The organism is Thalassovita litoralis (assembly GCF_900182725.1).
Lineage (GTDB): Bacteria > Pseudomonadota > Alphaproteobacteria > Rhodobacterales > Rhodobacteraceae > Thalassobius > Thalassobius litoralis.
Window position 1 is genome coordinate 1 of record NZ_FXTO01000026.1, and the last position, 46,064, is coordinate 46,064.

50 protein-coding genes, 6 pseudogenes and 2 other annotated features are annotated in these 46,064 nt (G+C 55.5%); of the genes and pseudogenes, 32 read left to right on the plus strand and 24 right to left on the minus strand.

The genetic code is table 11. From position 1 onward, the window contains the following. Nucleotides 1-102: a sequence feature (AL1L pseudoknot), on the minus strand. This feature is flagged as partial in the annotation. Further along, a pseudogene (locus tag FN828_RS15365) lies at nt 1-389 on the minus strand (transposase); the annotation flags it as partial. Its footprint overlaps the feature before it by 102 nt. Nucleotides 390-1,054: 665 nt before the next feature. Here FN828_RS15365 and FN828_RS15370 point away from each other — a divergent pair. From FN828_RS15370 to FN828_RS15380, 3 genes are all read left to right on the plus strand, one after another. Beyond that, a complete protein-coding gene (locus FN828_RS15370; RefSeq protein WP_142494325.1) occupies nt 1,055-1,357 on the plus strand; it encodes a helix-turn-helix transcriptional regulator in 303 nt (100 codons plus the stop codon). After that, a complete protein-coding gene (locus tag FN828_RS15375) occupies nt 1,344-2,231 on the plus strand; it encodes a reverse transcriptase family protein (RefSeq protein WP_142494326.1) in 888 nt (295 codons plus the stop codon). The genes FN828_RS15370 and FN828_RS15375 overlap by 14 nt, the downstream gene beginning before the upstream one ends. A gap of 1,436 nt (nt 2,232-3,667) precedes the next feature. Then, entirely contained in the window at nt 3,668-3,865 is a 198-nt protein-coding gene (locus tag FN828_RS15380; protein ID WP_142494327.1) for a hypothetical protein, read from the plus strand. Between the two features lie 122 nt (nt 3,866-3,987). Here FN828_RS15380 and FN828_RS15385 read toward each other — a convergent pair whose 3' ends face one another. The 9 genes and pseudogenes from FN828_RS15385 to FN828_RS15420 all read right to left on the minus strand — a co-directional run bounded on the left by FN828_RS15385 (nt 3,988) and on the right by FN828_RS15420 (nt 7,734). Then, a complete protein-coding gene (locus tag FN828_RS15385; protein ID WP_185959045.1) occupies nt 3,988-4,593 on the minus strand; it encodes an HNH endonuclease in 606 nt (201 codons plus the stop codon). Nucleotides 4,594-4,988: 395 nt separating this feature from the next. After that, complete coding sequence (locus FN828_RS15390) at nt 4,989-5,888, minus strand: hypothetical protein (protein ID WP_142494329.1); 900 nt, start codon at nt 5,886-5,888, stop codon at nt 4,989-4,991. 130 nt (nt 5,889-6,018) lie between these two features. After that, nucleotides 6,019-6,318: pseudogene (locus FN828_RS15395) on the minus strand (IS5/IS1182 family transposase); the annotation flags it as partial. Continuing rightward, a pseudogene (locus FN828_RS15400) lies at nt 6,310-6,477 on the minus strand (IS110 family transposase); the annotation flags it as partial. The pseudogenes FN828_RS15400 and FN828_RS15395, both read right to left, overlap by 9 nt. Before the next feature lie 71 nt (nt 6,478-6,548). Continuing rightward, a complete protein-coding gene (locus FN828_RS20600; RefSeq protein WP_185959046.1) occupies nt 6,549-6,698 on the minus strand; it encodes a hypothetical protein in 150 nt (49 codons plus the stop codon). Continuing rightward, nucleotides 6,691-6,882 (minus strand): hypothetical protein, encoded by a 192-nt coding sequence (locus FN828_RS15405; protein ID WP_142494330.1) that lies wholly within the window; start codon nt 6,880-6,882, stop codon nt 6,691-6,693. Before FN828_RS15405 ends, FN828_RS20600 begins: the two co-directional genes overlap by 8 nt. Next, nucleotides 6,879-7,256, minus strand: coding sequence for a helix-turn-helix domain-containing protein (locus tag FN828_RS15410; RefSeq protein ID WP_142494331.1), 378 nt, complete (start codon nt 7,254-7,256; stop codon nt 6,879-6,881). Before FN828_RS15410 ends, FN828_RS15405 begins: the two co-directional genes overlap by 4 nt. Before the next feature lie 44 nt (nt 7,257-7,300). Further along, nucleotides 7,301-7,483 carry a hypothetical protein gene (locus tag FN828_RS15415; RefSeq protein WP_142494332.1) on the minus strand — a complete coding sequence of 61 codons (183 nt, stop codon included), beginning with the start codon at nt 7,481-7,483 and terminating at the stop codon, nt 7,301-7,303. Then, nucleotides 7,480-7,734: a hypothetical protein gene (locus tag FN828_RS15420; protein WP_142494333.1), complete on the minus strand. Its 255-nt coding sequence runs from the start codon at nt 7,732-7,734 to the stop codon at nt 7,480-7,482. Before FN828_RS15420 ends, FN828_RS15415 begins: the two co-directional genes overlap by 4 nt. Before the next feature lie 397 nt (nt 7,735-8,131). Between FN828_RS15420 and FN828_RS15425 the strand changes: the two genes are divergently transcribed. From FN828_RS15425 to FN828_RS15470, 10 genes are all read left to right on the plus strand, one after another. After that, complete coding sequence (locus FN828_RS15425) at nt 8,132-9,034, plus strand: terminase small subunit (protein ID WP_142494334.1); 903 nt, start codon at nt 8,132-8,134, stop codon at nt 9,032-9,034. Further along, nucleotides 9,031-9,435 carry a hypothetical protein gene (locus FN828_RS15430; RefSeq protein ID WP_142494335.1) on the plus strand — a complete coding sequence of 135 codons (405 nt, stop codon included), beginning with the start codon at nt 9,031-9,033 and terminating at the stop codon, nt 9,433-9,435. Before FN828_RS15425 ends, FN828_RS15430 begins: the two co-directional genes overlap by 4 nt. Nucleotides 9,436-9,439: 4 nt before the next feature. Beyond that, complete coding sequence (locus FN828_RS15435) at nt 9,440-9,748, plus strand: hypothetical protein (protein WP_142494336.1); 309 nt, start codon at nt 9,440-9,442, stop codon at nt 9,746-9,748. A gap of 552 nt (nt 9,749-10,300) precedes the next feature. Beyond that, entirely contained in the window at nt 10,301-11,047 is a 747-nt protein-coding gene (locus FN828_RS15440) for a Crp/Fnr family transcriptional regulator (RefSeq protein WP_142494337.1), read from the plus strand. 260 nt (nt 11,048-11,307) lie between these two features. Continuing rightward, nucleotides 11,308-11,553 carry a DUF1413 domain-containing protein gene (locus FN828_RS15445; protein ID WP_142494338.1) on the plus strand — a complete coding sequence of 82 codons (246 nt, stop codon included), beginning with the start codon at nt 11,308-11,310 and terminating at the stop codon, nt 11,551-11,553. A 267-nt stretch (nt 11,554-11,820) separates the two neighbouring features. Then, nucleotides 11,821-12,453: a tyrosine-type recombinase/integrase gene (locus FN828_RS15450; protein WP_142494339.1), complete on the plus strand. Its 633-nt coding sequence runs from the start codon at nt 11,821-11,823 to the stop codon at nt 12,451-12,453. A 269-nt stretch (nt 12,454-12,722) separates the two neighbouring features. After that, a complete protein-coding gene (locus FN828_RS15455) occupies nt 12,723-12,929 on the plus strand; it encodes a cold-shock protein (protein WP_142494340.1) in 207 nt (68 codons plus the stop codon). Nucleotides 12,930-13,073: 144 nt separating this feature from the next. Then, nucleotides 13,074-13,316 carry a DUF982 domain-containing protein gene (locus FN828_RS15460; RefSeq protein ID WP_185959047.1) on the plus strand — a complete coding sequence of 81 codons (243 nt, stop codon included), beginning with the start codon at nt 13,074-13,076 and terminating at the stop codon, nt 13,314-13,316. Nucleotides 13,317-13,434: 118 nt separating this feature from the next. Further along, a complete protein-coding gene (locus tag FN828_RS15465; protein ID WP_142494341.1) occupies nt 13,435-13,644 on the plus strand; it encodes a hypothetical protein in 210 nt (69 codons plus the stop codon). Between the two features lie 358 nt (nt 13,645-14,002). Then, nucleotides 14,003-14,809 (plus strand): transglutaminase-like domain-containing protein, encoded by an 807-nt coding sequence (locus FN828_RS15470; protein WP_142494342.1) that lies wholly within the window; start codon nt 14,003-14,005, stop codon nt 14,807-14,809. Between the two features lie 480 nt (nt 14,810-15,289). Here the strand turns inward: FN828_RS15470 and FN828_RS15475 are convergent, their stop codons facing one another. Further along, on the minus strand, nt 15,290-15,700 hold the full coding sequence (locus FN828_RS15475; protein ID WP_142494343.1) for a GFA family protein: 411 nt from the start codon (nt 15,698-15,700) through the stop codon (nt 15,290-15,292). Between the two features lie 326 nt (nt 15,701-16,026). Then, nucleotides 16,027-16,746 (minus strand): putative quinol monooxygenase, encoded by a 720-nt coding sequence (locus FN828_RS15480; protein WP_142494344.1) that lies wholly within the window; start codon nt 16,744-16,746, stop codon nt 16,027-16,029. Between the two features lie 156 nt (nt 16,747-16,902). On the opposite strand from FN828_RS15480, the gene FN828_RS15485 reads away from it, so the two are divergent. From FN828_RS15485 to FN828_RS15495, 3 genes are all read left to right on the plus strand, one after another. After that, complete coding sequence (locus FN828_RS15485; protein ID WP_221930559.1) at nt 16,903-17,763, plus strand: LysR family transcriptional regulator; 861 nt, start codon at nt 16,903-16,905, stop codon at nt 17,761-17,763. A gap of 276 nt (nt 17,764-18,039) precedes the next feature. Further along, a complete protein-coding gene (locus tag FN828_RS15490; RefSeq protein WP_142494346.1) occupies nt 18,040-18,720 on the plus strand; it encodes an NYN domain-containing protein in 681 nt (226 codons plus the stop codon). Nucleotides 18,721-19,023: 303 nt separating this feature from the next. Continuing rightward, on the plus strand, nt 19,024-20,055 hold the full coding sequence (locus tag FN828_RS15495) for an alpha/beta hydrolase (RefSeq protein WP_235891500.1): 1,032 nt from the start codon (nt 19,024-19,026) through the stop codon (nt 20,053-20,055). 431 nt (nt 20,056-20,486) lie between these two features. Here the strand turns inward: FN828_RS15495 and FN828_RS15500 are convergent, their stop codons facing one another. Next, on the minus strand, nt 20,487-20,687 hold the full coding sequence (locus tag FN828_RS15500) for a hypothetical protein (protein WP_185959048.1): 201 nt from the start codon (nt 20,685-20,687) through the stop codon (nt 20,487-20,489). 378 nt (nt 20,688-21,065) lie between these two features. On the opposite strand from FN828_RS15500, the pseudogene FN828_RS15505 reads away from it, so the two are divergent. After that, a pseudogene (locus tag FN828_RS15505) lies at nt 21,066-22,337 on the plus strand (IS3 family transposase). Beyond that, nucleotides 21,390-21,506: a sequence feature (AL1L pseudoknot), on the plus strand. Its footprint overlaps the pseudogene before it by 117 nt. Here FN828_RS15505 and FN828_RS15510 read toward each other — a convergent pair. Continuing rightward, a pseudogene (locus tag FN828_RS15510) lies at nt 22,301-23,077 on the minus strand (winged helix-turn-helix domain-containing protein); the annotation flags it as partial. The pseudogenes FN828_RS15505 and FN828_RS15510 sit on opposite strands and share 37 nt — an antisense overlap. A 305-nt stretch (nt 23,078-23,382) precedes the next feature. Between FN828_RS15510 and FN828_RS15515 the strand changes: the two are divergent. From FN828_RS15515 to FN828_RS15530, 4 genes are all read left to right on the plus strand, one after another. Next, the gene (locus FN828_RS15515) at nt 23,383-24,921 is read left to right on the plus strand and encodes a type I restriction-modification system subunit M (protein ID WP_142494349.1); all 1,539 of its coding nucleotides are present in this window, start codon (nt 23,383-23,385) and stop codon (nt 24,919-24,921) included. Continuing rightward, nucleotides 24,918-25,949, plus strand: coding sequence for a restriction endonuclease subunit S (locus FN828_RS15520; RefSeq protein WP_142494350.1), 1,032 nt, complete (start codon nt 24,918-24,920; stop codon nt 25,947-25,949). The genes FN828_RS15515 and FN828_RS15520 overlap by 4 nt, the downstream gene beginning before the upstream one ends. A gap of 91 nt (nt 25,950-26,040) precedes the next feature. Next, nucleotides 26,041-29,439, plus strand: a complete 3,399-nt coding sequence (locus FN828_RS15525) for a DEAD/DEAH box helicase family protein (RefSeq protein ID WP_142494351.1) — start codon at nt 26,041-26,043, stop codon at nt 29,437-29,439. Between the two features lie 126 nt (nt 29,440-29,565). Next, nucleotides 29,566-31,719, plus strand: a complete 2,154-nt coding sequence (locus FN828_RS15530; protein WP_142494352.1) for a UPF0149 family protein — start codon at nt 29,566-29,568, stop codon at nt 31,717-31,719. Nucleotides 31,720-32,098: 379 nt separating this feature from the next. Here FN828_RS15530 and FN828_RS15535 read toward each other — a convergent pair whose 3' ends face one another. Then, nucleotides 32,099-32,407 carry a transposase gene (locus FN828_RS15535; RefSeq protein ID WP_142494353.1) on the minus strand — a complete coding sequence of 103 codons (309 nt, stop codon included), beginning with the start codon at nt 32,405-32,407 and terminating at the stop codon, nt 32,099-32,101. Between the two features lie 96 nt (nt 32,408-32,503). On the opposite strand from FN828_RS15535, the gene FN828_RS15540 reads away from it, so the two are divergent. Continuing rightward, nucleotides 32,504-32,884 carry a bacteriophage spanin2 family protein gene (locus FN828_RS15540; protein ID WP_142494354.1) on the plus strand — a complete coding sequence of 127 codons (381 nt, stop codon included), beginning with the start codon at nt 32,504-32,506 and terminating at the stop codon, nt 32,882-32,884. Here the strand turns inward: FN828_RS15540 and FN828_RS15545 are convergent. The 7 genes and pseudogenes from FN828_RS15545 to FN828_RS15570 form a co-directional block, all read right to left on the minus strand. Further along, nucleotides 32,868-34,049, minus strand: coding sequence for a tyrosine-type recombinase/integrase (locus FN828_RS15545; RefSeq protein WP_235891501.1), 1,182 nt, complete (start codon nt 34,047-34,049; stop codon nt 32,868-32,870). The two genes, FN828_RS15540 and FN828_RS15545, sit on opposite strands and share 17 nt — an antisense overlap. Before the next feature lie 272 nt (nt 34,050-34,321). Then, nucleotides 34,322-34,519, minus strand: coding sequence for a hypothetical protein (locus FN828_RS15550; RefSeq protein ID WP_142494356.1), 198 nt, complete (start codon nt 34,517-34,519; stop codon nt 34,322-34,324). Next, complete coding sequence (locus FN828_RS15555; protein ID WP_221930560.1) at nt 34,516-35,118, minus strand: hypothetical protein; 603 nt, start codon at nt 35,116-35,118, stop codon at nt 34,516-34,518. The genes FN828_RS15550 and FN828_RS15555 overlap by 4 nt, the downstream gene beginning before the upstream one ends. Before the next feature lie 156 nt (nt 35,119-35,274). After that, complete coding sequence (locus tag FN828_RS20890; protein ID WP_235891502.1) at nt 35,275-35,982, minus strand: DNA cytosine methyltransferase; 708 nt, start codon at nt 35,980-35,982, stop codon at nt 35,275-35,277. 162 nt (nt 35,983-36,144) lie between these two features. Beyond that, a pseudogene (locus FN828_RS21125) lies at nt 36,145-36,663 on the minus strand (DNA cytosine methyltransferase); the annotation flags it as partial. Next, nucleotides 36,660-36,932, minus strand: coding sequence for a hypothetical protein (locus FN828_RS15565; protein WP_142494358.1), 273 nt, complete (start codon nt 36,930-36,932; stop codon nt 36,660-36,662). The gene FN828_RS15565 and the pseudogene FN828_RS21125, both read right to left, overlap by 4 nt. Before the next feature lie 463 nt (nt 36,933-37,395). Beyond that, nucleotides 37,396-37,707 (minus strand): helix-turn-helix domain-containing protein, encoded by a 312-nt coding sequence (locus tag FN828_RS15570; protein ID WP_185959049.1) that lies wholly within the window; start codon nt 37,705-37,707, stop codon nt 37,396-37,398. A 167-nt stretch (nt 37,708-37,874) separates the two neighbouring features. Between FN828_RS15570 and FN828_RS21130 the strand changes: the two genes are divergently transcribed. The 10 genes from FN828_RS21130 (at nt 37,875) to FN828_RS15615 (ending at nt 44,147) form a co-directional block, all read left to right on the plus strand. Continuing rightward, complete coding sequence (locus tag FN828_RS21130) at nt 37,875-38,081, plus strand: helix-turn-helix domain-containing protein (RefSeq protein ID WP_408033810.1); 207 nt, start codon at nt 37,875-37,877, stop codon at nt 38,079-38,081. A 343-nt stretch (nt 38,082-38,424) separates the two neighbouring features. Then, nucleotides 38,425-38,826, plus strand: coding sequence for a DUF1064 domain-containing protein (locus FN828_RS15575; RefSeq protein WP_142494360.1), 402 nt, complete (start codon nt 38,425-38,427; stop codon nt 38,824-38,826). A 67-nt stretch (nt 38,827-38,893) separates the two neighbouring features. Then, nucleotides 38,894-39,586: a hypothetical protein gene (locus FN828_RS15580; protein ID WP_142494361.1), complete on the plus strand. Its 693-nt coding sequence runs from the start codon at nt 38,894-38,896 to the stop codon at nt 39,584-39,586. Between the two features lies 1 nt (nt 39,587). Then, on the plus strand, nt 39,588-40,160 hold the full coding sequence (locus FN828_RS15585; protein WP_142494362.1) for a hypothetical protein: 573 nt from the start codon (nt 39,588-39,590) through the stop codon (nt 40,158-40,160). Between the two features lie 353 nt (nt 40,161-40,513). Continuing rightward, on the plus strand, nt 40,514-40,876 hold the full coding sequence (locus FN828_RS15590; RefSeq protein ID WP_142494363.1) for a hypothetical protein: 363 nt from the start codon (nt 40,514-40,516) through the stop codon (nt 40,874-40,876). Between the two features lie 11 nt (nt 40,877-40,887). Beyond that, nucleotides 40,888-41,514 carry a hypothetical protein gene (locus tag FN828_RS15595; protein ID WP_142494364.1) on the plus strand — a complete coding sequence of 209 codons (627 nt, stop codon included), beginning with the start codon at nt 40,888-40,890 and terminating at the stop codon, nt 41,512-41,514. After that, nucleotides 41,511-41,903 (plus strand): hypothetical protein, encoded by a 393-nt coding sequence (locus tag FN828_RS15600; RefSeq protein WP_142494365.1) that lies wholly within the window; start codon nt 41,511-41,513, stop codon nt 41,901-41,903. Before FN828_RS15595 ends, FN828_RS15600 begins: the two co-directional genes overlap by 4 nt. Continuing rightward, a complete protein-coding gene (locus FN828_RS15605) occupies nt 41,903-42,466 on the plus strand; it encodes a hypothetical protein (protein WP_142494366.1) in 564 nt (187 codons plus the stop codon). The genes FN828_RS15600 and FN828_RS15605 overlap by 1 nt, the downstream gene beginning before the upstream one ends. Before the next feature lie 14 nt (nt 42,467-42,480). After that, nucleotides 42,481-43,821 (plus strand): hypothetical protein, encoded by a 1,341-nt coding sequence (locus FN828_RS15610; RefSeq protein WP_185959050.1) that lies wholly within the window; start codon nt 42,481-42,483, stop codon nt 43,819-43,821. Further along, nucleotides 43,818-44,147 carry a BppU family phage baseplate upper protein gene (locus tag FN828_RS15615; protein ID WP_142494368.1) on the plus strand — a complete coding sequence of 110 codons (330 nt, stop codon included), beginning with the start codon at nt 43,818-43,820 and terminating at the stop codon, nt 44,145-44,147. The genes FN828_RS15610 and FN828_RS15615 overlap by 4 nt, the downstream gene beginning before the upstream one ends. A 252-nt stretch (nt 44,148-44,399) precedes the next feature. Here FN828_RS15615 and FN828_RS15620 read toward each other — a convergent pair whose 3' ends face one another. Next, nucleotides 44,400-45,590, minus strand: a complete 1,191-nt coding sequence (locus FN828_RS15620; protein ID WP_142494369.1) for a hypothetical protein — start codon at nt 45,588-45,590, stop codon at nt 44,400-44,402. Next, on the minus strand, nt 45,556-46,064 hold a 509-nt coding region (locus tag FN828_RS15625; protein WP_142494370.1), incomplete at its 5' end, for an IS3 family transposase. The genes FN828_RS15625 and FN828_RS15620, both read right to left, overlap by 35 nt.

The following is a 46,064-nucleotide window of genomic DNA, read 5'->3' on the forward strand; positions in this document are numbered from 1 at the left end:
AACCCTGCAGATCGACTCGACGCCGTAAACAATGCGCTGATCTTCAATAAAAGCGATCATCGCTTCAGTGGGCGGTCGAGTTCCGCCTGCGCAAAATAAGCCGACGCTTTGCGGAGAATTTCATTCGCCTGCCGAAGCTCCCGGACCTCACGTTCCAGGGCCTTGATCCGGTCCCGTTCCTCAGTGGTCACGCCATCGCGCATGCCGCTGTCCTTCTCAGCCTGCTTGACCCATTCGCGCAGGGTCTGGGGAATACAGCCAATCTTGGGTGCAATGGCCGCGATCGCGCCCGCTTGCGTTTCATATGAGCCTTGATGCTCGAACACCATCCGCACCGCACGCGCGCGGACCTCGGGAGAATAGCGATTTGCCATTTTGCTTTTTGTCATAACCATCATCCTTACTTAAGTTCATGGTCTCCGACAAACTCGGGGCGATTCATAATCCTGTGTATCCAAGTAGACGATCAAGGGCATGGCACAACATATATAGAGCCGACCCTAAGAAAGAAGAGGGTTTCACCATCGTCCGGAAAAAATTCGCTGGCAGCGAATTTTCTTCTTGAAATGTGCCGGACGAGTTCCCATTTTCTCTATCAGTTGGTCACAGCGGAAGGAAAAGTCATTACATCTTGAGCTTTCGGGCTCGCGGGAGGTTCGCCTCCTACCGCTAAACCGGCCCCACGGCCCCCGGCTCCCCTGAGGACTCCCGAGGACGAGGGACGGCGAAGCAGAGACCCACGGTGACCTGTGGGTCTCTTGGTACTTTGGTTTGGTCGTCGTTATCCGCGCTTCTTGTTCGTGGTGACACCCCGCTCGCGGTGAGTTGGGGGGAGCAAGAAGGAGCCCAGAAATGGACTTAGAGACTAATGAACGACGACAGCGATTGAAAAGAACGAGCAAGTGGCCCAAGTGGCTGCGCGCACCGTTCCTGTTAAAGTGGGCACTCCGCATAGGAGTACTCGCCTACCGCATCTGGCGGTTCTGGAATGCCCTTTCGGGGGGACCCGGTGACTAAATCGCTTCCACTGTATCCTGCAATGAAAGGGAACTAAATGCTGTCGGAAGCACTCCGTCTAATCCGAGTTTTTCACGATTTGAAACAACACGAATTGGCTGACCGCTTGGGCCTGTCCAAGTCCCATATCTCGGAACTTGAAAGCGGAAAGAAAGCTCCATCAATGGATGTCATCCAGAGGTATTCTGACGAATTCCACATCCCTGCATCTTCTATTTTGTTCTTCTCAGAGAGCTTGGAAAACCCTTCAAAGGCAAAGCGGGCTAAATCCGCAATAGCGGGAAAGGTCTTGCAGTTCCTGCAACTAGTAGAGGCAAAGACTGCAAATGGCGAAGCGTAGATATTCATTGCGCGATAGCCCTTTCTTTCGGCTGCGATCAAAGGGAAAACTGGCGCGCTTATTGCAGGTGTCGCCTGCAAAGTTGAAGAAAATCGCCCAACTCGAAGGCGGCTACATACAGTTCAAAAAGCCTAAAAAGAAGGGCGGTAGTCGAGACATTTGCGCTCCAATTCCACCCCTGAAATCCATTCAATCACGAATTGCGGATCTTCTGGGGCGCGTAGCGCCACCTGACTATCTGTTTGCCCCGGTCGAAGGCCGCTCCTACGTTGACAATGCAGCCCGGCATATTGGTGCGCGAGCGGTGCGGTTGCTCGACATTGAAGATTTCTTCCCAAGCTGCACGATCAAAAAAGTGATCTGGTTTTTTCGAACTCATATGGAGTGTTCGCCCGATGTTGCGGTGATCCTCGCTCGCATCGTCACTCACAACGATGTCTTGCCGCAGGGTAGCCCTTGCAGTCCAATCCTCGCATATTTTGCGTATGTCGATATGTGGGAAGAAGTCGACTCTCTGGTATCGGAAGCCGGATGCAAGCTGAGTGTTTACGCTGACGATCTGACGATCTCGGGGGGGACGGTGCCCGAAGCGATGATTTGGGAAATCAAGAAGACTCTGTTTCGGCATGGGCACCGGTATGCAGTGCACAAAGAACGGGCGCGCCGGGATCGCGCAACCGAGATAACAGGCGTGATCCTCACCCACGACGGGGTGACAGCACCAAACAGGCAGCGCCAGAAAATCCACGCTGTACGCGAAAATCTGAAAGTTGCTAAATCGTCAAAGCAGGCGAAGCAATACGAGGCGCAGTTGCGAGGTAGGCTAGCCCAGCTTCGGCAAATCCACGCAGGTAACACTCTGCCAGATACCTGATCGCCGCAACACCGATACGAATTCACGCTTGATCCTGGGTCAAGCGATTATCTCCCGCCGAATTGCTGCGCTTTGAACGAATGACGGCTATGCGGGCTGCAACCGCAGCAACTTGTAACACGAGTGAGTGTCGGCTCAGGGCCGGCCTCGACGGAGGACAAATTGCTGCAGTTGCGAGCCACAACTCCGGCGCTGCGGTCGAAAAGGGCTCGAAGCCGACTTGCGGCAGTGCAACGTGGCACGTGCCAGGTCCGAACCATTGCGCCGTCGTTCCCGGCCCTCTGCGGTCATTCATGCCAGGCGCAGAGGATGGCCGGTGTCAGCCCTTCCACGACATCCATTCTGCAACCGCATCGGATGCCCCTGCCTGCAGGTCGGGCGGAGAAGCTGTCCTTCGCCGCAAGCCGCACAAAAGTCCGCAGTGCGAGGCGAAGCTTCCGTTCTCCGCACTTGGTCGAGTGCGGCTTCAATAGCTCATTGAACCTTTGGCAGGAAAATAGCAAGTCCCGGTAAATTCTGTTATGAATGTGGTGGTTGCGACCCAAGCTACTAAGTCAGCATCCAAGAATTCTACCATTGGAGTCCGGTGAGTATGGATATCGCATTGATTGAGTCGGCGCTAAGAAGGTACCGTGGGTCCGTTCAGGTCGTAATCGCAATCGCCTCGATAGCGACCGCATACACTATATTCTTCATTGGGTTTTTCTCCCGCACTCCCTTTTCTCATATCATCATTATGGGCGCTTGGAGCACCAGCGGGATTTTGTTGGAGGTTAGCGCCAAATTGGTATTGGCTCTGCTGTGTGGGAGGCTGGTTTTCTATTTTGCGTATGGAATTCTAAGAAACACAAAGCTCACGTCCACATTGATAAATGAATTCTTGGGGAACTCAAAAAAGTCGCGGATTTTGCAAATTTATCTGACAAGGCTCATACGCAAGAGATCAAATTTAATAAGCTTTTGCATTGGAATATTTCTATTTTCAATGTTTGCGTTGAATGGCCTGCATGTCGTGGTGACCACCCTATTGGCAATATTGATCGTGCCCAATCTATTGTACCCTCTATTCTTTCGCCCCGCTCACTTTCTGTCCATGTCTTTCTCGCTTTTTCCAAAAAGGCCAACTGGCATTTCCGAAGATCGATGGATTTCTTACTGGTTGTCATGCCTCTCTCTAATTGCCGCAGCCTTTTTCTATTACTTCGGCCAGTCTCTATTCCACGCGAGAGCGAATACATTTCAAACTCTGAACACAGAACGTGTTTCAATCGTAGGAAGCATCATAGCTGTCAACGGGAACGGGGTTCTTTTCTTGGTGCGAAATTCTGGAGTCGAAGATTGGCGCTATAGTGAAAGAGATTACACTTTTTATCCTTTTTCGGCCATAGAAAGCATATCGGACAAGGTGCAAAAGTAAGCATCCGGCGTAAGCCGCGGTGAGGTTATTGCGCGCTGTGCCGGTCCATTTCGATGAGTTCTTGCAGGTTTTCGATACCGAATGGCGTAAATGCGATGACGCTGTCGTCGCCGGGACCGTAGACCCAGATGACGCCATCTTCGGCTATCATATCAACGGCGAGGTCGAAGATCCGATCGACGGTTTCTCCGCCACGTGGTCAGCAGCGACCGGGTGAACACTGCCTACTTAAGCTTTCCGAGAGTGCTGCGCTATAGATGAAGGGCGGGTCTGTTGGGGCTGCACTGCAGCAAAGGCGTCTTTGCCGAACGGCCGGTCTTGGCCGGACAACCAGCTGGATCAGCTGTGATTGACCAACATATTCTTAACAACTTGCGGGTTCAGCGCCGGTCGTGTTGTGTGGATCATCCGGTGGCAATTTGGGCATACCGGAATGAGATCTTTCTCAGGATCCACAATGTGCCTTCCATCTCGTTGCGCTAACTCATGAAGGTGATGAACGTCTATCACGCCTTTGCCTTTTTGCCCATAGAGATCAGACATAGTTTTTTCACAGACTTGGCACTTGTAGCCATGGATTTCCAGACATCGCTGCCTTGCAGAGGCGTTGCGCTCCACATACCTGGAAATTCGGGTGGATTGTTCACCTTCTTCGAAGAGCGGTTCAATCAAAGGTTCGAAGGAGTTTGCGGGTGCGACGGGCGCTTCCACCGCGTACCAGTTGCGGCTAATTTCGACCAAAAACTTACGCTGAAGAATTGGCTCAATTCGTTCAATTCGGGCAGTCTCACCTTTTGGAAGTTTTCCTTGGCTGTTGAGTTTGGCAAATATTGGGAAGGTCAGAAGAGAGTATCCTTCTTCAACAACTAGCCTTGCGTGCTCTTCAGATTGTTTAAATCCTGGGTTCCGTCTACCTGCCGCATTTCTTTCCCAGTCTCGGCTCATGACGAGCCCCTCGTCACTTCCTGAATGGTGCGACCACAACCCAAAAATTACAAACCGCTCAGCCTCGTTCACGAAGGACCAAGACCAGTTCCAGTTGGAGCAAGTAGCTCCTAGGCTTTTGATGAATTGCTTTCGGTTCATGGTCGCGTGCCTCCTCGGATCCCAGAAGTAGGCTACAATGCCTATACTTGGCTAGAGCATTCCAAAGCGGTTGCGCAAGACCGGAAAACTTAGCAGCGGCAGCGAGTGGTCGGATTACCGCGCCCACAGCGGCTTGCGTTATGACCTCCGAACAGCAGTAGTTGGCTGGGACCGGACATGCCAGACGTTTGGCTCGATTGTCGGCTTGGGGCCAAAGATCTGTTGCGCGTGATCCACCACGAGCAAGTCGACACTTACCATGCATTCCAAAGTGGATCGAATATCTGTTCAGGATGATAGTGTCCGACGATGTTCTCTGGCGCAACATCCTCCCAGATCGACAGCGCTGATCCGGACCAAGGGGATAGAACGTCGGTATCGATTTGGTCAACGAGACCGGCGAAAAGATACTCCAACATCATACCCGAAAACTCTTCGAGCGTACCGTCCCGGATCTGGGACATCGGAATATCGCATACGAACATGGTGGGGCGCCCAATCCCGCTAAGGACTTTCTTTGCGGTCACCGTACCTGCGGTCCGCATAGCGATACAGTACAGATATTCGCTGCCATAAATGAGGTAGTGCCCGGAAGAGCCCCTGCGATTGAACAAGCTGTCTTCCTGCGCTGCGAAGTACAACCGACCTTCTCGCATTTCGTCTCCAACCTCCTTGATCGCGGCTTCAAGCTTGGATTCTGACACACCGCGGTGTTGCCCATTCAAGAAAAGCTGACGAACCTTATCGTGGAATTCTTCGGGCCGCAGAACACGAAGCCCACTTTTGTAGAAGGGGGTTAGATCATCGGTTCGCGTCGCATGACCCGCTCGAAAATACCGATACGTCTTCCGTAGCCGGGTGGCGAGCAGCGCTTTGGTGTCGCTGGGTTCGCCTGACGTTGCCTCGATTAAGTCATCAAGCCAGCTAAGATCGTCTGAGACTAGGTATTCCGGTGGTGCTTCGCGGAAGGCGGAATGCACTGCATTTGTTATTTTGTCGTTGAGAATGGTCCAGACAGTATCGCGCCATGTCTCCGGCATACTGAAGGAAAAGGTGTTGGCAGGCAGTGCGGCCCTTTCCTTCGGGTTGGGTTCGATTTCACGACCTTCGAACCCAGGGCGCATAATGCCCCAATCTGTGCTCGTTTTGTACATCTCAAATGCGTACCTGTTAACCTGTCGCTTTACTAATTTCTATCACGCCCGTTTCAAAGTGGAATGGCTGATATGCGGCTTTGTTGCCCAAATCGGTTGAAGGGCAGACTTCCCCTTTCCCCGGACGGACTTATCCTACGGGCTTAGTGACGGGTATGCCAAGAGCGGTGTAACGGTTGAGCACCGCGATCCGGATCTGGAGTTCAGCGACCTGCCGGTCGAAGTCTCGGGCCATGAGGCCTTGGCCAAGGAGTTTGACGCAGTGCATCTTCGTCTCTGCGCGGCTTCGTCGGTGATAACCGATCAGCTTTCGCCAGAGTGCCCGTCCGAGATATTTGCAGGCCCTCACTGCTTCGTTTCGTGCAATAGCACCCGCCGTGGTTGGCTTCCAGAGTTGGGCATTCTTGCGCGGCGGGATGACTCCGCACGCTTCCATCGCGACGACACAAGATGGCAATTGGCGGAAGAACTCCAGCACCTGCGCTCGCCGCAGCTTCTTGCGCAAGACCGCTCGGCCCGCGCCGTCGGCTCCATGAACCTGAAACACATTCTTCGCCAGATCGAGCCCGACCGTGGTAATCTCCGACATGACCGTCCTCCTTTGTGGATCATCGCAGACCCACCTTGGCACATTGAAGCCGTCGGGGGGCGGTCACATCATCAAAGCCATACCGGCACCTCGTTCCACTCCGGGTCGGTGTCGCGCCAACGTTCGATTTCATCGCCCCACGACACCGCATTCAGAGCATCAATTTCACCGGTGTATTCGTCGGTTTCGAGATAGGAATAGGCGCTGATAGTTTCACTCATGCCACGCGACCTCAGCAGGGGACAGCCACAGAGCAAAGGCCATCCAGAGGAATGCAATAATCACGGTTGCAGCCAGCGCGTCGATCAAATCACTGGTGATCAGCAGCACGAGGGTGAATGTCGCACCTGCAAATAGACAGGCGCCCCCAAAAATGAATGCAGCCCAGAAAACAACCCACATCATTCGACGCACTCGGAACAGCATTCGTCGTTCATGGCATGCGCCATTTTCAGCACCAGATCGCGACGCTCATCGTTTCGCATCTGGCGGCAGGCTGCAATTAAATCCACCTCAATTTTCGTTTCGGCTGAAAGGATGTTCTTTTCGTCCGGGCCAGCGTCATCCATTTCCGGAAAGAATGAATTGACAGGCTGCGATAAATATTGCGCCGCTTGAAACAGTTTGCTGGCGCTAATGCGATTTCGGCCAGTTTCGTACTTCTGAACCTGCTGAAAAGACGTATTGAGCGCAGCGGCCAGCTCCGTCTGTGTGCGACCAATGAGAACGCGGAACTTTTTCAGCTGACCGCCGACATGAATATCCACTGGGTGGGGCATTTTCTAACTCCAAAATATTGAGAAATAGGGAGGGACAACCGGCCTCACCAAGGCCGGTTGTAATAACCATCCGCCTGCCCAAGCAGGTAGGCGATGTAGAGTGCCATGCACGCTACAGCCACCCAGCCCATACCCGGCAGGAAGCTGTTCAGGAGGTAATCCCAGCGGTCGCGGCGCATCTGTGAACGATTCAGATTTTCCAAATTGTTGAATAAGAACCGGCTCATGCTGCTTCTCTCCGCATCTGGAGAATGGCGGGGTGGCTCGAAATATCATGCCGCTCGATCCACAGATAAGCGTCGCCACATTTCAGCCGCTCATAGGCGGTATTCCAGCGCTCCGGCATAGGCCCGTGCGCCTCCTCGTCCCATTGCTCACGACACCACGCCAGCGCCAACACATCCGCTTGCGCCTCCGTCACCGCCAGACGAACGGTCAGGCCGTTCCTGTCATCGGTGATCACCGTCCAGACATTCATGGGTATCACCCTCCTCTGCTGTTGTTTGATAATCACCTCTGCACCTTATGGTAATCAGTTGCTTTTTGCAACGTGTTGCACGACGAATTTGCAGCATTTTTTGGGGCCAAACTTGGGGCCAAACTCAGGGCCAAACTTGGGGCCAGAGGAAATTCCACTTTATAACTATTTTACAGATACTTATACAGCCTTCAATTTGACCACGGGGCCACAGTGGGGCCACAGTGGGGCCAAGTTTGGGGCCACTAAAATAACAAGATAAACAAATAAACAATTTGGTAGTGGTGAACGCGCGCGTGAAAATCGAAAATTCCAATATGCTACATGTTGCGATTTAACTCAGATTCGACGTATCCTGTTGCCGATCAGAAGGCGCAAGAAGCCCCCCGGCCACAGCATGAGCAGAACCACACCTGGAGATACCGCGTGGCTCGACGCGTTCGAGCTAACCCCGCGACAGCGGGATTTTGTGCTTGCCTACCTGCAAGACCCCAACGCCAAACAGGCTGCACTGGCCGCAGGATACGCGGAACGATCTGCTCAGATGCAGGGATCACGGCTGATATCAAATGATAAGGTTGGAGACGCCATCACAGAGGGGCGAAAGCTGATCGAACAGGCGGCCATGATGGACGCCGACAGGATTGCACGGCGATGGGCTGATATTGCCACAGCAGACACCACAGACCTCGTGCAGAACATTATCGGCGCATGTCGGTACTGCTATGGCACCAACCACGATCATCAGTGGAAAACACCACGGGAATACCGCGAGGCACTTGAGGACGCAGCCCGCAGCCTGTTCGAGGATGATGATCTGATTGCCGCGGCTATCTCAGGCCAGATCGAGGACGGACGGCTACCGAATGACGCTGGCGGGTACGGCTACCGCATTACCGACGATCCGAACCCCGCCTGCCCCGAGTGTGCCGGATTGGGCATCGAGTATGTCCGCATTGCCGACACACGCAAACTGACCGGCCCGGCCCTGCTTCTCTACGATGGAGTTGAGGAAACCAAGCAGGGCCGCAAGGTCAAGCTGCAAGACCGCGCTAAGGCGCTGGATAGCCTCGCCAAGCACCTTGGGATGTTTGCGGGCAAGGTGGACCCCGAAGAAATCAACCCGCTCGAACGCCTCGCACAGGCCCTCGTGGCCAACGCCACCGCTGTGCCTGTGCGTGCGGACCCGACACCGGACCGGCGCACACCAGCCGGCCATCCGCTCGACCAGTCCGCGCCAGACCCCAGCGAAGACGAAAACCAATCCACCTATCAAGACGATGAGGACGTAGACCCATGACCACGACGCCCAGCGCAGACACATGTGACCAACCCAAGCAGGATGATAATCTGGCGATTGCCATGAGCCTGCCATCCGAAGTCCTCGTCGAGGCGCTACGCCGACCCGGACGCTTCGCGGTAGTGGATGGCAACAGCGCCGTACCGATGGCAAATGTCCGCATGGGCTATCCTCTGGAGAGTCAGATCGCGGTTGCCATGTCTGCCATGACCTCCCAGATCATCGCCCGGTTTCCGATCAAAAATTGGATCGCCGCCATGTCTGACAATGGCAAACGCGGGACAAACAGCATCGGGATTGTCGTCAAAGAGCCGGACGTGAGCAAATCACCTCACGACGAGTACATGCAGAACCGTGTCGTCACCGCGCGGTTCACCGTGCTGCTGGCCGAGGACCGGTAATCCGATGCCCAGCGCCGCACAAAACCTAGCAGAAGCAATCGACGGGTTCATCAACGACCGATTGACCCGCATTGAGGCGCGGCGCAAAGAGGGCTGCTGTCACCAGCCGAAACCCGCATACGTGATCGTCAGCCCTGACGCCGCGTTTCAACTCCTGAACCATGACGCCGCGCCGCTGGTATCGCCGATTGATAATCCGACCCCTGACGGGCCGCGCTGGCGGCTCCGAGGATGCAATCTGCCCATCGTCATGGACGACACCATGACCGGCCATTCGTTCCGCATCGAAAATGCCGATGGGGTAACGATCTGATGGTCCGGCGAACTGCACTCAAATCCTCGTGCTCAACAGAGCCGGTGGCCACCGTAGGTGACGCACCGGAGGATTTTGTGCCGTCCAATGCCGAGGACAAGCTGCCGGAATTCGATTTTCCTCATAGCGGACATTGGCAGCAACGCAGCATTTTTACAATGTGGGCTCGAAGCCGTCATGCGGCGCTGCAGTGCGCCGCGTGCCCAAGCTGGCAGGGCCCATGACGCTCCCGGCCCATTGCTGCCATTCGGCCGCTGACCGACCGCTGCGGCGCGGCTACGCCAGACCGGCCATTCGTATATCGCACAGCATTTTCGGACGATGAAGGTCGGCACAGCGGACGAAGAGGTCATCCATCATAGTCAATTCTTGCATCGATGAGACGACGGTTGGAGTGAGCGTTCTCCGTTCCGCTATGACCAGAGTGTGTCTCATAAGCTCTCTGCTCATCAACAAAAAGCTTGCCGGAACATGTGGTTAGGTTAGAGTTAAACATGTATTCTATATTCGCATTCTGCTCTGCGGAAAGCCGCTTAAGTAGTTGGGTCAATAATGGCGACAGGTATTGCGGATCGTGATGTACGTTTGGGGCGGGCATGCTTGAACTGCTCGGGACAATTTGACGATCTATTTTGCGCATGTGTGATGAAGGTTTTGAACGGGGAGCATTGTATCCGACGCTTTGAACCGGGTGCGGTCATCGCCATGGAGGGCCTCAAAGCTCCATTTCTTGGTTCGATCGTCAAGGGCGTGGTCTGTCAGGAGATCAGTCTGGCAGATGGCCGGGTGCAGGGAGTTACTCTGCTTTCCCCTCCGGACGTGATTGGCAACCCTCTCCACGACAATTCACGATATACAGTCACTGCCTTGTCCGAGGTAGAAGTCTTCTGTATTTCCGCGAACGCTTTTGGCAAACTATTGTACGACCTTCCGCTCTTCAGGCTGAGGTTTTTGGAAATGAAGCTTTCAGACCTTGAGAGAGCGCGGAATTGGCTAACAGTCCTTGGTCGGCGCTCGTCGACAGAGCGATTGGCCTACTTGGTTGTCCGGGTCGCGCAAAAGATCGGATTTTCTACCCCGGGCAATGGTACTGCGGATCTCTTTGTACATTTGCCAATTACGCGCGAACGAATAGGCGCCTTTCTGGGAATGACTATGGAAACAGTGAGCCGCGAGTTCACGCATCTTGAACGGAAGGGTGTCCTGAGCGCCAGAGGATCCCGCGTGATCAAGATATTCGACTATCGCCGCCTCGAGACCATTGCGGGCATCGACGATGATGGTGGAACCATCGACTAAAAGGCATCTGTTTGCAGACGAGTCTAAAAGCAGAAAACTGGCTGCAGCTGCGAGCCGCTGAACGCTGACTGGAAACATCTATGCCCAGAGCTCGAAGCCGACCTGCGGCAGTGCAACGTGGCACTTGCCAGGTCCGAACCATTGCGCTGTCGTTCCCGGCCCATTCCAGACACTCGTGACACAATCGATCGCTGCATTGCGGCTTCCTGTTAGCCGGCATTGAGCATACACTGCCTTTGACCAGCCAACGAGGGTAGCCAATGGCCATACTCGACGATTTTAAGGACGAGATCACTCAGAGAGTCGAAGCACTTGAGCCGGGTGTACAGTTTTCGCTTCGCACGCTCTTTGGCGGGAGGGAGGAATTTGCTAAGTTTGCGACCTCCGGTCAGCGCAAGGCTCTGGGAACACAATTTCGAAAGGCCGTAGAGGAAACCGAATTCCAAAATATCGAATATTCTCATCACGCACAGTCGCCTGCTGAACATTGGTATAAACGGATTTGACGGCCCTTTGCGGACATTGGCCAGTATGGTCTCGCCACCGTGCCGCATCCCCGAACCAGTCATCCGTGACGTCGTGCGGCAAGGTCCAGCGTGCCAAGGTCCGGAGCGCGAACAAAGGAGCACCAGCGCAGCTTTGGTTTTTTTCAATAATAGCAGCTACGTGGGGCAAGCAAGAACTTCACAACAGAAACTGCAATCGATGGTATGTTGAACAAGCCAACGTCGGGTTGGCGTTGTGGTGGGATTTGGTGGTTCGGAGGAACCATCATGCAAACACCCAACTTACCAGCAATTCGTGCTCGTCGTGCGGCCTGGAACAAAGGCCGTGTCGTGGGGCAGAAACGTCCGCTGCTACCCAAACACGTCTGGGCGATCCGCGTCCGTCTTGAATTGGCGGAAAGTCATCGTGACTTGGCGCTTTTCAATTTGGCAATCGATAGCAAACTTCGGGGCTGTGATCTGGTGAAGCTGAAAGTAGCCGATGTCTATGCAGCAGGACGTGTCAAAGAGCGAGCCTCGATCATCCAGAGCAAAACGCAGAAGTCTGTTCGCTTCGAGATTACAGAGGGCACGCGAACATCGGTACTTCGATGGTTGGATGAGCCTTTGATGATCGGTTCCGAGTACCTTTGGCCAGGGCGTTTCCACGAGCGGCTTCACATATCGACTCGGCAATATGCTCGTTTGGTTCGGGATTGGGTAAAATCAGTTGGTTTGGAGCCAAGCGCTTATGGGACCCATTCGATGCGGCGGACCAAAGTTGCACAGATTTATCGGAAGACCGGCAACCTCAGAGCGGTTCAACTCTTGCTCGGCCACACCAAGATGGACAGCACCGTTCGATACCTCGGCGTAGAGCTTGAAGATGCGTTGGCAATTTCTGAAGGCGTTGAAATCTAACGCTTTGGGCCGCCCAAACGGACGGCCCTCTTAGCACTGACACAAATTGCAATGAGGTTGCTAGGCGCGGCATCCCGCTATACGCCTGTTGCCGATAAAAATATTCTTTTCGCCAGCCCCCTTGTAGTTATGTAGCGCGACACCTATCTGATTTGTGCAAGGCAAATCCTTCGAACTTCTGTCTCCTAACGGCCTCAGTTGATCTTATGACGACACTGAGCCGGGTCATCGCTCTTCGCGGATGGCAATATTTTATAGGAGACAACACGATGGCCAATGGCACCGTGAAATGGTTCAACACCCAAAAAGGCTTTGGTTTTATCGCGCCGGAACAGGGTTCGAAGGATATCTTCGTTCACATTTCCACAGTCGAACGCGCTGGCATCAATGCGCTGTCCGACGGACAAGCTGTCACGTTCGACATTGAAAGCGGTCGGGATGGCCGTGAGAGCGCGACCAATCTCGCACTGGCCTAAGCCGGTAGGGCGTTAACCAGTATGGCTGGGGCTCTCCCCTCGGTTTGCCCCGGCCTTTTTTGACTTGGCTCCCTGACACTCAGCGAGGACCAACCACATATTTTGGATTGATAGAACTTGATAGACATCAACTGGGGTCTCCCCATGACACTCGTCGTATCGCCTCGTGGCGATACACAGAACATTACGACGCTTGAACAAGCATTCTACTGGCTGCGCAAAAGGTGGCCCGTCACCGATCAGCATCATGTGCGCGCTCTAGAGTACATAGACGCCGCCATGCATTGCCTGGTGCCAGTAACCTCTGCACGAAATGCGTTCCTCTTGGCAGCACACAGCGCGGGTTTCAATCCCGACACCACGATCGACCGGGGCTTGCCTGCCTGATTCGTGAGCACCTCAGTCGCGTTAGTGGCGACCGGTCTCACAAGGAAATTTGGCGAGACTGGTCCATTTGGCTCGATATGTGCACTCCAAGCTACAAATTCACTGAGGACAATTGAACATGGCGACACCTTCAAAGGCCAAGTTTTTCAAGCATGAAAAGCGTGCTGCAGAAAGCCAGATGGACAGAATTTCGCGCGCAGCACGCGACATCGTGGCTGACGATGCCGAGCAGCGTGAAACGAAAACCGCTCGGCTTCGCAAAGCGCGCCTCGAGAGGGAAGCCTTCGTTGCGAGCGATGTCAGCAGCGCGGGCAAGAAAAAGCGCTGAACGCGCCCTCGCGCCTCTTGTTTCCTTTATTTAAGATCGGTCCAACGATCGGGCGCCATTCGACCAAATGCTGTATTTATCATCTTCGGGTCTGTAATCAGACACGGGGCGGCAAATGTCGAAGGTAATCCTGTATTTTCCAGACACGCAGTCGTAGGCTTTTGAATATTCGCACAGAGCGAAACCAAACCTCCGGAAAGCAAGCGGAGGCACCAGCTCCCGGAAAGAGCAGTCTTCGATCCAAATCTCTCCGACACGATTACGGGACCGTTTTCGTTGGTCTGGTGAGAAAGATCATTTCCGAGCGCGTCAGGGATATTCGTCAGGGGCCACGTTCTTATATTCGAGAGGAAACGACATGCGCATTCGACTAGGCTGCCGGTTCGACCTGCAACTTACCCAACCGACACCGATGATCGCGCTGCTGAATGTGCATTTTTCGCGCGCGGGGGATCTAGAGGCGCCCGACCGAATAGTCACAACGCCAAGCGTCCCGCTGAATGCCTATCGGGACATGTTCGGTAACTGGTGCACACGCCTTGTCGCGCCTGCAGGGGTCTTCTCGATCGGGGTCGATGCCTTCGTTCACGACAGTGGGGCCCCGGATGAGGCTGCGCCAAACGCTGCACAGATTCCGGTTGAGTTGCTGCCCGATGATAGTCTGATCTACCTGATGGGATCGCGCTATTGCGATACTGACCTGCTGTCGGACGAGGCGTGGCGCCTTTTCGAACACACACGGCCTGGCTGGCAACGTGTTCAAGCGATCTGCAATTTCGTACACAACCACATCCAGTTTGACTACATGCAGGCACGCGCCACCCGCTCGGCCTCCGAAGCCTATTCCGAAGGTGTGGGCGTGTGCCGCGACTATACGCATCTTGCGATCACGTTCTGCCGGTGCATGAATATCCCTGCCCGTTACTGCACAGGCTATCTCGGCGACATTGGCACGCCTCCGCCGTATCCTCCTGGAGACTTCGCAGCTTGGATGGAAGTCTTTCTGGATGGCTCCTGGTGGACCTTTGATCCACGCAACAACACGCCTCGAATTGGCCGAATTCTCGTCGCCAGGGGACGAGACGCCGCCGACGTGCCCCTGTTGCAGTCTTTCGGCCGAAATGTCCTGAACAGTTTCGAAGTCTGGACGGATGAGATCGATTAACAACTCTTTTGGCGATATGGTAGCCCCCCCCAGCAAGCGGCAGTGCCAGCTTGCAAAGGCCAGCTCCGAACTTCATTTTCGGTGCAAACACTCCAATAGAGAAATCCGAGAGATAGTACCGCAAAGAAAGTCTTTTCTCTCCACACAGATCCTATTGGAGCCGTACTGGAACTGAAGAATGTCAGCTTTGAAGGCAGACTTGGGCCAGTCTAGCAGTTGCAGCGAATGACCGCTTTCCGCCCGCCCTTGTCACCCCCTCTCAAAAAAACCGGATGAGGCAGATGCACCCCATGGCGGATGGTGCGGCCCTGACCTGCCGTTCAGTCCCTTGCCGATCGCTGCGGCGCAGCTTCTCCATACCGGACATCTGTGGCATGGTGCAGCATGGAGTGATAGCCCAAGGTCGTCGGTGCGGACGAAACTGACATTCGCGCCCTTGTCGTCTGGCTGTTGTCGTAGATGCATCATCGGCTCGACCGTTCAGCCGGGAAGCCCGTCGACCCTTGTAATAGAGGCCAAATCGTTGTCCCAATTCGCACGGCTGGAACAACAGATATGCGCGTTCGGTCGCATGTCAAACTGGCTGTCAAGCGACCCTGCCGGCACCATAAGTAAACCAATATCCGGCCGGGAAACTGGCAGCGCGGACCCGCAGTCGGAGCAAAAGCACTTCATATGGCGTGACCCGGATAGCCGGAACGTCTTGGTTTTTTCTTCGCCTGACACCCAGGTGATTTTGGCAATGGACGAAAACAGATTTGCCGAATGGGCTGAACCGCTGTCCTTACGGCATCGGGCGCAGTGGCACAGGAAAAAACTCTCGAACTCTCCTGATATGCGGAATTTCACTGCGCCGCAGAGGCATTGTCCGGTGATCGGATTGTTGTCCATTCATACTCCTCACGCCGGGCACGCCTCGTTCACCCAGTCGAACGCATTTTATTAACCCATGTATCCGCGTGTTTGATCAAGGTCAAAATGGGCTCTTTCCAGACATTCTCCGCGCCGCAGGATGTGCCAAAACACAACCATTTTTGTCACCGGCGGAAACGACCGTTTTAGGCGCACAGGTTCTGGCAGGGGGTTTGTGTCCAATATGCGGACAAATCGCTAATTCGCTGCAGTTACTCGAACGACCGCTTCACGGTGAATCTAAATTCGTTCGGCAAAGCGCCTGATGCGTTGCACCAGGCGCCTCTTGTTCCTGTCACATCGCGTTACTTGATGGCGAGGATGTCGAAGTTGTGGACGTTAGCGACCACACCGTCGTCCCACCCGCCAGCGACCAACTCCGCTGCCCGTTCGTTCAGCAGCCCGGCGACTTGACCGGCAAAGTGTGCTTCACGGCCAGCATTGTTGGTGAAGATGTCGAAGATTGCGAAGGATGTTTCGTCAACCTGCAGCGCCGCCCAGAACAATGTGCCGGGTTCGGTTTCTTCGACGATGGGACCAGCTGCGGTCAGCAAGGCTGCCAATTCCGGCCCTCTGCCGGGTGCTGCTTCGAGCGTGATGTACGTGGCTGTCGTGGCCGAGTAGAGATCAACCGGTTCCCTCACCGACAGGACATCGGAATTGTTGATATTCGCGACCACACCATCGTCCCAGCCCCCGGCGACCAGCGCGTCGGCATTTTGGTTCAAAGCCGCGGCCACAGCGCCGGAGAAATGCGCATTGCGCGCTTCTTCATCCACGAAGATATCAAAGATCGCGAGCGTATCGTCGTCTTGTAAGGCAAACCAAAGCACGGTGCCTGGTTCGGTGTCCGCGACAATCGGGGCGGCTCCGGCCAGAAATTCGGCGAATGCTTCGGTCTGGCCTTCAGCGGCGGGCATGGCGATGTAGCTGGCAGTGTGATTTTCCATTGGGGTTTCCTGTGCGGCTGCAGATGTCGTGATCAAGGCCAAAGCGGCGAGTGTCTTGAGAATTTGGGCTTTCATGGTCGCCTCCTGATTGAGAGGTTGTTGTGGTTGGTTTCGATGCACCCTTTTCTCATGCCGAATGCCTCAGGCACCAATCCCGAACTTCTATTCTTTGATAGACATGTGCTATGATGAACCTCATGGCGGAAAGTGACGGAGACTGTGGCAGTGGAGATGAACCAGATCAGGTATTTTTTGGCTGTCTGCCAGCATCGCAACTTCACCCATGCAGCTAGCGCCTCAAATGTTTCCCAACCGTCCTTGACGACCGCGATCAAGAAACTTGAACACGAGCTCGGGGGTGATCTGTTTGTCAGGGACCGCGCGGGATGCAGGTTGACGGCACTCGGAAAACTCATGCAGCCAAGGCTACAGAAAGCGCATGACGAAACGCAGGCAGCTAAGGCAGAAGCCGTCCGCCACACGCGACTAGAGCGGGTTCCTATTTCTGTCGGTGTTGGCGAAACGATTGGTCACAAACGGATTTCAGCCGCCGTGGAACGCTTCCGTACACGATTGCCGCAAGCCGAAATAGAGTTGATCGTGGCGTCTGCCTCCAAGCTTCTGGCCGGATTGCGAGAGGGTGAATTTGACGTCGTTGTCACAGCGGCGACGGTCAGTGAAGACCTCTATCGAATAGACCAGCTCTATGACGAGTCCTACAAGGTTGTGGTGTCCAAGTCGCACCCGTTGTCTGGACGAAACGCTATTTCTCTTTCGACACTCGCTGAAACTGACATGCTCGATCGACCCAATTGCGAAATGCGCGATGCGTTGCATCGGGCATGTGCAGACCAAGGTCACGAACTCTACGCGGCCTATCGGTCAAATCGCGTGGATTGGTTAGTCGAACTCGCGCGGCAGGGATTAGGCGCGGTGATTTTGCCAACCACGGCAATTCCAGCAGATAGGGGCCTCGTTTCGATACTCATCGACGACCTTGAAATTTCGCGAACTGTTTCTGCTCTTCGTTATCGGCACCAAACGACGAGACCAGAGACAAATGATCTGATCCGTGAGATTGCGCGTGTGTAGGCGTAGTATCATTGATGGCCGACATTCGCGCATAGTGCAGTAACTGGTACTTTGGGCTCGAAGCCGACCTGCGGCAGTGCAACGTGGCACTTGCCAGGTCCGAACCATTGCGCCGTCGTTCCCGGCCCAGTGCGGACCTTTGTCATCCGATAAATCGCTGCGGTGTAGCTTTCGCATTGCGGATTTTGGCTTTGACAGAAGCAACTTCTGGACAAACTTTTGACAAGTTCGAACTCTATCAAACGTTGAATTGAGACTACTAGATTGGAGTGAAACTTGGCCTCCTCAATTGCTCTTCTTGTCGATGGAGATAACATCAGCCCGTGCTTCAGCGAAGAGATACTGGCCTTCGCACAGCAACTGGGGCGACTGGATTTGGCCCGCGTGTACGGTGGCGGGCATCGGGCCTCGAGGTGGATGGAAGCTGCGGGTTTTCGCTTTATCCATGCAGGGCCAGGAAAGAACGGTGCAGATATTCTGCTTTCCATAGACGCTATCGAAGCCTGTCAACTCAATGAATTTAAGGCGCTCGTCATCGCAACATCAGACGGGGATTTTTCCCATCTCGCTTACCGACTTCGTGAACGTGGGCTTGAAGTGTATGGTCTTGGCGAAGACAAGGCACCGGTCTTGTTTCGTGCGGCCTGTACCGAATTCTCGACCCTAGCGTTGAAAGGTAGTGCAAAACCTCCAAATCCAACGACTCAGCGACACAATAGTCCAACTAACCTAGACGAAAAAATTCGTGCTATGATTGCCCTTCACAGTAAAAATGGATCTGGAATGCGAATTTCGGAATTGGCACCTAAAATGCACTCTTTGCATGGTGTGAAGATTAGTTCACAGGTCGAGCGGACTTGGCGCGCCTATCTTGTAAAGCGTCCAGAACTCTATCAGCTTGACCCACGTGGGCCAGAAGCCAAAGTTAGGTTTTTGCCTCTAGGTTTTGCTAACTAAGAAACGGCCCTGACCTGCCGTTCAGTCCCTTGCCGATCGCCGCGGTGCAGCTTCACTAGACCGGCCATTCGTCCATCGCGCAGCATCATCGGAGAATGAAGGTCGGCAGGGCGGACTTTCCTGACCTTCGCCGCGGGTGCGCCGATGGCAGGTTCAGCGGTCCGTTCAACAAATGGTCGTTTTGGGGAGGCTTGAACGAGCATGAATTCGCTAGGTTCCTGACAAGCACCTTGAACGATATTGTAAGGGGCGCAATGCTCACTCTCGATCAGTGTGTTGAAAGGAGCGATTGTGAAACTATCGATGAGTTCCGTCACCTATTTACTGGTTTTGGCTTTCAGTATGATTTCAGCGTCTTCTGTGGTGGCTCAGACGGATGATAAAAACGAGGGCGATGGGTTGGCCGTCCAGCAGGAGTTGAGTGCACCCGGCCCTGGAGGCTCTCTCGCAGGAACCCTGACCTTGCCAGCCAGCGACAGTGCAATTCCCGATGGAACGCCTGTCGTATTGATTGTGCCTGGATCGGGACCGACTGACCGCGACGGCAATTCACCCCTCGGCATCTCGGCAGCACCCTATGCACTGCTTGCGGAGGCATTGGCCGAGAGCGGGATCCCCTCGGTGCGCATCGACAAGCGTGGCATGTTTGGCTCGGCGGACGCGATCCCCGACCCCAATGATGTGACGATCACGGCCTATGGCGATGATATACTCGCTTGGGCGCAGGCCATCAGGGAGCAACTGCCAACGGCTGCCGGCGGCAGCCGTTGCGTCGTGCCGCTGGGGCACAGTGAGGGCGGTCTGGTCGCGCTTGCGGCTATAGCGCGCCTGCCTGAACCGTGCGGCCTGATCTTGGTGAGCACTCCAGGCCGTCCGCTTGGAACTGTGCTGCGCGACCAGTTGCACGCCAATCCAGCCAACACCCCGATCCTGAATGAAGCAGATGAAGCGATAATGTCCTTGGAGCGCGGTGAGCAGGTAGATACGAACGCGTTGAACCCTGCCCTACAGCCATTGTTCGCACCGGAGGTTCAAGGCTTTCTCATCGACGCATTCTCCTACGATCCTGCCATACTGGCGATGGAAACCCGTGTTCCCATCCTTGTCGTTCAGGGTAAGCGTGACCTTCAGGTAGGCGAAGCGGATGCCCGTAGGATCGCGGAGGCAGCGCCAGAGTGCACCCTCTCTCTGGTCCCAGACGTCAACCATGTGTTGAAGGTTGTTTCGTCTGATGACGCAGCCGCCAACTTTGCTGCCTATGCGGATCCAGATTTACCAATCGCTCAGGACGTTGTTGCAGCGGTTAGACAGTTCCTAGAACAGATTGAGGAATAGAGGTCGTTCATAATCGCTCGACAAACCCTTGTTTTTGGAACGTCCATAGTTCACGTTATTTAGCGCCGCAAAAACCTTGTTCGAAACCAAGTGGGATCTTGAAGGTTTTGGCCGGTCTGGATAGCGGACATCCATGTACCATGCACCATCCGGGAAAAGGGCTCGGAGCGGACATGCGGCGGTGCAGCGGGCTCCTCGTCCAGGCGAGACACGGCTGCGGGCGCTGACGGCCCAAAGCCGACCTTCACGCGACCTGAAGCCGCCGCCTTGCAGCGTGCCGAAAGCGGCCTTTGGCGACTAAGCGCAGCATCGTTCAACCCGTGAAGGTCAGCAACGCGGACCTTTCGGCCATTAGCTGCGGGAGCAAAATCTCGGGCGTTGCTGACGCAGCATCCGTTGCGGAAGACAGAGTTCAGATATCTTCCGCCAAATCAGCTAGGAAATCTGGCGATAATCTCTCCGCCGTTCTCGGTTTCGAAATGCCCATCGCTGCGCTCAAACAGAATTTCGTTACCACGGCTTGCCAGCCAACGCGTCTGACATTGTCCGTCGATCATTCGCGTCTGCTTGATAACGTCGATGATCTCGCCGCGTTCACCTAAGCACTCAACAATTTCAATATCTTCCCACACGGAATAGCCTCCTTTAAATTTCCTCGGCCCCATCTTGCGTGAAGCAATAGAATGTTTTTCCAAGTCGAACCCTTCGGATAATGTTGCGTATCGGTGGCCCTCGGCGCAAGAGCATAACTTCTAACGGTTTGAGTGGCAGTCTTGAGGAGCCAAGTCTTGCAGCAATCATCGGGCTGACTTACCGGTCTGGCCCTTTCATCTCGGCCAGGTCTACTCCGCGTTCGAGAAGCTGCGGGACAGCATTTGGTAAAGTGGGCTCGAAGAAGACTTTCGCGGCGCCTGGTGCGAAGGTCCGCATTGGGCCGAAAACGCAGATGATGTCATCTTGAATCGCCCCGGGTTTGTCGGAGACCATCAACTTAAGTAAGGATGATGGTTATGACGAAAAGTAAGATGGCAAATCGCTACTCGCCCGAGGTCCGCGCACGAGCGGTCCGGATGGTGTTCGAGCATTAGGGCTCATACGAAACGCAGGCGGGCGCGATCGCGGCCATTGCACCCAAGATTGGCTGTATTCCCCAGACCCTGCGCGAATGGGTCAAGCAGGCTGAGAAAGACAGCGGCATGCGCGACGGGGTCACGACCGAGGAACGGGACCGGATCAAGGCCCTGGAACGTGAGGTCCGTGAGCTTCGGCAGGCGAATGAAATTCTCCGCAAAGCGTCGGCGTTTCACCCGCCACTCGAACCAGTGGCGTGACGGGTTCAACTTTGCGCAGGCGGAACTCGACCGCCCACTGAAGCGATGATCGCTTTTATTGAAGATCAGCGCATTGTTTATGGCGTCGAGTCGATCTGTAGGGTTCTGCCGATCGCGCCGTCAACATTCTATCACCGCCTCGCATGTCGCGCGGATCCTTCCAAAGCATCGGCGCGACAGCAGCGCGATGCGGAATTGCGGCCAGAGATCAAAAGGGTTTGGGATGAAAACTATCAGGTCTATGGGGTGCGCAAGGCATGGCACCAGCTGAAGCGTGAGGGCTTTACGCTCGCGCGTTGCACCGTGGAGCGCCTGATGAAACAGATCGGAATCCGTGGCGCTGTGCGCGGTAAGGTGGTCAAAACAACGGTTCCGGACACGTCAGCACCCTGTCCGCGCGACAAGGTGAACCGTCAGTTCCGGGCGCCTGCGCCGAACATGCTGTGGGTCAGTGACTTTACCTACGTGTCCACATGGCAAGGCTTTGTTTATGTGGCCTTTGTCATTGACACATTCGCTGATCGCATCGTGGGATGGCGGGTCTCGCGGTCCGCCAAGACAGAATTTGTCCTTGATGCGCTGGAACAAGCCCTGCATGATCGACGGCCCGTCCAGAAGGGTGGATTAGTTCATCACTCGGATCGCGGTGGGCAATATTTGTCCATTCGATACACCGAGCGGTTGGCCGAAGCTGGCATTGAGCCATCGGTCGGCAGCGTCGGTGACTCGTATGACAACGCCCTCGCTGAAACCATAAACGGCCTCTACAAAACGGAGCTGGTCCACCGCCAAGGTCCATGGCGCAACATGCAAGATCTGGAAATGGCCACGCTCGGATGGGTCGACTGGTTCAACAATCGCCGCCTACTTGGGCCCATCGGAAATATCCCGCCAGCCGAAGCCGAAGAGAACTTCTATGCACAACGCGACGTGCTCGATATGGTCGCGTAAAATGAAGCTAAAGGTCTCCGGTGAAACCGGGGCGATTCATCTTCCTCGATGCGGGCGCGTGCCACAGTTGTGCGGTAGGTGTAGAAATACCAGTCCCGTGGGTCTGCATACACTTCCCAGTCTACCTCGACAGTAAGCCCGTCCCCCCGGTTTGCAGTGATCGTACCGACAGCCTTGATCCGCATGACGCTGGCGGCGCGTCCATAATTCTCGAAAGGCACGTCGTTCTTGCGGGTGAAGGATGCTTTGATGGCAATGCGATCTCCAGTCTGCATTTGCCGGACCAGCTTCGAAAACTTGTCCTCGTACCCGTTTTGCCAGATGCCTTCCTGTAAAAAACGCTCGGTTTGGTCGCCTTCTGCCCAAGATGCACCGACAAACCAATAATTTTTGCCGGCTTTATCTCCATCGTCTTTGGGGGCTTCTTGCTCATCTTCGTCCCCGGAAAAGTTGATCCTTGCCGTTCGAAAAATCTCGGCGGCCCATTCAGGGGTAAGGTTGGCAGTTTGCCCGATCTCACTCAATCCCCATATGCCATGGTGTGGCGATGTCATGACGCCCGCCTTGACCGAATAGGCGCGGGCAAAATGCACCCGGTTTTCAAATTTGGACCCACCATTCTTGTTTGTCAGAGCAAGGAAATCATCAGGTTTTACATGGCACTTGATCAACTCATCGAAGACCTGACGTGGCTGAGCTTGCCCGCCAAGGTCCCGCATGATTTCTACGACAGGAATGAAGTAGGAAACGAACTGGGCGGCACGCCGTCAATTTTGTCTTCGTGCAAGCCCATAAATCGTCCTTTCGTCAAATGCCTCTCGCCCGCGTTGTACGCGGATGGTTCCATTACTATCACACGCCTTTCCCTGGGTTGTACACGTCTGGAAATCGGTACCCCTTACATCGATCGGCGGATTATGGGTCTCAAGATCAAGGGGCGGAAAATCTCCGACCAGCCATTCGCGTAAAAGTCGCTGCCGGTGCAGTCTGGTCAGTTGGCCGAAGCCTCGGTAAGGTTGCAACAATTCATAAAAAGGCACCGACCATGCTGACAGGCCCTATTCGCAATCAAGTAGATCAAATCTGGAATGCATTCTGGTCAGGCGGGGTTTCGAACCCGCTTTCTGTAATCGAGCAGCTGACGTTTCTGATGTTCATCAAGCGTTTGGACGACCTGCACACAGTCGAGGAGCGCAAGGCAGAGGATCTGGGTCTTCCCATGTCTCGCCGCATCTTCCCCGAAGGGTCGGACGACAAAGGCGAGCCCTATGACAATCTGCGCTGGTCCCGTTTTAAGCATTTCGAAGCGCGGGAAATGATGCGGATCGTGGATGAACATGTCTTCCCCTTCCTGCGTCAGATGGGCGAGGACGGATCGTCCTACGGCACCCATATGAAAGATGCCCGCCTTGGCTTCTCGAACGCCAACCTGCTGGCGAAGGTCGTGCAGATGCTGGACGACATCCCGATGGATGACCGTGACACCAAGGGCGATGTCTATGAATACATGCTGGGTAAGATTGCCAGCGCAGGCACCAATGGCCAGTTCCGCACCCCGCGCCATATCATTCAACTGATGGTCGAACTGATGGCCCCGCAGCCCAATGACGTGATCTGTGATCCGGCGGCAGGCACCTGTGGTTTCCTTGTGGCGGCGGGGGAATACCTGCGCGACAACCACCCGCAAATGCTGCGCAACAAGGAACAGCGGGATCATTTCCACAGCCATATGTTCCACGGCTTTGATTTTGACAGCACCATGCTGCGGATCGGGGCGATGAACATGACGCTGCACGGGGTTGAAAATCCCGATATTTCCTATCGTGATAGCTTGGCCGAGGAACACGGCAGTGACGAAGGGGCTTATTCCCTGATCCTGGCGAACCCGCCCTTTGCCGGGTCGCTGGATTATGACACCACGGCCAAGGACCTGCTGAAAATCGTCAAGACAAAGAAAACCGAACTGCTGTTCATGGCGCTGTTCCTGCGGCAGTTGCGTGTTGGCGGGCGGGCCGCGGTGGTTGTCCCGGATGGGGTGCTGTTCGGATCGTCCAAGGCACACAAGGACATCCGCAAGATGCTGGTCGAGGATCACAAGCTGGATGCGATCATCAAGCTGCCCTCGGGGGTGTTTCGGCCCTATGCGGGCGTGTCCTGCGCGATTGTGGTGTTTACCAAGACCAATTCGGGCGGCACGGAAAACGTTTGGTTCTATGACATGGCGGCGGATGGGTTCAGTCTGGATGACAAACGCACCCCGCTGCTGGATGCCGACAAACTGGGCGCTGTTCCGGCAGAGGCGCTGAGCGAGGAGGACCACGCCAAGAACAACCTGCCCGACATTCTGGCCCGTTGGGCGGATCAGGCGGCCGAGGCGGACCGCCCCCGCACCGCGCAAAGCTTTATGGTGCCAGCGGCGGATATTATCGCCACCGGATCATGGGATCTGTCTCTGAATCGCTACAAAGAGATTGAGCATGAAGAGGTGGAACACGCCGCCCCCTCCGAGATCATCGCAGAATTGCGGGCGCTGGAGGCCGAGATCACGCAAGGGCTGGATCGGCTTGAGGGGATGCTGGGATGAACGGCGAGAAGGTTCGGTTGGGTGATATATGCGAACTGAAATACGGTAAAAGCCTCTCAAAAAAGGTTCGCGAGGCTGGTGAATTTTGTGTCTACGGATCAAATGGTGTTGTCGACAACCATGTTGAAGGGTTCACCAGTGGTAAAACAATCATCATCGGTCGTAAGGGGTCGATCGGTGAAGTCGCATTTTCAGACGGCTCGTGCTGGCCCATTGATACTACCTATTATGTAGACGAAACGGCAACGAAACAGGATGCACGTTGGCTATATTATACGCTAGGCTCGCTTGGCCTGACCAAACTGAACAAGTCAGCCGCTATTCCGGGCCTGAATCGAAACGATGCTTACGACAAAGAACTATGGCTCCCGCCCTTAGCCGAGCAAAAGCGGATTGCGGGGATATTGGATCAGGCGGCAGAGCTGTGCCGCCTCCGCACCCGCGCCCTCGAAAAACTCAACACCCTCGGGCAGGCTATTTTTTATGAGATGTTTGGAAGCGTTCACTCGAACCCGAACGGTTTCCAGCGGGTTGTTTTGGGTGATCTTATCAAGGTGAGCAGTGGCCAAGGCCTTACGGCAAAGGAAATGATTCCTGGTGACTTTCCTGTTTATGGGGGGAACGGCATCAACGGATTTCATAACGAAGGACCGGTAGGGGCCAACCGGATCGTAATAGGTCGCGTTGGCGTATATTGCGGCGCAGTCCATGTTACAAACCACCCCTGCTGGGTAACGGATAATGCCCTTCTTGTGAGACAACTCCAACCATGCAGCGTTACCTATCTGGCTGAAGCTCTCCGAGTGGCAGATCTGAACCAATATGCTGGCCGCGCAGCACAGCCCTTGATTTCGGGCAGTCGCATCTACCCCGTTGAAATATTACTGCCTCCGGAAGATCAGCAAAAGAGGTTCGGAGAAGCTCTTCAGGCGATCACCCGGCAGCAGTATTCCGCTGAACGAGCCTCAAATAAGATCAGAATCCTCTTCGCCTCCCTTCAACACCGCGCCTTCCGGGGGGAACTCTGATCTACTCGGGCCTGTTTGTGGATTTCAGCAAAACGGGCTTCTCAAAGAAATTTCCTCGATTAAGGTAACGCTGTTCCCATAGGTTGTACCGATGTCCCAATTTGCCTTTCTGTCCACCGATTTCCCGGCCCTGCACCAAAACGCCCGCAAGGCGGAAACTCATGCCTTATCCGATCCGCGCGGGGCGTGTTTTTGGGCGCGGTTGACGCTGGAAACGGCGCTGAAATGGCTTTACCGGACGGACCCGGACCTGAAACGCACCTATAACACCTCGCTGGCCGCGATGATCGTGGAACCCAGCCTGACCGCCCTGACTGGCCCCGCCATCGTCACCAAGGCGAAATATATCAAGGATCAGGGCAACCGCGCCGCCCATGACACGGGCAAACCCCTGACGGCAGCAGATGCCGCCGCAACGGTACGCGAACTGTTCCATGTCTGTTATTGGATCGCCCGGACCTATGCCAAAACGGCCAAGCCCGATCCGGCGTTACAATTCGATATGGCCAAGCTGGAAAAATCCCTGACGATCACCGCCAGCACCGTGGCGCAAATCCAAAAGATCGAAGGCGACATCCGGGCCGAGCGTAAAAAGGCGGAGGAAGCCGAGGAAGCCCTGCGGCAGTCCGAACAAGGGCGGGCAAGGCTGGATGCGGAACTGGCCGCTGCCCGCGCGGAAATCGCCGCCCTGCGTCAGGCCAACAGCGCCATACCCGACGATCACGATTACAACGAGGCCGAAACCCGTGACAGTTTTATTGATCTATTGCTGGCCGAAGCGGGCTGGGCGTTGGACCAGCCCCGGGACCGGGAGTTCCCGGTGCAAGGCATGCCCAGCCAATCGGGCGAGGGCTTTGTCGACTATGTGCTGTGGGGCGATGATGGCAAACCCTTGGCCGTGATCGAGGCAAAACGCACCAAGAAAGACAGTCGCATTGGCTTGCAACAGGCCAAGCTCTACGCCGATTGTCTGGAACAGACCTATGGCCGCCGCCCGGTGATCTTTACCACCAATGGCTATGAACATTGGATTTGGGATGATTTGGCCTATCCGCCGCGCGACATCTCGGGCTTCCTGAAAAAAGACGAGTTGCAACTCCTGCATCAGAGGCGTGCCAATATTCGACCGCTTTCCAAGGTTGACTTAGATGCAGCGATTGCAGGCCGATATTACCAACAGCGCGCCATCCGCCGGGTGGGGGAGGCGTTCGAAAAACATGCGCAGCGCAAAGCCCTTCTGGTCATGGCCACGGGCAGCGGAAAAACGCGCACAGTGATCGCCCTGATTGATCAACTGATGCGCGCCAACCGCGTGAAGCGGGTGTTGTTTCTGGCCGACCGGATCGCTCTGGTGAAACAGGCGCAAGGGGCCTTTAAGGCGCATCTGCCGGCCACGCCTTGCGCCAACCTCTTGGAGAAACACGACCCGAAGAAAAACGACCATTCGGGCGCCAGGGTGTGCCTGTCGACCTATCCAACGATGATGGGGCTCATCGAAGAGATGAAAGGCGGCGAGAAGCGCTATGGCCCGGGGCATTTCGACCTGATCGTTATCGATGAGGCCCACCGTTCAGTTTATAGCAAATACCGGGCGATCTTTGGCTATTTCGATAGCCTGCTGGTCGGCCTCACCGCAACGCCCCGCGATGAAATCGACAAGGACACCTATTCCCTGTTCGGGCTTGAGAAAGGGGTGCCGACAGACGCCTATGACCTCGAGGATGCCGTCGGGGACGGATATCTGGTGCCGCCAAAGACGATCTCTGTTCCGCTGAAGTTTCAGAGGGAGGGTATCGATTACGATCAACTCCCTGAAGATGAAAAAGAAGCGTGGGATGCCATCGAATGGGATGAAGACGGCACAGAGCGGGATCACATCGACAGCGCAGACTTGAACAAATGGCTCTTCAACGAAGATACCGTCGACAAGGTTCTCGAACATCTGATGCGCAACGGGATCAAGGTGGCCGGGGGTGACCGGCTGGGCAAGACCATCATCTTCGCCAAGAATAGCCGCCATGCGCAGTTCATCGTGGAACGGTTCAATAAGGCGTACCCGCATTACAAAGGCCAGTTTGCCCAGCTTATCGATTATAGCGTGCCCTACGCCCAATCCCTGATCGATGACTTCTCAGAAGCCGAGAAGGCGCCCCATATAGCTGTGTCGGTTGACATGCTGGATACCGGCATCGACGTGCCCGAAGTGGTGAACCTCGTTTTTTTCAAGATCGTCCGATCCAAGACCAAGTTCTGGCAAATGGTTGGCCGCGGAACCCGGCTGTGCGTGAACCTGTTTGGCCCGGGAGAGGATAAGCAGCAATTTGTCATCTTTGACTTTTGTCAGAACCTCGAGTTCTTCCATGAAAACCCGAATGTCATGGACGGTGCCACAGCCAAACCCATCAGCGAAAGACTGTTCATCTCGCGCGTCGACTTGATTGACGCGTTGGCGGACAGCAGCGAGGACCATGGGAACCTAATCAAGGCCACCAAGACCCGGCTCCATGAGGAAGTGCTGGGCATGCCGATCGACAACTTCATCGTCCGGGCCAAGCGGCGCAGCGTCGAGCGGTTCCAGGATAAGGCAAACTGGGACACCTTGGATATGGAGGCCCGGCTGGCCTTGATGGAGGATGTCGCAGGGCTTCCCACAGCCCATGACGATGGCGCTTTGCCTGCCAAGCAATTTGACCTGCTGATGATCAGTGCCCAGCTGGAGCTGATGAAACAGGAAGGCGGCTTTGGGCGCCTTCAATTGCGGATCACCAAGTTCGCCTCGGCGCTTGAGGAACTCTCGAATGTGCCGTTGGTTGCCAAGGAAATGGAACTGATCCTCGAGATTCAGACCGATGCATTCTGGGAAGGCATCACGCCAGAGATCCTCGAAACCGTCCGCCGCCGTTTACGCCACCTGGCAGAGCTTATTAAGCCCACAGAGCGCAAAATCGTCATTACGGATTTCGAGGATGAAATCGGCGCCGGCACCACGGTCACCATGCCTGAGGTCGGCAGCGGCGTGGACAAGGCCCGCTTCAAGATGAAGGTCCGCCAGTTCATTGAGACCCACAAAGACCACATCACCCTGCTCAAGGTTCGCCGAGGTGAGGCCTTGACCCGGCAAGACCTCGAAGAACTGCAGCGCATCCTGATAGAGCAGCAGATTGCCGACGATGACCTGTTGGCTGGATTGGAAGAGGACGGTGGTCTCGGCCGTTTTCTGCGGTCCTTGACCGGTCTGGACCGCGCGTCGGCCAAAGAAGCCTTCAGCGGTTTTGTTGCCCAGTATCAGCTGAATGCCGACCAAGCGGAGTTCCTAGACCTGATCGTCGACAGCCTCACCGAAAGCGGTATCGTCGATCCTGCCTCGTTCTATGAAAGCCCGTTCACCGATCTCGACGACATGGGTATCGCTGGCATCTTCAACCGTGATCAGGCCCAAGAGATTGTTAAAATCGTCAGGGCCCTCAATGACGCGGTGGCGGCGGCTTGATGCCTGATGAGGAGGTAAAAGCTGGGCAATGCCGGCTCTTGCCCTTCCAGTTTGCCAAGGTGCAAAGAGCCTTACAAGATAGCCCGACCGATCAAGACGCCGCCGATTGACAGACAGGAGACCGCCATGTTGCCAAAATCACTTCAGAACCTGTTGGACAGGTTGCCTCGTAATGCTGAGGCCCCCAAGGCGCGAGAAGTATTCCGTCAGGTTGCTCTGGAGGTAATGGCTGATCAATCGGTCGTAACGCAACTTGCCGGATATCTTGGGCACTGCGAGGACCATGACGATCAAGCAGATCGCCTGATGCAGATATTGACATCAGTCTTGGACGAAGCCCGCATGGCAAAGGAAAACGGCAAGGCTGTTGGCGCACAATTCATTGGGTTTCTTGAAGAAGAACTTGGCCGGTTCAAACTGAAGGGCGCGATGACTTCTGCTGGACGCCTGTTTCTGGCCTCTTGTTGGGGGCGCGCGGGATTGGACGCCCCGGAAGCCGTCGCGGCAGACTTTTCGATGTTTGATGATGCAGAAGGCGCGTTTGAAGATCATGATCCGGCAGAGATGGGGCCACTCATCGACAACCTCCTGAAAGAAGCCAGCGGCGGTGACGACGGCGACCTGTCCGCCCTGCACACTGGTTTTTCGGAAATCATTGCGACATTGCCAGCTGAGGTGCGCTCTCCCATGGTGCAAAAGGTGGTGGCTCGCCCCAAAACCGTAATGGGAGAGCTGGGATGCGCCCTCTTGTTCGATCGGCGAGAAGAGATCCGACACGGTGCGCTACAGGGGCTGATGGACCGTTCAACAGATGGGCATCTTTCGCCGGATTTGGTTGGACGCTTGACGATCCTGCGCAGCTGGGTTTCGGACACGAAAACCATAACCGGAATTGACGCCATCGTGCACCACGCCATTCGCAATGGCAACGTCTCTCCCCAAACGATGGGTGCCCCGAAAGTCCACCGCGCGCTGACCAGCCTGATTGACGGCACCGGGGCGCAAAGTATGACAATTGTGCTTCAATCAGGAGGCGCGCGCAAAGTGGCCGTGATCCTGATCAAACAAGGCTTTGGCGTCAAGGATGCTTACCTGATCCCTTGCTCGAGTGCGAGCGAACAAAAGCGGTTGGTCGAGATGATCGCCTCTGAGGTGGAGACGCGGGACGTGTCGCTTGAGTATGTTGCGACGGCAATCGCTTGGGGCCTGTCCGATGGCCTGGAAAACAACCAGCCGCCTGCGCCGGGGCTGGTCGATGTAGTTCAGGCTTTAGGCTTGCATGACATGCGGCCCAGTCCAGCAAGTATCGTTGACGTTGTGGCGACAGCTGATCCTGAAGGCAAGCTTGATGCGATGTCGGTACAGGCAAAGGGGCGTCTGATCACGGCCAGCGCTGACTGGGACATGATATCTCCGATGATTTCGGAGAGCTGGTATGAAGACAGCGACAGTTTTACCGATGCAATTGAAGGCAGTAAAACGCCGGCGGCCATGAAGCGAGCGCTTTGGCAGGCCTTGGAGGATCGTAGAGATCATTGGGCCAAGGTGTTCGCCCGGATGGGGCACCTTTTTCAGACCGCAGCAGAGCCTGAGGCGCCTCAGTTCTTGGCTGTGGCCCAAGCGCTTACGAATGGCCGGGCGTTGAAGAAGACCCCTATTATGGAGCTAATTTTTGAGCAGTCCTTCGAGGTTTGGCTGGATCGCAATGTGTTGGGGCACGATCCGTCCTCCCCGGGCGCTTCCTTCGAGGTAACCAGTGGTCCTGTGCCTTCAGGAATGCCAATGCCGAAAATTTCGCCCGAAAAGCCTGGTGAATTGGAGAAACTTCTCAAGCCCGCGGGCCTGACGGAGTGGTGGGTCGACGGGTATATGATGGGCGTATGTACGGCGCCGGAGTTTGTCGCGCCAGGATCTTGGGCAGAAGTTTTGTTGCATGTCATCGGGCCAGAAATCCAAAGCGACAAAACACTTCAGCGGATCTTGGATTTGCTCATGTTGCGATACAATGGGACCCTGACAAAATTGCGCACGCCGATCGGTGTGCCCTTGATCCCTGATGAAGCACCTTTGATTTCGATTTGGGCAGATGGGTATTTGACGGCTTGGGAGGGCAATAAGCCGTACTGGCCAAAGGCCAAACTCGGGAAAGACGACAAGGCTGCCCGGAAGTTGCTTGAAGACGCGTCGTCGTGGAAGTTTGATGCCGATCGGTTCAGAAAGGACATCCCGAACTGGCTTCGCCATAGGTTTGCCAATCAAGAGGGGATGCACTTGAGCTGAGCTGATCGAGACATGGGCTAAGCGTCGATTTTTGCCGCAAGGGAGCTGCCGCCCCTTGATCTGAATAGCGAAGAAAGACCGTAAAGCCAGACTGGAGCGGGGCCAGCGACAGTGCTTGTGCGGGTGTTGATTTCTGCGAGAAATTGCCCCAGTTTTCCGAAACGCCATGACCCATAGGCATTAAGGACTTCTCTTACTTTTCATAAGATTATCCTGTTGCAGAGGGGTCAACGCCAAATGAAAAATGGGTCAATCCGACACGAAAATCAACACTTGAGGGTCTCGGCGCTTTCCCCGCAGGGCTGATAATACAGTGTAGATCGGGTGAGAGACAGCAGCGTGCATTGTCGCCGGACGCTCAGTTTGGGATGATCTTGCTTCACCGCTTTTTGCCTCCAGTCCCGAGGATGATCCTGGAGGCATCGGCCAAAAAATCGCGTTCGACCACCAGCTGCCCGATCTTGGCATGCAGTTTCTCTACCTCTTTCTCGGAAAGCGATGGTTCCGCCTTTGGCTTGGCGTCAAACGACTGCGCCATGTTGGCGATCGCTGTGCGTTTCCAACCGTTGATCATCGTCGGATGCACGCCGTACTTCTTGGCCAACTCAGCCGTCGTCAGTTCTTCGCGTATGGCTTCCAAGGCAACCTTGGCCTTGAAGTCTGCAGTGTAGCGTTTCTGTGTCGCCATCTTGAGTGTTCGTCCTTCTTCAGTTGCCAGAGCTTAGCAACTGGTCCGAAATCCTGCGACCACCTCTGTGAACCGTCGCGCTGCGGAGTATTCCCTTTGCGTCGCGGATTTGTAATCGCCCTCCTTGCGCTGTTCTTCATCGCAGGTTGCGCTGGGCCGCTGAAATTCCTTATCGGCGGCGGGCCGAATGTGGCTGCAAATGTGCAGGCCGGGAAAAGCAACACCCAAACTGTCGGCAAAAGCGAGAACATATCGCAGGAAATCATTCGCCCGAGAGCGCGCGAAATCAATCAATCAGCCGACCGCAACAAGGTCAGCGCCGACACTGTTCACACCGTCACCGTGAACGAACGGACGCCCCCGTGGATCTGGATCACTTGGGCCATCCTTCTGTTTCTCGACAGCCCGGTACGCTGGCCCGGCCAGATTTGGAATGGCATCCAGCGTCACCGCAAACGTGTCACACGCGCAGCTTGACCACTTTGGCCTCACTCTGGGTCACGAAATCCGCCCATTTCTGCATCAGCACACGCCGCTTTTCCAATAGGTCTGAACGCGCATAGCTGCGCTCCACCTTGCCCCCGAGAATATGCGCGAGTGAGGTTTCAGCCACATCATAGCTGGCCGCTTCTGTGTCCTGAACCCATGTCCGGAACGAGGTGCGGAACCCATGCAGACGCCCCTCCTCCCCCATTTCGTTCAGCACCTTGGCAACAGCCACATCCGAGACAATCTTCTTTCCAGCCCAGCTCGACGGAAACAGAAGATTATCGCTACCTGCTGCGCTACGAGCAGCTTTAACGACCGCAAGCGCCTCAGAGGACAACGGGACGCGGAAGTCAGTGGTCAGCCCCTCTTTACCCTTCATGCGATCCGCCGGAACTGTCCAAATGTCATCTTGGATTTCATCGAACCGCGCACCGCGCACCGCATCGCTTCGCATGGCTGTCAGGATCGCAAAGCGTAGGATGAAATGGGTGGAACGCTCCATGTTCAGGCGCGCGTAGAGTGCCGGTACATCGCGCCACGAGGTTGCCGGGATCGGTTGTACCTTGTGGTTGACATGGCCGAGCATATGCCGGGCAGCATCGCAAATGAACGGGTCAATATCGTACCCGGACAACCGCGCATGGGTGATGACAATCTTGATCCTGTTTATCGCCTTCACAGCCGTGGGATGCTTCTTGTGCCAAATCGGGAGAAGCGCGGCATGAATATCAGCCTGCGTCAGATCCGTGATCGCCTTATTGCCGATCTGCGGAATGGCGTATAGTGCCAGAGGGGACAGCCAGCGCCCCGCTTTGCCTTCATCACGGAGCATCCCTTTTCTGGCCTCAAAGGCAATCTGAACCATATCCGCGAATGTCGGGCATTCGCGGCGCTGTGCGGCGGCTTCCTCCTCAATCTGACGCTGACGTTCGGCCAGTGGGTCTTTGCCGTCTTTCAGAGCGGCAGTCCATTTGGCCCGCAGCTTCCGCGCCTCGGCCAGCGGCAGATCATCAAAGCCACCCAGCCCCATCTCCCGGCGCCTGCCCCCAAACGAATACCTGAAAACCCACTTCCCGCCGCTGACCCCGCTGACAAAGCGCAGCCCGCCACCGTCCTCCAGCTTCTCACCCGGAGCCGCCTTCTTGATTCTCATTGCCGTCAGCTTGTTCAGTGCCGCCACACCCAGTCCCCCAGCCAGTCCCCCAAGAGGGGCGTTATACAGTGCTACATTTTGCACCATTTTGCTAGGAGGATAGGTTGCAAGATGCAACAAATAAAGGGGGAAACTTCAATTTGCTACATGTTACTACTGCTACCTGGTGCGGCCGAGAAGACTCAATTATAATACATAAGAGTTTGATTAATAGAAATAAAAAAACGGGAGACTGATCTTAGTCCCCCAGCTAGTCCCCCAAGTAACTTTTGCTAGGCAGCCGCACCGGATTCAAACAGTGCCTCGATTTCTTCGACCTTGAGCATCGAAGATCCAAGCACTTCATATTTGGTCAACTTCCCCGCCTTGATCAGCCTGTCAAACTTCCACCGGCTGGTATCGTACATCTTGGCTGCAGTAGCGAGTTTCACATATTTCGGCTTTTCGGCATTCTTATTTTCGATGCTCATAGCAGCTCCCCTTGTCGTCCATCCTTGCGATCCAGAAAGCGCAGGACCGTTTCCTGTTCGCTCAAAGCCCGGTCCCAGATGAACCAAGCGTTGCGCTGCGGCGGTGCGCCGTCGCCGGTAAAGTCAATCTTCCAGCGGCAGACGTAGACCCGGCTGATTGGATGGCGCGCCAAGAGCGGCGCCAACCCGGCTGCGGCAGGCCAGTCCCAGTTCAGCAGCATGGCCAGATAATCGCATCCGATGTTCAGCGCATGAGACAGCCACCGGCCCTGCCCGTCCCGCGCATTGATTTCCTTGTAAGGAGGGTTCGTCACCATCGCCTTAGCCTGCGCGGTATCGTAATCATAGAAGCTGCGGATCGTTGCGCCGGGCCAACCACGATCAACCATGTCCGACGCAATAACAGGCAGGCCGAATGCCTCGATTTCACGGGCCATCGCACCATCGCCACAGGCCGGTTCCCACACCGCCCCAAGCTGACGTAGCCGCTGACCTTCTACCGCTAACAGCGCGCGTGTTGGCTCTGGTGGCGTCGGATAGAAATCATCTTTCTCGCGCGCCTTCGGATTTTTCGCAGTTTTTCCGGTCGACCTGAACAAGCCGGACGCTGACGGCGCAGCCTTGGAGCAACCACAATCTTGCCCATGCGCTGCTGACATGCAGCATGGTTCATCTGCACTCATCCCGGCACCTCGTTCCACTCGCGACCGTCCAGCAGCGCCCGGATCATCTGGCCGGAAAACAGGATTGGTTTGTCAGTCATGATCGTCGTCCCATTTTTCAACTTCGGCGATGCGCTCACCGATCCATTCTGCACAGTTCACGGCCCAGCTATTCCCAAGCGCCTTGTAGCGCGGCCCGTCAGGGCACATGTCTGCGGGCTTTCCGCGATAAGGAATGCGGGTGAAATCGTCTGGAAAGCCCATGAGGCGTTCGCACTCTCTGGGGGTCAGGCGGCGCACAGCCCAAGGCTGAGCGATATAGCTGCGTGACGATCCACCAGAAGCGGCCCGAATATTCGCCGTATCATGCGGCCCTTCGGGCATAGCGCCGCCCTCACGGCCACGCAGATCGAATGCGACAGCAGCATGCCCACCAGCGTTCTGATGGCTGCCTAAATGCCCCATGCTGCGAAGCGGTGGATGCGAACCATCTTGTGCAAACTGAACTTCTGTACCCTTGCAGTCGAAGGCAACCGCTTGAGCTACGCTGCGGGCCTCCAGCGTGTAGGACGCACCGTCTTGCCGAAACCCTGCCCCATCCGGACCTGTATCCGGGTTTTCACTCACAGCGCGTTCTTGGATCGCAACTGGCACCAGCGGTGCGCCTCGACCTGTACCGTCTTCACTGGCATCGAAGCCTTCACCACGCAGCCCGTGAGCAACAATCGGGGCTTCATGATTGCAGGTCAGCGTTGGCCCATGACCAAACGCAATCTCAGCCCCGCCTTGGCCATGTGCCATTGAGATCAGGCGTCCTTCTGGGCAGTCTTTCCCGCTACAGCCTCCAGTGCTAGCCGTAAGGCCTGCGGCAACAGCTTTCCCCGTTTTCCGGCGCGGCGCAGGATTCCCAGACAGGCTTTCGCGGTCAAATAATACCGCTGCGGCACGTCGCCAGTCTCCAAGATATCCGACAACGAACACACGACGTCGCCGTTGAGGCACTGCAAGGGAGAAGCAGCGTGTTCGCACGTACTGAGCGTCAAGAACTCGGTAGGCGGCCCCATACCCGAGTTGCCCCAACATCCCGAGGAAGGCACCAAAGTCCCGTCCTTTGTTGCTCGACAGGACGCCGGGGACGTTCTCCCAAACCAACCAGCGGGGGCGATACCTTTCTGCAATAGCGCCAAAGGTGAGCATGAGATTGCCCCTTGGGTCAGCCAACCCCATTCTAAGCCCCGCAACACTGAAGGATTGGCAGGGTGTACCTCCTGCGAGAACATCGACAGCTGCATCCGGCCACTCCTTGAATTTCGTCATATCGCCCCAATTCGGAACTGCGGGATAGTGGTGGGCCAGTACTGCACAGGGAAACCGATCAATCTCACTGAACGCCACCGGCACCCAGCCCAATGGGTGCCACGCCTGCGTTGCCGCCTCGATGCCGGAACATACCGACAAATAACGAAGGGCCTCACCGCTCACTGCTTAACCACCCCGTCAGCCTGCGACTGCGCAACGCCGATCAGGATTTCTGCCCCGTCAATCAATGTGCCCAAGGTTTCCTTGAGCGATTCCTTGCTAACGCCACAGCCGATCAGGAAAACCAAAACCGGATAGATAGCCCGCACACCTCGCTCAACTCCATTGCGGTCATATCCGTATATTTTTGCGAGTTTTTCCGCAGCGCCTAAGACCTGTGGATCAATGGCTTCAACGACGAAGTTTGCCTGTAGATTGTCCGCACTTTGCATCTTGCATGTGTCCATTCAAATTATTGCATTATCGCAAATTTACTACTATTTGCTACCTGTTGCAATGCGGATATTTTCAGACTATGCCCCGAACCGAGGCCACACCGAGAACAATAGCACCGTCAGCGCACCATTGATTCGTGATGCAGATGAGGCGGAAGACAGGGGGGAAACCAATGAGCCAGATCACGTTCGATATGCTAAATTGTTGTACTTCAACGCATTCAGCACCAACGCGAACCATTCCCGCCAACGTAGCATCCGCAGATTGCCAAACAATCGTGTTCTGGTTATGTTCTCAAAAGAGTGTTGTACTTGGGATTTGATGGCGGAGAGGAAAATATGGGTTCGACAGCAACACGTAATGCCCGCCACCAGAACACAGCACTGGATGCTGCATCCGAGGACGAGCTTGAATTTATGCAGTTAATTCGACAAATGAATAAAGAACAGCGCGAGAGACTTATTCGCGAGGGGTTGTCTTTCCAAGCACTACCCGAGCCATGTCGAGCCACGCTTTCCGCTGCTCTTTCGTCATTGACCGGAAGCCCTCAAGAAGCAGCCGTTCCTCGTCCAGCTCAGGTGCGGCAAAATCAATGAGTTCGGTTGGATCAACGCTTAGCGCCTCAGCAATGGCCTTTTGTCGTGCTGCGCTAAGGTTTCTGGTGCCGTTTTCGATCTGAGCAAGGTACGGCCTGGACAGCCCCACGGCATCCGCCAGATCACCTTGGGATACCCCCAATGACTTGCGTACATCTGCGATCTTAATCCGCATAATAATCCCCTCATCTGCTGGCGCTTGAGCCGATTGCATAATCAATGCCCGCTCGATTTTTTATGTGCCTGCTTCCGTAGAGACTTGGATTTAGATTCCAGCTTTATCAACCCCCAACGCGGTTTTGGGTTGACCGGATATTGCAACCTGTTGCATAACGCAACACTATGAACATATCCACGTATGTGGAGAGGCGCCCCGAGCTTTCGCACCGCGAGATTGCTGCGCAGCTGGGTATTTCACGCCCCTTCCTAACCCAACTCCTGAACGGCAGTCGAGGCCCATCAAGGGCCACGATTTTACATATTGAGAAAGCCAGTGGCGGCGAAATTGATGTGGCTTCGTGGTTCCCCATGCCCGCTGCCGCGCCCTAATCCCCCGCCGACCTTCAAGCCCGCTCGATGAGGGCTTCCAAACGGGTGATGTCAGGTGTGCGGGGGGCCGAGAGGCGTAGCTTCAGCACCTAATCATTCGATCATGCGGATGGCCCGTCCGAGAGCCTTGCGGCAGGGCACATCAACAAAGGCAAGAGCCAATGACGACACTCACTGATCACGGCAGAAAATGGGCATTGCGACGCGTTTCAGCGATCACATCGCTTGAAGAACTGGAACTCCGGATAGGTGAGTTTTCGGATTTGGTACTGTCAGACCCAGAAGTGTCCGCAGCAATATTGAAATGTCGCCAACGGCTCATGAAGCATGCGGGGCGTCGGAAATGACGCAGCGCATGACGGCGACCGAATTTCTGTCGTCACACCACAAGGGTACGACAAAAGGCAAGAAGACCAGACCCAACAAGTTCGGCGCCAAAAAAACGACCGTCGACGGCATCACATTCGACAGCGAACATGAAGCCAAACGCTATCGCGAACTGAAAACGCTGGAACGCGCAGGCCTCATATCCGACCTGTCGTTACAGGTCATAATTCCTCTGATCGGAGCAAATGGAGAGCAGCTGCGCGGCGAAAGCGGGCGCAAGCTGACATACCGGGCAGATTTCAAATATTGCGACGATGGCAAAACCATCATCGAGGACGCGAAAGGCACAAAGACCAAGGATTACCTCCTGAAAAAGTCAATCTTGGCCGCTCAGGGTATCGAGATTGTCGAGGTCTGATGTGTCAGTTGGTTGGATCAGAATTGAGCGTAAACTATTCGATCACCAGTTCTTTGATGACGAACCAATGTCAGAGCGCGAGGCATGGATTTGCATGCTCACCCGCGCCGCGTGGGAAAACACCCAACACCGGGTTGGGACGCAGATGCTAAATGTGCCGCGCGGGGCATTCTACTGTACGCAGCGCGACATGGCGCAGACGTTCGGGTGGAAGTCTCATCATAGAGTGCAGGGTTTCTGGTCGCGATTGACAGACGCCGAGATGATTGAAGTCCGTTCTGCGCCCCGCAAAAAATGCCTGGTCATCATTCGCAATTACGAAATGTACCAGTCTCAATATCGCCAAGAACAGCAGCCCACCGAAACACACCTAAAAGTCATCAAAACCGACCCACCAGCCGCGCAGTCATCCGACATGGAGCGGCGAGAGAGGCTATTGGTCGCGATGGGATTGAACCCGATGGGGCGAACGCCCAGCGGGCGAACGTTCGGCACGGTCAATGACATGTTTGAGGCAAGCAAATGGTCCGCCGACCTTGGCTTGAGCTTAGACGAGCAGTTGGCGGTGATCGGCGAAATAACGGCGCACCGGGCGCGCGCCGGTGAGCCACCACCAACCTCATTCAAATTCTACACACAGCCTATGGCGAGATACGCCGCGCTGAAGAACGGGCCGAAGCTGGAGCCAGACGCCAAGGGCACAGCAACGAATGCGACAGGCAGACCTAAGATCAGAGCAAAAGCAAAAAACGGAATTTGACATGCCAGCCAACAGGCACGACGCCTTGGAAGACAGGTTTAACGCTTTCCTGGATCGTTACACCCCTCCCCGGAATCTAATCAGCAACGAAACTGCGCTTCAGGACGAGGCCGACACGCTCATGACAGCGTTCCTCAAATACGCCCCGACCGACAACTATCAGGATTGGGCAGACCAAATATTCTATGAGTTGGCGCTGATCATGAAAACGCGCGCATGGCCATCCGCGCGGGAAATATCGGAAGCAGCATCTGTGCTGCAAAAGAAAATGATCGGCAATGAAAGTCGCAGGGGTACTCCGCATAAATTCGATACCGACGCCATAATGGCGGACAGGATCAAGCGTGGCGGACCTGTCGCAGAAACATACCTGTGGGGGCGGCAGGCCGTGAATCTGCTGCGGAAGGGGCATGTCACGCCCGCAGAGATCCAGCAGGTCCGGGATATGTACGTGCGATCCGCAAAGGCGACATACGGGGACACACGCACATCGCAGATGGTGGCCCATCTGATGGAGCTACATGCCAAAGCTGAACGTATCGCAGAAGCCGAGGCACACAATGCCGATACATGATGTGTCAGCCTCAGAAGGCAGAGGAGGCACGCCCCGCATGCTTGCGATCTGCGACAACTGTGGCTTCGAGCAGCGCGTGACGTTCGCGGAGCATCGCGCGGGTGAGGCCAAACTTGGCAAAGCAATGGCCCGCACCGCACGAGCACCTGCCATCACATAAGAAGCCCATATTTTCTGGGCTTCTTAGCCATTCGGTCTTATGCTAAAATACTGCGACCGCGCATGATGTGCGATTTCAAAAGCCTAGAAATCGACGGAATACATCGTGTTGCCAGCCAATCAAAATGTGCAGACCGAAGGTACTTTCCCGTCGATGGGGGCGCAAACCCGCCATCAACAGGAGCCTCTGACAAATGGCAAGCATTTCTGATTATGTGCTGGACGCAGCACTGTCCAAACTGGACACGGAAGCGGATGAAATCCACATCTGTTCTGCCGAACCAACTGTCTATGCGGCATTGAGCAGCCTGGGCAATTCAGCCTCCCTGTCGATCGGTGCCCCTGCGGATCGCGCAGGCGGTGGCCGTGAAGTCACAGTGGCCGCCATCACTGACGGCGAAGTGACCGCGACAGGCACCGCAACACATTTTGCAATTGTCGATACGGTGAACAGCCGCTTGCTCGTCACTGGCTCTCTGACAGCTTCTCAGGCGGTTACGAACGGGAACAGCTTCTCGTTGGCCTCGTTTAAGATCGGCATCCCTGATCCGGCATAAGGCGATCTGATATGCCGAAACTCGTCAACCGCGCGAAGATGACCACAGCCACGACCGGGACCGGCACGCTCACGCTGGGGAGCGCGGTTGACGGGTATCAGTCCTTTGCGGCAGCCGGTGTATCCGATGGGGATACAGTTGCTTATGCAATCGAAGATGGAACCAACTGGGAGATTGGGACTGGTACTTATACTGCCAGCGGAACAACACTTACGCGCAGCGTGTCAGAAAGCAGCAATGCGGATGCGGCGATTGCCCTGAGCGGCGACGCCGTGGTCTATGTCACGGCAAGAGGCGAAGACATTCTTTCTCCCGAGGGTGATCAGACACTGACCGGCGGATTCAACGTCACGCCCTTCGCCAACGGAACCCGATCAAGCGGGACGCTCACGCCCGATCCCCTGAACGGAAATATTCAGACGGCAGTCAATGGCGGCGCCCATACACTGGCACCCCCTGCCACCTCCTGCACGATGGTGATCCAATACACCAACAACGCCAGTGCCGGGACGATCACGGTCAGCGGGTTTACCCAAGTGACGGGTGATGATCTGACCACGACGAACGGGCATGACTTTCTGTTCTTCATCACAAAAATCGGCAGCTTCAGCCTCCTCGATGTGAGGGCGCTGCAATGAGCCTGATGCCCATAACCCCGCCAAGTCCGGCCACGGCCATCCTGACCATGACTGCGGAGTATTATGACTATGGTGGTGGCCATTATTCTGAAGGCTGGTGGTCTGCGTTGTTTGTATCCGAACTGGGCGCACCCATGGTACTCGGGAGTGCAACAGGGCCGCAGGCTGCGGATGGGGGAACGATCGAGGGTGCCTATTATGATAACAATGCTGGATACAACAGCTTTGTCGTCCGAGGTGGTAGCGCCGGGTTGTCGACCATCTCGGTTTCCGGGACGCCTTATGCCCTAACATTTCAGACGACATATGCAGGCTATGATCTCTACAGCTTCTCCACTGGCGTCAACATTTTCACCGATGGCGTCGATTACACAATTGAGGTGTCCTGATGTTCTATGATCCCCTGACAGCCACGCTCTATCGCACTGGCCGGGATGCCATGATCCTCGGGCTGACGGAACAGACCTGCCGTAATCACGGGCTGGAACCGGTGACGCTGCTGCCGCGCCCGCAAACATCGGGGGCGCAGATCGCCACTCGCAACCTGACACCCCATGAGGAGGGCGGCCAGTGGGTTCTGGGCTGGACCATCGGCACCATCCCGGCCACAGCCGAGATGGTCGAACAAGAGCGGGATCGCAGGCTGGCACTTGGCTTTGATTTCGATTTTCAAGACACCCGTGGCGTTCATCACATCGGAACCAGCAAGGAAGACATGATCGGCTGGGATGAGGTAACGACCTGGTCGCAGGCTATGATCAACCTGGGCAACGCCACCTCAACCACGATGATCAAGACCGACACGGGTCTGGTCCAGATCGCGGCCAGTGAATGGCAACAGGTTCTGGCCGCTGCTGCTGCGTTCCGCCAGCCGATCTGGGGAGCCAGTTTCGCAATCAAAGCGATGGAGCCGATCCCCCCCGATTACGCTGACGATCAGCATTGGCCATAATGTAGGGTAGACGGATGCTAGGGTTCTCCCCACTCGCAAGCACACCGCTGGCTGATGATGGTTCGATCACGGTTGTCGAGCTTCCGAACCCTGCTGACGTTACGGCGGGCGAACCTGCCATTGGTTCCCCTGCCATATCCCAAGATCATGGGCTATCCACTCCCGACATCCAGCCCAGCGCGCCTGTTGTTGAAGCCGCCACAGTGGCTGTGCAGAGCGTTCTGGCAGCCGCAAGCATCACAGCAGGTTCGCCCAGTGTGGGATCGGCCAGCACTACGCAGGATCACGGCCTTCAAGGCGTCACCGTTGCTACGCTTGCCGTTATCATCGAACAAGCCGGACTGGACCAGCACCATGAATTTTCTGGTATTGGCGTTTTTGCCGGATCTCCATCCGTTGCACCTGCTAACCTAGCGCAGACACACCCGCTCCAATCTGACAACATAGCCACCGGACTGCCGATTATCGGGGCGTCAACGGTATCTGAGGCGCATGCGTTGGCCGCGAATGCCGTCGCCACCACACCAATCGTCTCGGACACACAGATCGACCAGCATCACACGATCACCCCGGCAGGTGTCACGGCTGGTATCGCAACGATCCGGGCCACTGTGTATCAGGAGGGCATCTTTGACGCCGAACCGTTCACTGCTGGCATCCCACAAGTTCAGCCTGCCACCATATCGCAGATCCACGACATTGAGGCGACAAACGTTGCTTCCACATTTTCAGTTGGTTCGACCTCCATTGCCGAGGCCGCAGCTCTAGCCGCCACTTCCGTGCAGGCGGGGCGACCCGATATTGGTTCCCCTGCCCTGTCCCAGAATCACGCAGCCGGGATTTCGGACCTCACAGCAGATCACCCATCAATATCGCCCTCTGCGCTGGGCCAATCGCACACCTTGAGCGCCACCCCAGTCGTGTGCAGCCAAACCGAAGTAGCATCCCCGGCGGCCAACTATACCGCCGCGCTGGGCGCTATCTCAATCGAAAGCGGCGCTCCTACCGTCCAGCAGACCGCCGCGCAGCAAATCTTGGCGCTGTCCCCGGCGAATATCAACGCCGCACCTCCCTCGACCGAGGCCCCGGCCCTCGCACAGACGCACAGCATTTCAGCGGCATCGGTCACTGCGGCAGCCAATATATCGACACCGGCGATCAGCCAGCACAATATGCTTGCCGCTGATACCGTTGCAGCTGCATCGCCGGTTGTTTCAGCCGTCATACTTTTGATGGCAAACCGGGTCGCCAGTCCCGGCGATGGTCCAAACAGGGTATCTCTGCACCAGAGCGGTGCCAATGGCGTCGTGTTGCGGAACTCCGTCAACAACATAAACATTTACAGGGTGGCATGATGAAGGTCTTCCATATCAAGCAGAACGATACGGCCCCAGCTATCGGATCGGACCTTTTGGACGCGGCTAAAAATGCGGTTGACCTCACCGGGGCCACCGTGCGCTTCAACATGCGTAGTGAGGGCGGCGAACTGGTGGTGGATAACCAAATCGCAGTTGTGACCAACGCCGCCGCTGGAGCAGTGCGGTATGATTGGCAACCGGGAAACACAGCCATACCCGGAATCTGCTATGCAGAGTTCGAAGTTACCTACGCCAACGGCAACGTGGAAACATTCCCAAACTCCAGCAACATCAAGGTCCGTGTTGCGCCAGAAGTGGGGTGACCACGCTGCTGCTCGGCTTCACCGAACCGATCATTCGCGCTTGACTCGAGATTTAGGTTGGCCAGAGGTCCGCAGTGCGGGACGAAACGGACGTTCGCTGCACCTGAAGAGTTTTCGCTGCAACTGCGATGCAGAGCGAGAGGGAGGGGCGGGAAGCGGAAGTTCGCTGCAACCACAAACCATTAGACCTCTCAAACGAAAGCTGCCTTTCTATGTGGGTAGTCGCTCGAAGTGAAGCAAGAGCCGAGCTTGTTAACCGATCCGCCCTTTGGATTGGTCTTGGCCCAATTCCTGCAATTGGCTTTCAATTCGGTTCGGTAGGTCAGCAAACCGACCAACCAACTTGCCTTTGAAGGGTTCGAAATCCCGGAAGGTGTTGGCCATAGCCTTGTCGCAGCGGAACAAATCACATTCGTATGCGTAGCACATCTGCATGAGGTCCATCACATCTGAGCGTTTGAAGGCATATCCCGGTTTCATAATGCGCGTTAGGTAGTGGTGAAAATGCCCGGCCCGACCTTTCCCAACAACCGCTTCTAGTTTTGTGGTAACTTTCTCAGGGTCGGGCTCAGGCAGGGTGAATTGCTTGGTCAACCGCCGCGCCTCTTTCTTGTCAAAGCCAACTTCTACGAGCGTAGACCTTGCAGACAGACGATCCACGTTCATCTTCTGAATCTCAACCACAACTTCCTGTATCTGGCCTGCAAGTTGCTCTATGTCATCGGTCGGTTTTCCGAAGTACTTGGCTATGACGTTGGGATGATCGGCATAATCATAAACGATGCGACTGTATTCCGCAGGGTCGGAGAACCAAGCGTTCATTCGTCGTTCGAATTCGGCATCACTGCACTGCCCCTTCATGAAGCGTTCCAAGACACGGCTTTCGATTATTTCGTCAGACACCGGAAAACCGGCATAGTCGGATCGTTTGCGACCCCAAGTTGAGCCGTTCTTGCGGATCAACTCGGTCATTGATGCCTTCCGGCCAAGCTGGCGTCGTTGGCTGCGGTTCAAACCTTCGACTTTTGCCAGTTCATCCACCAGCATCGTATGCATTTTCCGCTTGAACTGCTTCGCGGTGACGACTTTTTCATCCCGCCCGAACATCCATCGCCCGCCGTTAGGGAACTCCGCGCCCTTCGCAAGGTCAGTGATGTAGGGGAATGCGTTGGGACCGCATACATCCTTGATCAACTGCCCACGCTGAACTCGCTCCGGCCTGTTTTCCATATCAGGCTTAGTGATGAACTCCATTATGGTGGCGAACGAGAACCCTATAACAATTTCGCCACGATCCCGAAAGCTCAGTAAGTTAGCCAAAACTTGATGGTTCGGGCCGTCATCCGGCTCGTTAAAAAGGTTAATGTAATGAATCGCCCCGGTTTCACCGGAGACCTTTAGCTTCATTTTACGCGACCATATCGAGCACGTCGCGTTGTGCATAGAAGTTCTCTTCGGCTTCGGCTGGCGGGATATTTCCGATGGGCCCAAGCAGGCGGCGGTTGTTGAACCAGTCGACCCATCCGAGCGTGGCCATTTCCAGATCTTGCATGTTGCGCCATGGACCTTGGCGGTGGACCAGCTCCGTTTTGTAGAGGCCGTTTATGGTTTCAGCGAGGGCGTTGTCATACGAGTCACCGACGCTACCGACCGATGGCTCAATGCCAGCTTCGGCCAACCGCTCGGTGTATCGAATGGACAAATATTGCCCACCGCGATCCGAGTGATGAACTAATCCACCCTTCTGGACGGGCCGTCGATCATGCAGGGCCTGTTCCAGCGCATCGAGAACAAAGTCTGTCTTTGCGGACCGCGAGACCCGCCATCCCACGATGCGATCAGCGAATGTGTCGATGACGAAGGCCACATAAACAAAGCCTTGCCACGTGGACACATAGGTAAAATCGCTGACCCAGA

Coding starts and splice junctions, on each gene's coding strand:
- FN828_RS15465 (WP_142494341.1), top strand. CDS start 13,435: ATGGCGACACCTTCAAAGGCCAAGTTTTTCAAGCATGAAAAGCGTGCT.
- FN828_RS15495 (WP_235891500.1), top strand. CDS start 19,024: ATGAGTTCCGTCACCTATTTACTGGTTTTGGCTTTCAGTATGATTTCA.
- FN828_RS15460 (WP_185959047.1), top strand. CDS start 13,074: ATGACACTCGTCGTATCGCCTCGTGGCGATACACAGAACATTACGACG.
- FN828_RS15575 (WP_142494360.1), top strand. CDS start 38,425: ATGACGCAGCGCATGACGGCGACCGAATTTCTGTCGTCACACCACAAG.
- FN828_RS15550 (WP_142494356.1), bottom strand. CDS start 34,519: ATGAGCATCGAAAATAAGAATGCCGAAAAGCCGAAATATGTGAAACTC.
- FN828_RS15445 (WP_142494338.1), top strand. CDS start 11,308: ATGGCCATACTCGACGATTTTAAGGACGAGATCACTCAGAGAGTCGAA.
- FN828_RS15415 (WP_142494332.1), bottom strand. CDS start 7,483: ATGAGCCGGTTCTTATTCAACAATTTGGAAAATCTGAATCGTTCACAG.
- FN828_RS15600 (WP_142494365.1), top strand. CDS start 41,511: ATGAGCCTGATGCCCATAACCCCGCCAAGTCCGGCCACGGCCATCCTG.
- FN828_RS15475 (WP_142494343.1), bottom strand. CDS start 15,700: ATGGACAACAATCCGATCACCGGACAATGCCTCTGCGGCGCAGTGAAA.
- FN828_RS15480 (WP_142494344.1), bottom strand. CDS start 16,746: ATGAAAGCCCAAATTCTCAAGACACTCGCCGCTTTGGCCTTGATCACG.
- FN828_RS15535 (WP_142494353.1), bottom strand. CDS start 32,407: ATGGCGACACAGAAACGCTACACTGCAGACTTCAAGGCCAAGGTTGCC.
- FN828_RS15530 (WP_142494352.1), top strand. CDS start 29,566: ATGTTGCCAAAATCACTTCAGAACCTGTTGGACAGGTTGCCTCGTAAT.
- FN828_RS15620 (WP_142494369.1), bottom strand. CDS start 45,590: ATGCACAACGCGACGTGCTCGATATGGTCGCGTAAAATGAAGCTAAAG.
- FN828_RS15525 (WP_142494351.1), top strand. CDS start 26,041: ATGTCCCAATTTGCCTTTCTGTCCACCGATTTCCCGGCCCTGCACCAA.
- FN828_RS15385 (WP_185959045.1), bottom strand. CDS start 4,593: ATGAGCCGAGACTGGGAAAGAAATGCGGCAGGTAGACGGAACCCAGGA.
- FN828_RS15405 (WP_142494330.1), bottom strand. CDS start 6,882: ATGATGTGGGTTGTTTTCTGGGCTGCATTCATTTTTGGGGGCGCCTGT.
- FN828_RS15440 (WP_142494337.1), top strand. CDS start 10,301: ATGGCGACAGGTATTGCGGATCGTGATGTACGTTTGGGGCGGGCATGC.
- FN828_RS15370 (WP_142494325.1), top strand. CDS start 1,055: ATGCTGTCGGAAGCACTCCGTCTAATCCGAGTTTTTCACGATTTGAAA.
- FN828_RS15430 (WP_142494335.1), top strand. CDS start 9,031: ATGACCACGACGCCCAGCGCAGACACATGTGACCAACCCAAGCAGGAT.
- FN828_RS20890 (WP_235891502.1), bottom strand. CDS start 35,982: ATGGCACATGGCCAAGGCGGGGCTGAGATTGCGTTTGGTCATGGGCCA.
- FN828_RS15545 (WP_235891501.1), bottom strand. CDS start 34,049: ATGAGAATCAAGAAGGCGGCTCCGGGTGAGAAGCTGGAGGACGGTGGC.
- FN828_RS15420 (WP_142494333.1), bottom strand. CDS start 7,734: ATGAATGTCTGGACGGTGATCACCGATGACAGGAACGGCCTGACCGTT.
- FN828_RS15590 (WP_142494363.1), top strand. CDS start 40,514: ATGGCAAGCATTTCTGATTATGTGCTGGACGCAGCACTGTCCAAACTG.
- FN828_RS15455 (WP_142494340.1), top strand. CDS start 12,723: ATGGCCAATGGCACCGTGAAATGGTTCAACACCCAAAAAGGCTTTGGT.
- FN828_RS15410 (WP_142494331.1), bottom strand. CDS start 7,256: ATGCCCCACCCAGTGGATATTCATGTCGGCGGTCAGCTGAAAAAGTTC.
- FN828_RS15450 (WP_142494339.1), top strand. CDS start 11,821: ATGCAAACACCCAACTTACCAGCAATTCGTGCTCGTCGTGCGGCCTGG.
- FN828_RS15605 (WP_142494366.1), top strand. CDS start 41,903: ATGTTCTATGATCCCCTGACAGCCACGCTCTATCGCACTGGCCGGGAT.
- FN828_RS15515 (WP_142494349.1), top strand. CDS start 23,383: ATGCTGACAGGCCCTATTCGCAATCAAGTAGATCAAATCTGGAATGCA.
- FN828_RS20600 (WP_185959046.1), bottom strand. CDS start 6,698: ATGAGTGAAACTATCAGCGCCTATTCCTATCTCGAAACCGACGAATAC.
- FN828_RS15520 (WP_142494350.1), top strand. CDS start 24,918: ATGAACGGCGAGAAGGTTCGGTTGGGTGATATATGCGAACTGAAATAC.
- FN828_RS15565 (WP_142494358.1), bottom strand. CDS start 36,932: ATGCAAAGTGCGGACAATCTACAGGCAAACTTCGTCGTTGAAGCCATT.
- FN828_RS15425 (WP_142494334.1), top strand. CDS start 8,132: ATGAGCAGAACCACACCTGGAGATACCGCGTGGCTCGACGCGTTCGAG.
- FN828_RS21130 (WP_408033810.1), top strand. CDS start 37,875: ATGAACATATCCACGTATGTGGAGAGGCGCCCCGAGCTTTCGCACCGC.
- FN828_RS15610 (WP_185959050.1), top strand. CDS start 42,481: ATGCTAGGGTTCTCCCCACTCGCAAGCACACCGCTGGCTGATGATGGT.
- FN828_RS15470 (WP_142494342.1), top strand. CDS start 14,003: ATGCGCATTCGACTAGGCTGCCGGTTCGACCTGCAACTTACCCAACCG.
- FN828_RS15595 (WP_142494364.1), top strand. CDS start 40,888: ATGCCGAAACTCGTCAACCGCGCGAAGATGACCACAGCCACGACCGGG.
- FN828_RS15435 (WP_142494336.1), top strand. CDS start 9,440: ATGCCCAGCGCCGCACAAAACCTAGCAGAAGCAATCGACGGGTTCATC.
- FN828_RS15375 (WP_142494326.1), top strand. CDS start 1,344: ATGGCGAAGCGTAGATATTCATTGCGCGATAGCCCTTTCTTTCGGCTG.
- FN828_RS15570 (WP_185959049.1), bottom strand. CDS start 37,707: ATGCGGATTAAGATCGCAGATGTACGCAAGTCATTGGGGGTATCCCAA.
- FN828_RS15390 (WP_142494329.1), bottom strand. CDS start 5,888: ATGTACAAAACGAGCACAGATTGGGGCATTATGCGCCCTGGGTTCGAA.
- FN828_RS15585 (WP_142494362.1), top strand. CDS start 39,588: ATGCCAGCCAACAGGCACGACGCCTTGGAAGACAGGTTTAACGCTTTC.
- FN828_RS15580 (WP_142494361.1), top strand. CDS start 38,894: ATGTCAGAGCGCGAGGCATGGATTTGCATGCTCACCCGCGCCGCGTGG.
- FN828_RS15485 (WP_221930559.1), top strand. CDS start 16,903: ATGAACCAGATCAGGTATTTTTTGGCTGTCTGCCAGCATCGCAACTTC.
- FN828_RS15615 (WP_142494368.1), top strand. CDS start 43,818: ATGATGAAGGTCTTCCATATCAAGCAGAACGATACGGCCCCAGCTATC.